This is a genomic window from Pantoea piersonii (assembly GCF_003612015.1).
In the GTDB taxonomy this organism is placed as follows: Bacteria; Pseudomonadota; Gammaproteobacteria; order Enterobacterales; family Enterobacteriaceae; genus Pantoea; species Pantoea piersonii.
In genome coordinates, this window is record NZ_RARB01000006.1 from 57,672 (window position 1) to 113,862 (window position 56,191).

A 56,191-nucleotide genomic window follows, 5' to 3' on the forward strand; every position below is an offset into this window, starting at 1 on the left:
GTATCTGTTCACGCCGCGACGCCGATCGCTATATCGAACAGGGCAACGTGTTTATCAACGGCAAACGTGCCGCTGTCGGCGCGCAGGTCTTTCCGGGTGACAGCGTCAAGGTAAACGGCCAACTGATCGAGCCGCGCAGCGAAGAGAATCTGGTGCTGATTGCGCTGAACAAGCCGGTCGGCATTATCACAACGATGGAAGAGGGCGAGCGCGACAATATCCGCGACTTCGTCAACCACAGCGAACGCATCTTCCCCATTGGCCGCCTGGACAAAGATTCCCAGGGGCTGATCTTCCTGACTAACAACGGCGATCTGGTCAACAAGATCCTGCGTGCGGGCAATAACCATGAGAAAGAGTATGTGGTGACCGTGGATAAGCCGATCACCGACGAGTTTATCGTCGGCATGGGCGCAGGCGTGCCGATGCTCGGCACCGTGACCAAAAAATGCAAGGTGGTCAAAGAGTCCGCTTTCGTGTTTCGCATTACGCTGGTGCAGGGCCTGAACCGCCAGATTCGCCGCATGTGCAAGCACTTCGGCTTTGAGGTGACGAAGCTGGAGCGCACGCGCATCATGAACGTTAACCTCAAAGGCATCCCGCTGGGCGAATGGCGCGATCTTACCGACGACGAACTGGCTGAGCTGTTTAAGCTGGTCGAAAACTCCTCCTCCGAGGATAAACCCGCGAAGAAAAAAACGCCGGCCAAAAGCAGCGCGGTGAAAAAGCCGGTAATCAGCAGCGCGCCGAAGAAAAGCGAAAAGAGCGATGAGCGCGCAGGCAACCGCAAACGCTTTACCCAGCCAGGACGCAAAAAGAAAGGACGTTAAAGCCTTCTCCACAAGGGCGTCAGCGCCTCAAGGAGCGGTTCGGGCGACACCGGCGCGCCGCCCGACCGCCAGGCGTGCTGGAACTCCGCAATCTCAATGCCTGAAAAGGGACTCTCTGCGAGCGCGTCACAGCAGGCGGAGAGATCCGCCAGCGTCAGGCCGCCTTCGGAGCGGTAATCCGTCGGGACGATGCCCGGTTCCAGCACGTCGCAGTCCAGATGCAGATAAACCGGCCGGCCAGCCACCGCTTTTCGCAGGCGTTCCGCAACATCGGGTCCGGGCGCAATCAGCGGGATGTTGTGCTGCGCGATCAGATCCTTTTCAAAGGGGTCCAGATCGCGCTGGCCGACCAGCACCAGCTGATCGAGACGCAGCCCGCTTCCCAGCCCGGAAAGCCACAGCCCGGCGGGCCCCGAGAGTGCCAGGCCGCCCAGAAAACCTGAGGTAGACGATTCAGGCGTATTGAGATCGCCATGGGCGTCAAACCACAACACACAGGCGTCAGGATGATATTTCGCCAGCGCAGGCAGGGTCGCCAGCGAGACGGCGCAGCGGCTGGTGGCGGCCACGGAGATCGCCCCGGCGCTGAAAATCTGTTCAAAGCGGGCGCGCATCGCCTGCAAATCGGGCAGCGCTGCCGTCAGCGCTTCACGCCAGTCCGCTTTGGTCGCCGCCGCGGGGGAGCCGATAACCACCGGCGTAGCGCCGCTGCGTTGCGCCAGTTGTTCGCCGATAGCTTTTGCGCCCGGTATCGCCAAATCGTTGTGGTCGCCAGCGACGCCCTGAAAAATCGTACAGGCCACTTTTCTTTTCATCACCTATATCCTTGATTAAAAAGCCGTTTAACGCTTTACCGCGATACGTGATAGAGTAGACGCAAAAAAATCACCATTACCTCTAGACGACCGGTCTAATAAAGGCTATCTTTATCCCATGAACACAGTCGCTCACAAACACAGAGAAGACATCCGCGAACATATTCTTGCGACAGGCCAACGCATTATGGCCAGCAAAGGATACTCGGCTGTCGGTCTCAACGAGATCCTGACCGAAGCAGGCGTGCCGAAAGGCTCTTTCTATCACTACTTTGGTTCGAAAGACGCTTTTGGCGTCGCCATGCTGGAAAGCTATTTTGAAGAGTATCTCGCCAGTATGGATAAGACGCTGGGCCAGCCTAACTGCACGATGCAGCAAAGGCTTATGCATTACTGGCAACAGTGGCAGGATACGCAATCTTTTCAGGACTGCCAGGGTAAATGTCTGGCCGTCAAGCTGGGCGCTGAAGTCGCCGATCTCTCTGAGGCGATGCGGCAGACCCTGCAAAAGGGAACAGCCGGGATCGTAGCACGTCTGACTGACGCCATTGAGGCGGGTGTAGCGGAAGGTTCGCTCCATATCGAACAGAAGCCAGACGTTGTGGCGGAAAGTCTTTATCAGCTCTGGCTGGGTGCCAGCGTGATGGTCAAGATTGTTCGCAACAAGCAGCCCTTTGAGTCAGCCATGGTGCTGACGCAGCAAAGTCTTAACGCTGCCTCCTGAGGAGGCAGCACAACAGGTCGGAGACGGCTTTTTTTTATCAGCAAAATCTAGACGACTGGTCTACTATTTAAATGTCACATTCACAACGCGGAGAACGGATATGAAAGTACTTATGGTTTTGACCTCACACGATCGGCTGGGCGATACCGGACGTAAAACCGGCTTCTGGCTGGAAGAGCTGGCCGCGCCTTACTACGCCTTCAAAGATGCTGGCGCCGATATTACCCTGGCCTCGCCGAAAGGCGGCAACCCGCCGCTGGATCCAAAAAGCAATGAGCCCGATTTCCAGACAGAGCTGACGCATCGCTTTGAAGCGGACGCGGAAGCCAACGCGCAGCTGGCGTCGACGGTGCGCCTGGATAGCGTTTCCGCCGCTGATTTCGACACGGTGTTCTATCCGGGCGGCCACGGCCCGTTATGGGACCTGGCGGAAGACAGTCACTCAATCGCCCTGATTGAACGCTTTATCGAAGCAGGCAAACCCGTTGCGCTGGTCTGTCATGCGCCAGGCGTACTGCGCCATGTGAAAACCTCAGCAGGCCGTCCGCTGGTCGAGGGCAAAAAAGTCACCGGCTTCGCCAACAGCGAAGAGGAAGGCGTTGGCCTGACGAACATCGTGCCTTTCCTGGTGGAAGACGAGCTGATCGCCAAAGGGGGCCTCTATTCTAAAGGCGAAGACTGGGGGTCGTATGTCGTTCAGGATGGCCTGCTGATCACCGGCCAGAACCCGGGCTCTTCGGCGGCAACGGCGGCGCAGCTGCTGAAAACGTTAGCTAAATAATCGCTTAGCCTGCGGCGGCGCGCCGCCGCAGAATCGACTAATTCACTGTCCCGGCAGAGCGAAAGCGTGCGACGGCCGTTTCCAGACCTGATGAGAGAAGAGAATAATGAAAAAATCTTTTGCTGCGCTGGCGTTCAGCCTGGCGGTCTCTGCTTATGCGCAAAGCGCGCTGGCCGAGCCGGTTAAAAATGTAGTGCTGGTGCATGGCGCCTTTGCCGACGGTTCCGGCTGGGATCCGGTGGCGCGTATTCTGGATAAAGATGGCTATAAGGTCGCTATCGTGCAGGAGCCGCAAACCTCGCTGGCCGACGATGTCGCCGCAACCCGACGCGTACTGGCTCAGCAGAGTGGCAAAACATTGCTGGTCGGACACAGCTACGGCGGCATGATCATCAGCGATGCGGGAAACAGCCCGTCGGTGGCCGGTCTGGTATACGTCGCGGCGTTTCAGCCTGACAAGGGCGAAAGTCTGCTCAGCCTGGCGGGCAAGTACCCGCCGGCGGGCAAGGCGATCGCTGAAACGCCGGATCACTTTCTCTTTATCAAACCTGAGAAATTCCGCGCCGATTTCGCCGCGGATCTCCCTGCCGAACAGGCCGCAATGATGGCGCGCGCCCAGGTGATGCCTGCGGTCGCCGCGTTTAATAGTGCTGCCGGGCAGCCCGCCTGGCGCGTCAAGCCGAGCTGGGCCATCGTCGCCACTCAGGATCGCTCCATCAATCCTCAACTGGAGCGCTTTATGGCGACGCGCGCCCACAGTAAAACATCTGAGGTTGAGGGCAGCCATGCGATTTACGCCTCACAGCCGGCGAAAATCGCCGCGGTTATCGAACGCGCGGCGCAGCAGCTGTCACAGTAACGTTTCATAGAGCAGACGGCGGGCGCAACGAGCGACGCCCGCCGCCTGCTCAGATAACCGCAATCTGCTTTTGTGCCAGCAGTTCACGCATCTCCGCATCCGGCTCGCCGTCGACCACCAGCGTGCTGGCCAGCGTCAAATCGCCGATGGCAAATGCCGAGGCTGAATTCATTTTCTCCTGCGAAACCATCACCACCGTTTCCGACGCGCGCGCCGCCAGTGCCCGTTTAACCCCTGCCTCTTCGTAGTTGCCGGTGGTTAATCCCGCGCTTTTGTGTACGCCCGTCACGCCCATAAAAAAGAGATCGGCATTGATGCGCGCCACGGACTCCAGCACTGATGCGCCGACCGCGACCACGGAATGACGATAGAGCAGGCCGCCAATCATAATCACCTCGACCTGAGGATAATCGACCAGCGCCATGGCGATGCTCGGGCTGTGGGTCACGGCAGTAAACGCCAGATCCAGTGGCAGCTGGCGCACCATCGCCTCAGTGGTCGTGCCACCGTCAATAATCACGACCTGCCCCGGCTGAATAAGCCCGACCGCTTTTTGCGCGATGAGCCTTTTTGAGCCTGTTTGCACGTTTTTGCGTGTTTCAAACGGGGCGACTGCGGCTGAAACCGGCAGCGCGCCGCCGTGTACGCGCTGTAGCAACCCTTCTGCCGCCAGCTCCCGCAGATCGCGCCGAACAGAGTCTTCTGAGACGTTAAATCGCTGGCTCAGCTCGCTGGACATGACCTGTTTCTCTGCGGCAAGGATCGCCAGAATCTGCTGTTTGCGCTGTGAACTCAGCATAATTACAACCTTTGTTTTTTCTTGATATTGCACGATTGTGCATGATAGCGTGCTTTCTGTCACTACCTTGAGGAGAAAACATGCAGCCGAAAATACGCCATATGCGTGAGCAACTGTTATCCGATAACTGGTACACGCTAAAGAAATATACCTTTGAACAGCAGCGCGCCGATGGCAGCTGGCAGGAGCAGAGCCGCGAGGCCTACGATCGCGGCAATGGCGCCGTGATCCTGCTCTACAACCGCGCGAAAAAGCACGTGGTGCTGACCCGACAGTTTCGCCTGCCAGTCTATATCAACGGCCACAACGGCTATTTGATCGAGGCGGCGGCGGGTCTGCTTGATAACGCTTCGCCAGAAGCGCGCATTAGGGCAGAAGCGGAAGAGGAGACGGGCTTCCGGGTCACGCAGATTGAAAAGGTGCTGGAAGCCTACATGAGCCCCGGCTCGGTGACGGAAAAACTCTATTTTTTCATTGCCGAATACAGCGACAGCGATCGCCGCGGCGCTGGCGGCGGACTGGCGGAAGAAGGCGAAGAGATCGACGTGCTGGAATGGCCTTTCAGCGGCGCGCTGGAGGCGGTACGCAGCGGCGAGATTGAGGATGCGAAAACCATCATTTTGCTGCAGTACCTGGCGCTCAACGACATTTTTCAGGAGAAAAATCGATGCTGATTCTGATTGCAGGACCGGTTCGCAGCGGCACGAATGGCGACCAGGCGTTGATTCACGCCAACCTTGAGAAGATGAACCGTATGGCGCTGGCGATCTATCAACGCGGCCATACGCCTGTTATCGGCGAGTGGCTGGCGCTGCCGCTGGCCGCCACCGCCGGATCTACGCGCATCGGCGACGAGATCAGCGAGGCTTTTCTCTATCCGGTCGCGCATCGCTTAATCGCCTGCTGCGACGCTATTCTGCGCATGCCTGGCGCGTCGAAGGGTGCCGATAATGATGTTCGCCTCGGCCAGTCGCTGGGGCTGCAGATTTTCACCTCACCAGAGAGCCTTCCTGCCGCAGAGGCGTGATCGCGTGGGAAATAGCGTCCAAACCAGGCAGAGGCAAAAGCATTTTCAGGAGATTCCTGGAGACAATTAATTAAACATCCCCATCGACATTGTTGAAGAGAAATATCAACAGGCGCGGCTGGCGAAATTAATGCACGCCGCATTCGCTCTATTTTCCCGCCGATTAAAAGGGGATAAAAAGTTAAATTTCATCTGGCTGTCATACGTTGCGGATAAAGTCAGGCGTTGCGGATCAGTTTGCGCCGCACGCGTCTGGCAAACCTTTCTGATATTAACGGATCTCAGATGGAAACCATAACTTCCCCGGTAGGTAAGGGTGCGGTCAACCGGCCTCAGGATGTCGTCGTCGTGCAAAAATTACTGCGTGAAAACGGCTTCCCTGCGCTCAGGGTCGACGGAATCTGCGGCAGTAATACCCTTAAAGCCATTATCGATTACCAGAAACGTCTTTATCATCTGCCCGACGGGATAGTGACGCCAGGCAGGAAAACGTTGCAGCACCTGACGCAAAACGCCTCGCCGCCGTGCGGGCCGCAGGGCGCGACCAGCACGAACCGGCAGGGCACGCGGCGCCAGCCGCGCCAGATACTGCCCAGCTACCGCTGCCTGCGCCTGCTGATGCAGTATGAGCAGCTGCACACCTTGCCCTACGATGACCAGACCTCCATGACTATCGACAGCTGGACCAGCGGCGCCACCATCGGTTACGGTCACTGGATAAGCCGTAAGAGCGATTTTGCGCAATATAAAGAAGGAATTTCAGAGAGCGACGCCGAGGCATTATTCGCGCGCGATCTGAAACCCTTTATTGCGACGGTGCGCGACTATGTGAAGGTGGATTTAACCCAGAACGAATTTGACGCGTTATTAATCTTCGCGTTCAATATCGGCAGCAGAGACGATCGGCATCATGCGGGATTTTACTACTCCACCGTTTTGAAAATAATAAACGGTGAGTCAGGCGAAAACCTTGATAACGCCTGGATGCGTTATACGCTTTCGCACGGCAAACCGATGCGCGGGCTAATTAACCGGCGAAAAAGCGAACTGAAGGTATACCACGAAGGAGTTTATCTAAAAATATGAAAAAGCTGATGGCGCTATGTCTGCTGGCCTGCTCATTTCACTCTCTGGCGCAGGATAATAAGCCCTTTTTCCAGAGCAAAAGCTATAACGTCTATCTCTCCCTGGGGAAATGCACCGCCGAGGATATTGAGTGCGACCAGGTCACCTACCATGCGGTGAATAAAAATAATCACCACCAGCTGACCCTGAAAGGCTCGACGCTGAATATCGGGCCGTCGCGCGACTTTCGCGGCTATATCTTCCGCCAGGCGCCCTACACCTACGTGCTGGCTCCGGCGGAAGAGGGCAGCAGCGATAACAGCGCCTGGTTCCTGCAGGTTACCAAAACCACACCGCACGGCGACGATGTGGTTTTCCGGGAAAACGGCAGCGTCAGTCGTTAAGGCGTAAAGCGCTCAGGCACCTTAACCAGCCAGGTGCCAGCCTGCGTAATCTCCAGCTGTTGCGTCCAGTTTTGCTCGCCTCGCTTCACCGCCAGCTGATAATGGCCCGGCGCCAGCCGTAGCAGTCGCGGCTCGTCAGCGGTGGCAGCGGGCTGCGCCTCGCCGTCAAGAAAGAGAGCGTCGTCCTTCTGAAGATTCAGATAGACGCGCGCCTGGGCGACAGGCGGCTTCGCAGCCGGTGCCGGTAGCGGCGCAGGCGCAGGCGTCGATGATGGCGCGGAGGCAGCGGCCAGCGATGACGCGGGCGCAGGTCTGGGCGGCGGCGTGGCAGCGGGCGAAGCGGGAGTCGCCACAGCGGCCACCGCAGGTTCGCGCGGCGCGGGCCGGGCGACCAGCCAGACCACCACAGCGGCGAGGCCCGCGGCCGCCGCGGCCGCCAGTATCAGCGGACGGCGCGCGGCGCTTTTTCTTCCTGGCTGCACGCTCACCGACTGCGCGGCATCAGGCACCGCAGGCACCGCAGGCACCGCAGGCACCGCAGGCACCGCAGGCACCGCAGGCACCGGCAGCAGGGTGTCAGGGGACGCCGCCACCGGCAACGTTGCCGGGAGCGACGCCGTCGGGGTGGGGATCGCCTCAGGGACAGATGCCGTTTCACGTTCGGCAAGGTCGCGGTCGAGGCTCATCAGCCGCGCCGCCAGCGCCTGAATGCTCTGCGGACGATCTTCGGGCTGCAGCTGCAGCATCTCATCGATCAGCTGCAACAGCGACAGAGAGAAGCCCGGCGGCTGGCGCTGCGCCAGCGGCTGATAGTTATTGCTGATCAGCCGCACGACGCTGACCGGCGGCGGTTCGCCAGCGACCAGCATATGCAGCACCGCGCCGAGGGCGTAGATATCGGTCCAGGGCCCCTGGTCGCCATCGCGTCCCTCGCTGTACTGTTCAATCGGCGCATAGCCGGGCTTGAGCATAATCTCGGTTTTATCGGTGAGATGGCCAATCTCTTTGCATGCCGAGCCAAAGTCGAGCAGCACCGGCAGCATGTTCTCCTGAATCTGAATATTATCCAGCGCGATATCGCGATGCAGATAGCCGTTGTCGTGCAACGTGCGCAAGGCGCTGAGCAGCGGCGGCAGCAGCGAGCGGATCCATGTTTCGTTCACCAGCTGCGGCTCTTTCTGATAGCGGTTTTTCAGGGTGTCGCCGCTGTAAAACTCCGTGACCATATAGGCAGTATCGTTATCCTGCCAGAAGCGCAGCACATGGAGCAGGCCGGGATGGGAGAAACGCGCCAGGATGCGCGCCTCCTGAATAAAGCTGTTCATACCGGCCTGAAATACAGCGACGAAGCGCTCGCTGCGCAGCTGCAGATGCAGGTTCTCCCCGCGCACCGCCATTGAGGCGGGCATATACTCCTTGATCGCCACCCGGCGCTCCAGCTGGTGATCCCAGGCGCTGTAGACGATGCCGAAGCCGCCTTCGCCAATCACCTGCTCAATTTCAAACTCATTAAAGCGATAGCCCTGCGGCAACGCCTGTGAACGGTTGTCGCTCATTGAGAAATTCCCGCCTGTTCCTCGCTGAAGTGGTAGCTGAACTGCGGATGCGCATAGCTGACCCGCAGTGCGCTCCACTGCTGTTTCTCCAGCGTCGCGGTCAGCAGCCGCTCGCTGATCTGCGGCAGCAGCGTCTGGGTCAGGATAGCGTCAACCATGCGCCCGCCCGATTCGGTTTCCTGACAGCGGCTGGCGATCTGCTGCGCCACCTCCGGCGCAAACTCCGCCTGAATGCGGTGATGCGTCAGCAGCCGCTGGCGGATCTGCTCCAGGCGCATCCCGACGATACGCATCAGCATCGCGTCGCTGAGCGGATAGTAGGGGATCACCGTCAGTCGCCCAAGCAGCGCCGCCGGGAACGCCTGGCGCAGCGGCGGGCGCAGCATCGCGGTCAGCGCCTCCGGCTCCGGCAGCAGACTCTCATCGGCGCACAGCCCCTCGATCAGCTCGCTGCCGATATTGGAGGTAAGGATAATGACGCAGTTACGGAAATCGATATGGCGGCCTTCGCCATCCTCCATCCAGCCCTTATCGAACACCTGGAAAAAAAGCTCGTGCACGTCGGCATGCGCTTTTTCAATCTCATCCAGCAGCACCACGCTGTAGGGACGGCGACGTACCGCCTCGGTCAGCACGCCGCCTTCGCCGTAGCCGACATAGCCCGGCGGCGCGCCTTTCAGCGTCGAGACCGTATGCGCTTCCTGGAACTCGCTCATATTAATGGTGATCAGGTTCTGTTCGCCGCCGTAGAGCGCCTCCGCCAGCGCCAGCGCCGTTTCGGTTTTGCCCACGCCGGAGGGTCCGCACAGCAGGAAAACGCCGGTGGGCTTATGGGGATCGTCGAGGCGCGCGTGCGCGGTGCGAATGCGGTGCGCAATGGCGGCCAGCGCGTGAGGCTGGCCGACAACGCGCCGCGCCAGCGCTGCGGGCAGATTGAGCACCGATGCCGCCTCGTCGCGCAGCATGCGGCCGAGCGGAATGCCGGTCCAGTCGGCGACCACGGCGGCGACGACGCTGGCGTCCACCGCCGGGAAGATCAGCGGCGCATCGTCCTGCAGTTGCTGAAGCTGCCGCTGCGCCTCGCTGAGACGGGCGCGCAGCGCCGGATCGTCCTGCGCCGCCGCCAGCTGCTCCGCCCGCAGCGCGATAAGCTGGCGCACCAGCGCCAGCTCCTGTTCACAGCGCGGCTGCAGATCGGCAAACCGCTGCGCCACCTGCGCCAGCGCCGCCTCCGCTTTCGCCAGACGTTCTACGGCGTCAGCCTGATTCAGCCGCGCTTCGCGCCGCGCGATCTCCGCTTCAAGCGTCAGCGCCTCCTGTTGACGCCGCAGCGCCACCAGCGTCGGCGGTTCGCCATGCAGGCTGACGGCGACGCGCGCGCAGGCGGTATCAAGCAGCGCGATCGCCTTATCCGGCAGCTGGCGGGCGGGAATATAGCGATGCGACAGGCGTACCGCGCTTTCCACCGCTTCATCCAGCAGCAGCACCTGATGATGCTGTGACAGCGTCACGGAAAGGTGGCGCAGCATCTGAATCGCCTTCTCCTCGTCCGGCTCGGCGACCTGAACTGGCTGAAAGCGGCGCGTCAACGCCGGATCTTTCTCGATATATTTTTTATATTCCGCCCATGTCGTCGCGCCGATAGTGCGCAGCTGACCGCGCGCCAGCGCAGGCTTCAGCAGGTTGGCGGCGTCGCCGGTTCCCTGCTGGCCGCCCGCGCCGATCAAGGTGTGTATTTCGTCGATAAACAGCACCACCGGCACCGGACTGGCCTGAACCTGAGCGATGACCCCTTGCAGACGGCTTTCAAATTCGCCCTTAACCGACGCACCCGCCTGCAGCAGCCCGATGTCGAGCAGCCAGAGCTGCACCTGCTGCAGGGGCGGCGGCACCGATCCCGCCGCGATGCGCATCGCCAGCCCTTCCGCCAGCGCGGTTTTGCCCACGCCCGCCTCGCCGGTCAGCAGGGGATTGTTCTGGCGGCGGCGCAGCAGAATATCGACCATCTGCCGGATCTCGTCGTCGCGGCCAACGACCGGATCGATATCGCCTTTGCGCGCCAGCGCGGTGAGATCGCGGCCATAAAGCGCCAGAAAATTTTCACTGCCGTGCCCCGGCGACTGCGGCGCGGCGGAGTCGGCCAGCGCCTCTTCGTCGGAACCCGCCACGCAGCGGGCGAAGTCGCTCAGCAGCAGGGTGCTGTCGATGCGCTCAAACTGCGGAGAGATCGCCAGCAGCACATGGCGCAGGGCGAAGGTTTTCAGCAGCGCCAGCAGCAGATGGCCGCCGCGAATGCGGCTGTGGCCGAAGCTCAGCGAGCAGTAGACCCAGCTGCGCTCGACGGCGTTGTCGATATGCTCGGCAAGATCGGAGATGGTTCCCGCGCCGCGCGGCAGGCGGTCGAGCGCCGCCACTATCTCGCTCGCCAGCTGCGACTCATTCAGCCCGAAGCGGGCAATAAGCCGCTGCAGATCGCTGTTGGGCAGCTGCATCAGCTGATGCAGCCAGTGCACCAGCTCGACATAGGGATTGCCGCGCAGCTTACAGAACGCGGTGGCGCTCTCCAGCGCGGTAAAGAGCGGCGAATTCAGTTTGCTAAACAACTCAGAGCGACGAATATCAGACATGATGTTCCTTAACAAAAGTAACGAAAAAGTTCAGGGTGCAGGCTCCAGATGCAGGATCAGGTCGTCGCGGTCGCGCGGTTCCGGCTGTTCGCCGAGCCAGCTGCTGTAGCCGAGCTGCGCCGTGCCGCCCAGCGAGACGCCCGTCACCGCCTGCTGCTGCAAAACCAGCTGCAGATCCCAGCGATACTCAATGCCGATCGTTTGCAGCAGCCAGTCGCGCAGCTGCTGCGAGGAGCGCTTGCCCGGTAAAAAACGCTGATAGTCGGCGAGGGTCAGCGGGCCGAAAACAAGGCGGAATGCGTGCTGCGCGTCGCGCACCGCGCTGCCGAGCAGCGTGTTTTCGCCCAGTCGCGGACTGCCGCGCCCGCCGCGCAGCCGCACCTGGTCGCGCGGCTCGATGGGCAGCCACTGCGGTACGTTTTGCAGCACGCTGACCGGCACGCGGAAATACCACGTCAGGGATCGCTCTACCCCCTCGGCATCATGGGTCTGGCGCGTAAGGTGGCCGGCGAGCGCGTAGCGCGCATGCTCATGGACTGCGCCGCGCGCGTGGGTCAGCGCGGGCTGTCCCACGCCGGTCAGGCAGGAGAGGTAGTGATTGAAGCGATGACGGTCGTCGCGATCCAGCGACACCGTCGGCTGCGCCTCTGCCCAGGCGCGGTAGAAGAGCAGAATCAGGCGGTGATGAAACAGATTGAGGAAATCCACCATGCTGCGGTCGCCGTGATGCGCCACGCGCTGGTGGGCATACTCAGTGAGGTGGCGCGGCAGCGGGCCGTTGGGGCCGAACAGGCCAAAGCTGTAGATGTCGATTTCAGGCCGTTGCGATCCGGGACGGGTCGCCGCGCGCGCTACGGTGGCTGGCGCGAAAGCCAGCGACGGTGCCTGGCCGAGGCGCAACGGCTCAAAACGCGGCAGCGGCGCGCGGCCCAGCGGATAAGGTTCGCCCGCCTGCGCGTCCAGTCGGCGCAGCAGTTGAAACAGATCGTGGCGGAAGGGCGCACGCTCAACCTGATGCCAGAAGTCAGCGGGCAACCGCGGCTCGTCGCGACGGCCTGAGGCGCTCACAGCAGCGGCCTCATGCCGATGCGCGCCGGCCAGAAGCCGATTTCGCCGCGCTGCTCGCTGACAAGCCTGGTCTCGGTAAAGCTGTTGATTGCCACCAGGCGCGAAAAAAGCGTCTCCAGCACGCAGCCGAGCAGCCAGGGGCTGGCGCCAGAGAACGCGCCTTCATCCACGGTGAGTTCGATAGCGATGCCGCGCGCAAAGGTTATCGGCCCCGGCTGCGGCACGCGGCGATGCACCGGACGCAGCGCGCAGCGGCGGATCCCCTCGATCTGACGGCTGATAGCTGGCTCCGCCACCTCGGCATAAAGCGCCAGCAGCTGACGCAGCGAGGCGGCACCCTGCTGCGCGTCTGTCTCCGTCAGGCTGAGGTAGTTGAGCTGTAGCTGGCTGATCAAACGCCAGGAGACGGCGCCTTCCGCCAGGGCCGGTCGCGGCGCGGTCGGCCCTTTACGCATGCGGATCGCCAGCACCGGCGCGGAGGTGGGCAGCGTGAAAACGTCCAGCCCCTGCTGTCGCAGGATCAGCGGCAGGTCGCGGTTGGTGCAGAGTAGATCTGCCATCAGGTACTGCAGAGAGGCGGCGTAGGGCGTCTGCTGCTCGTCCACCAGCGAGACAAACAGCTCGGAGCCGAGATAGCCGGTACGGGTGCCGTATATTTTGCCCTTATCGGAGAGCAGGCGCGGTTCGCGACGCTGGGCGAAATAGGCACCGTAGTTGCCGTCGTCCTCACCCCGGCTGTCCCAGAATGGACGAAACCGCTGCTCCTCGCGCAGGCCGCGACCGCTGCCGTAAAGGGCCGTCACGCTGTAGATCTCATAATCGAGCGGATGGGCGTTATCCACCACCAGATGATATTCGCTCGCCAGCTCGTCAACGTTGATGCGCTCCGACGCGCGGGGAAAGAGATTGATGACCGGCGTACAGTGCAGCGACAGATGCTCGCTGTCGACGACCCCTTCCAGCGCGTCGTTTTCTTCATCGAGCAGCAGCAGGATCTCAAACTGATGCTCGCCTTTCAGCCCGCGGATAAAGGGAGCCAGCCCCTCGACGTCGCAGAAGAGATAGCGCGACGGAAAGGCGAAATACTCCTGCAGCAGCCGGTAGCCGGACGCATTGCGCAGATCGTCTGGCAGCAGCGCCTGCTGTGCGTCGAATCCCTGCTGGCGCAGCGCCTCCGGCTCCAGCAGCAGGCTCTGCTGCGCGCTGCGGCAAACGACCCCAACGCAGTGGCCCATCAGCAGCTCCAGCAGCGCCAGCGCCTGACCGTCTGGCCCGCTCAAATAGAACGACAGCTTATCGACCGTCAGCTGGTCAAGGGGGATATTGCACCCGCTCTCAAGCCGAATGCGCAACGCGCGGATCGCGCCGCGCTGCTGTAACGCGGCGGCTGCCACCGGCAGGTCCGCCGGGATGCCGCCAAGCGCCACCTGGGCGATCTGCAGCGGCAGCAGCGTCACGTCATGGGCGGTGCGGTATTTGCAGCTCACGCCCTTACTCTTCATCGCCTGATTTTCAATCAGCGTACCGCGCGGAATAGCGAAGCCGCTGTTGATATTGCCCTTCATGCCGTCCGGCTGAAACTCCACAATCGCCATCGAGGGCGTCGGTGCCAGATAGTTGGGGTAGATCATCTCCAGCAGTCGCTGGGTAAAACGCGGAAACTCAGCGTCCATCTTGAGTTGCACGCGCGAGGTGAGAAAAGCGAATCCCTCCATCAGCCGTTCAATATAGGGATCGGAGACGTCGCCTTCGCGCATACCGAGGCGGCCCGCCACCTTGGGATAGCGCTCCGCGAACTCCTCACCCATTTCGCGCAGCCAGCTCAGCTCGCGGTTGTAGTAGTCAAGCAGCTTCTGGTTCATGTTCCCTCACTATCCTTCAGTTCGTAACGGCTGTGCTCCAGGTCAAGCTCGGTGCGAAACAGAAAGGCGAGCGGCCAGGGCACGCACCAGAGGTTGCCTTTAATCTCAATAGAGAGAACGTTATGGGTGGTCAGGGAGTGCGGATCGCTGATGCAGCGGAGGGTCAGATCCTGCGCGATAATGCGCGGTTCAAACTGAATAATCGCCTGCGTCAGCTGACGCCGCACCGTCTCCCACTCAATCTCGGAAATACGCTGGCCCGCCAGCGGCTCCACGCCGAAATTCAGCACCGAGGCGCGCACCTGCGGATAGGGGCGCAGATCGAGCTGCGAGGTATTGTTGATGCAGTTGAACAGCCACTGCAGATCGCGCAGCACCTGGCTGCGCAGAGTCTGATGCGAAATAACGTTGCGCACTTCGGTTCTGGCGGGCCGATCCGGCTCGTCGTCGGTGAGGCGATCCAGGATGCTCGGACGCATCCTGTCGTGCGGATTGAGACGGCGCGACGCGGTGCCGCTCAGCGAGCGATCCGCCTCAGCGTCCGACTCGGCGCGCAGAGGTTTCATACCGGCTCCCTGAAAGCGATCGATTCAATATCGAGCAGCGCCCATTCGCGGTCGCCGTCGAGCCAGATACGCTGCCCGTGGCCGACGTAGCCCGGCGGCTGCAGCGACCAGCTTGTCTGACGCGCCAGCTTCAGGGCGTCGCTGTCGTCGGCCTGCGAGGGGTAGCGCACCGGCATCTGGCAAAGGTGTTCGCTGCCGTCATGAAAGCGCACGCTGCACTGACGCCATACCAGGTCGATGACGCTGGCGGGCGGCTGAAAGCGGATCTGCTGGATAAGATGCAGGCTCGCCCAGTGATAGACGCCGTCCAGAATCAGTTCGCACACCGGCCCGAGACGTTCGTCGCCATCCGACAGCCAGTCGAAACGCTCCGCCGCCTCCGGCGCGGCGCGAAGCACCAGCTCGCCGCTGTTAGCGGGTACGGCCGCCAGCAGCGACTCGCGCGCCGTCGGCGTATTCAGTTCTCGCGCCATATCAGCGACCCAGCGGTGCTCCTGCGGCAACAGCGCGGGCGTCGCCGTCTGGCTAAACACCGCGGCGCGCTGCGTCTCGCCGCCGATCATCTGCTGCAGCAGCCTGACGGTTGGCGCCGCCTCGGCGGCCAGCTGCTGCCAGGCTTTTACCTGCGCCAGCGCGCCGCGCCAGTCGGCGTTCAGACAGAGCAGCTGCGTCAGATGTGCGCGGCGATCGGCGCTGGCGGGCTGCTCGCGGATCGCCTGCCTCACCTCATCGATGGCGGGCTGGATAGCGTCATGTTCAAGCATGTCGGATAGCTGCATCATTTACCTCGGGCGGCGGGCGCCGCGTCACTGTTTAGCTGCGCCAGCGGATCCGGCGCGGGATTGAGGGCGTGCGGATGAAGAGCGGCGATCAGCTGCCACGCGGCCTCTTTATCGCCCAGCGCCCAGCGCTGGCGCGCGGCGTCAATCAACGTTGTGCGGGCGCGCGCGTCCTCCGCCTCGCCCGGCGTCGCCTTAATCAGCACGCTGCCGTCAAAGCGCCAGGCGAGATGCGCCGCATCCCACGGCAGCAACAGCCAGCTGCTGGCGTCGCTGCCGCTGGCCAGGATCAGGCGCTGGTTATTGGCGCTGATCACCTGCGTGCTCTGCTGGGTCGCGCCGGCGGGCGCGTTAAGCAGCGGGTAGCCGCTGACAAAGGTGACGGCGGAAGAACCGATGCGGCCCGGCCCCTGGATCCAGCCCGCGTCGTCGCAGCGCGGATCGGACCCGTCCGCCGAAACCGGCTGCGCCGCCTGGCCGTCGGCGGGCCAGTAGGTGCGGAAGCTGCAGCGTGCCGAGAGGGCGAAGCGCTGCCACGGCGTGGCGTCGGCGACGATCTCCGGCGGCGGCAGAATGACGCGCCACTTCTGGTCGGCGCTGGCGGTGCCTTTAAGCCGGGCGTCGCCCTGTTTGTCGATCACCGTCCAGCGCAGGGTTTTCAGTTCGCCGCACTGCTTCGCCAGGATACGGCCCACCTGCGGCAGGAAATCGTTAAACGCCTCCTGGCTGAACGCGCCCGCCGGTTCGATATGCAGCGCCGCGCTGGCACCGCACCACTGGCGCGGCTGCGCGCCGGGCACATTGTCCAGCCAGGCGCTGAGCCGGGCGGCGGGCGACCAGGCGATACGCACGCTTTTGGCCTGAACGGCAGCGGGCAGCAGCGCCAGACAGAGCGGAATAATCCAGCTTTTCATCGTGGGTTCCCGGCGGTTAGCGGCAGTTGAGCAAGATGCGCTGGGCATCGCTGAACGAGCTGAGCAGCGTGGCGTCCTGCGGCTCGCCGATCCAGACCGCCAGCGCGCTGAAATTATCCGGGTTGTCGTCGGGCTGCATGCGCTGCAGCAGCGCTAGCCACTCCTGCGGCGAACTCACCATCCGCAGGCTCTGTTCGAGATCCTCAACCTGCAGCGCATGCCAGAAACCGTCGGTGCAGAGCAAAAAGGCGTCGCCGTCTTCCAGCGGCAATACGTCGCTGTAGCTGGCCTCGCGCTCCTCGCGCATGCCCAGCGCGAAGTAGAGCAGGTTCTGGTTTACGCTGCCGCCATCATGCCCGGCATCGCGCATCTGCTGCGCCAGGCTGTGATCGCGCGTCTGCTGCAGCAGATAGCCGCGGCGGAACAGATAGAGGCGGCTGTCCCCCGCGTGCGCCCAGTAGGCGAGCTGATAGTCGCGATCGATAAACAGGCTCACCAGCGTGGTGCCCATATTTTTCAGCTGCGCGTCGCGCGCCTGGGTTTGCAGAATGGCGCGATTGGCGGCAGCGATATAGTGGCGGATATGCTGCGCGTCGAGGTGCGTTTCGGTGTTGAACTGCCCGACGATGGTCTCGCACGCCAGCCGGGCGGCGACATCTCCGCCCGGCTTGCCGGCGATGCCGTCGCAGATCACAAAGCAGGCGGCGCGCGCGCCGAGCGCGTCGGCGAGCTGATCCTGATTCATGGCGCGCTGGCCCTGCTGGCTGGTGGAAGCAAAGGTAATATTCATCGGTCACCGTCGTTTTTTGTTTGCAAGTCTTTGTATTGATTGACTTCGATGTCATAGGCGCGCAGAAAGGCTTCGCCGAACAGCGTGTGGAAATCGTCGTCGATTTCGTCAGCCGTGGTGTGGAAGCGCTGCACAAAGTAATCCCACAGCGCCGCCTTGCGGGCGGAGGCGAGGGCGAAACGCGGGGTGCGGCCGCTGTCGCGCGCCTGGCTCTCGATCTTTTCAGGATTAAACGACTGCAGCATGGCGGCGATAATGGCGCGTATGCCGGCAATCATGCCGAGCTGATGCGCCTGCAGATCGATCAGCGCATCGCGCACCGCTTTCTCCGGCGACATAAAGCCCGGCATCTGGCTGCCAAACATCTGGATCAGCACCGTTTTGCCCGACGGCAGCAGCTTGAACGGGTTATTGGCCTCATCAAGGATCATGGTCATCTCCGCATTGACGCCGCGCTTCAGCATTGAACGCGAGGAGAGCAGCGCCACCGTGCCCTGGGAGAAAAGGCTCAGCAGCTGACCAATCAGAAACATCTGCTGCTTGCCGAAGGCGGGCTGACCATCCATATCCTGCAAATCCGCGCCTGCCAGCAGCGCCTGCAGCAGTTCACCCTCCAGCTGACACCCCTGCGCGCTACGCGCCTGCCCGGCACGCTGATAAGAGACCGGATCGATGCCCATACGGCGACCGGCGACGTGGTTGTAGCCGGAGGGAGAGGGCGCGGCCACTTCCGGCTTCGGCGTGGCGGCGCGCTCGGGCGCAGGCGCGGATGCTGGCTGCATGGGCGGCGGCTCAGGCTCAGCCTTCTGCGGCGCGGGCGGCGGCACTGACTGGAGCGATGCCTGCTGTGCGGGCGGTGCGACAGGTTGAGGCGAGCTCTGCGGCGCGGGCGGCGGCGTAAAAATATCGGGCGGGGTCAGCGACTGCGCCCCTTCGACCATAATGCCGAAGGGATCTTCCTGCTTCCCGGCGGCGTGGCCGAACAGCGCCAGCGGATCGCACTCCTGCGACGCCTCCGGGTGGAGCGGCGCTGCCTGCGGCGCAGCGCGCAGCGCGCTCGGCGTGGCGTCCTGCAAAATATCGGGCTGTTGAAAGAGATCGTTCTCGTTGAACAGCCGCGCGGGATCGGTTTCCCGCGGGCTGAGCTGGTGCAGATCGGTAAAGGTCTGCTGCTGCGCCAGCGGATCGACGGGGTTCAGCTCTTTGCCCGGCGCGGCGGTCAGCGGATTGGCGACGGCGGGCGCGGCGTCACGGGCGGGCGGCGGTGGCGGCGTGAAGTCGCGCGCCAGGCTCTCCCAGATCTCGCCGGGGATCGCTTCCGCGGTTCGCGGCGCGGCGCGAAGCGGCGCCTGCTGTGGCTGAACAGCGGGCGAAGGCGCGCTGCCGTCGAGGTCAGACACGGCCAGACTATAGTCGCCGATGCCGAGCAGGTCGCCGCTCTGCAGCTCTACCTGACGGCCATGCTCCAGCGGGATGCCGTTGAATTCAATGTTAATCACATTGCCGCGGTTGGTAATGCGACACTCGCCGTTGGCGGAGGTATGCACCAGCAGCTGCAGACGCGAAATGGCGCGGCTCTCATCCGGCAAAACGAAATTGTTATCTTCGCTGCGGCCGATGGTGCCGCCGGGCGGATAGAAGTCGAAGCTGGTCTGCGGCGGCTGCATGCCGCTGCTGTTCTTAACAATCGTGAATCGCATGCTGATTACCTGATCGATCTGAATCAGGGCAACCTCGCGCGGAGGTTGCCGGATAGCGTTAAGACGCGGTGTTGGTCTTGATATTCCACTGGGAAGTGGTTTCCGCGCCGGCGGAACCGTCTTCCGCCTGCTGGGTGTAGTTCTCCTGGATCGCCGCCGCCTGGAAGGCGTAGTCGATGCCGATGGTGTCGTCATCGCGCGAGCCGGTGAACTGCACGCTGGTCACCAGCACTTCCGTCAGCTGGATGACGTTGTAGATCATCTGGGTGCCGCCCGCCTTACAGACGTGCATGGTCAGCGACGGAATATGTTTGCCGTTGGAGCAGAACTGCAGCAGGGTCGGCGTCGCCTTATCGATACGGCAGTGCACGTGCAGGTCGTTGTAGTTCACCTTGCCAGCGCCGCCGCCGCCGCCCACGCTCATGTTGTTCGGCTGATTAGCGCCCCAGCTGAAAGAGAGCACGTCGATCCAGCCTTCATGCGCGGAATCTTTGGACTCGCCTTCAACGCCTTCAGGTTTGAAATACATTGCGATAGCCATACTGGTGTAACTCCTTGCTTTTAGTTAAGAAAATAAAAATGGCGCGGCCATCCGCGCCGGGGGATTAATGACTTTGCTTCTTCAGCGACGGCAGCTTCGAGACCAGACGCAGCGAAACCGTCAGCCCTTCCAGCTGATAATGCGGACGCAGGAAGAACTTCGCGGCGTAGTAGCCGGGGTTATCCTCCAGCTCCTCTACCAGCACCCGCGCGTCAGCCAGCGGCTTACGCGCCTTGGTCTCCTGGGTCGAGTTAACCGGATCGCCATCGACGTAGCGCACGATCCAGGCGTTAAGCCAGCGCTCCATATCCTGGCGCTCCTGAAAAGAGCCGATCTTGTCGCGCACGATGCACTTCAGGTAGTGGGCGAAGCGGCAGCAGGCGAACAGGTAAGGCAGGCGCGACGCCAGCTGTGCGTTGGCGGCCGCGTCGGCGTCGTGGTAGTCCTGCGGTTTTTGCAGCGACTGCGCGCCGATAAAGGCGGCGAAATCGGAGTTTTTGCGGTGCACCAGCGGGATAAAGCCGTTTTTCGCCAGCTCCGCTTCGCGTCGGTCGCTGATGGCGATCTCGGTCGGGCATTTCATATCGACCCCGCCGTCGTCGGTCGGGAAGACGTGGCACGGCAGGTTTTCCACCGAGCCGCCCGACTCAACGCCGCGGATCGAGGTGCACCAGCCGAACTGCTTAAAGGAGCGGTTAATATTGGCCGCCATCGCGTAGGCGGCGTTGGCCCAGGTGTAGTTCTGGTGGGTCGCGCCTTCGGTCTCCTCTTCAAAGTTGAAGCTGTCGACCGGATTGGTGCGGATGCCGTAGGGCAGGCGCGACAGGAAGCGCGGCATCGCCAGGCCGAGGTAGCGCGTATCTTCGCTTTCGCGCAGGGTGCGCCAGGCGGCGTATTCGGTATTGTCGAAAATTTTGGTGATATCGCGCGGGTTAGCCAGCTCCTGCCAGGACTCCATCTGCAGCGCGCTCGGCGCCGCGCCGGTAATAATCGGGCAGTGCGCCGCCGCGCCGATTTTCGCCATCTCGCCCAGCAGCTCCACATCCATTGGGCTGTGATCGAGGTAGAAGTCCGCCACCAGGCAGCCGTACGGCTCGCCGCCGAACTGGCCATACTCCTCTTCGTAGATCTTCTTAAACAGCGGGCTCTGGTCCCAGCCGACGCCTTTATAGCGCTTCAGCGTCCGACCCAGCTCTTTCTTGCTGATATTCATCACGCGGATTTTGAGCATTTCGTCGGTTTCGCTGTTATTCACCAGGTAATGCAGGCCGCGCCACGCCCCTTCGAGCTGCTGGAAGCTCTCGTGATGCATGATGCGGTTCACCTGCTGCGACAGCTTCTGGTCGATTTCGGCGATCAGCGTCTGGATGGTGCGATAGGCGTCGTCCGAGACCGGCAGGGTATTTTTCAGCGCCTGCGCGGCCAGGGTTTTCACCGCGTCGGCGATGGCGTCGCGCGCCGAGTCGCTGTTCGGGCGGAACTCTTTATTCAGCAGCGCGCTGAACTCATCCTGGGTTACCGTCTGCTGCGCGGCGGTACGGGTCGTCTGGGCGGCGTTACTCATGGTCGTGATCCTTTTGCGGCGCGGCGGCTTTCGGCGCGGCGGCGAGCGCGTCCAGCAGATGCGGGTTTTTCAGCACGTCGGCGATCAGCGCTTCCGCGCCGTTTTTGCCGTCCATATAGGAGAGCAGGTTAGAAAGCTGGGTACGCGCCTCAAGCAGCTGGTTGAGCGGCTCTACGCGGCGCACGATGGCGTCCGGCAGAAAGTCATCCATGCTGTTGAAGGTGAGATCGACGCCCAGCTGGCCTTCGCCGGTCAGGGTATTGTCAACGTGGTAGGCGAGATGCGGCTGCAGCGCTTTCATGCGATCGTCGAAGTTGTCGATATCGATCTCCATAAATTTACGCTCCGCCACCTCCGGCTGTGGCGTAACGGGCTGACCCACCAGATCCGCCATCACGCCCATAATGAAAGGCAGCTGGATTTTGCGGTCTGAACCGTAGATCTCGACGTCATACTCAATCTGCACGCGCGGTGCGCGGTTGCGCGAGATGAACTTCTGTCCGCTGCTCGCTTTTTTAATGGTGGGAAAGTTAGCCATCGTTTTTCTCCGTTAATCGTCAGGGGTGGGCAGCGCTAACTCATTGCCCGGGTTGGCCGAATACGCCATTCAGCTGGCTGACCGCCTCGGGCGCCAAATCGCGAATGATGTTCATAAAATCCATCTGGATCAGCCGCTGCACGCGCTCAAGCATGATGGGCGCTGGGTGGCTGGGTTCATGCTGGTGAAAGTAGGTTTTGATCTTCTCCAGCATCAGCTCAACGTCGGCGCGCGAATGCAGCGCCGCCTGATGCCAGGCAATCTGCGCGGGAGCGGGCTGCTGGCCTGCGGCGGCGATCTCGTCGTCGCCTGCCTCCTCCACGGCCTCCACCGCTGGCGCGACGGGCCGCGCCGGACAGAGCGGCAGCAGTAGCGCCACTATCTTCTCCACGGCGCTGAGGTCGGGAAGATCGCCCGGCGAGAGATGCTGCGTCAGGGTGTCGCGCAGCAGCGGCAACTGCTGCGCGAGGGTTTGCAGCGCGCCGACGCCGGGATGGTCAGGCGCGGTGAACTCGTCGCGCAGGCGGGCAAGCCCGCCAGGAAAGTCGGGGATGTCGCTTTTACTGCCGTCCGCCAGCGCGACCGCGTCGCGCAGGGCGATCTCGCCGGTGCTGCTTTTGATCAGCCAGCACTGGCGCAGCGCGTTAATCAGGTTCGAATGGCCGCTCAGCGCCGAGAGCGCGTTGATACGCAGCAGCGGGTCCGGCTCGCCGTCATACTCCAGCGGCGGATAGAGACTGAGCCAGTAGCGCTCAAGCGCCTGCGTCAGCAGCGTGACGCCCTGGGCAAACCCTTCCAGCCCGCGAATGTGAGTCCAGGCTTCGGTCAGGATCAGCATCACCCGCACGTCGCGCGTGCGGGCGTGCAGCGCCAGCGCCGCCTTCTCCACCGCCTGCCAGTCGGGCGCTTCCGCCGGAATAATGGTGCTGCCGAACTGCTGTTCAGACTTGCCGACGCACGCCTGCTCCAGCGCCATAAACTGCGCGTCATACTCCAGGTTATCGCCGCAGGGCGCGTCGTCGCGCAGCGGGCTTAGCAGTGATTCAGGATTCATCGCCTCTCCCTTGTAGGTGTTTGCCGAACATCGGCGTATGCAGCCCCTGATGTGACGAGAGCGGATCGAACAGGCGGAAAAAGAGCTGCGAGGTAAAGTTGCCGCTGTGCGAATGGGTGTAGAAGGCGCTGCCGTCGCTCTGATTGCTCCACCAGAAGCTGCTGTACTGTTCAGGATCGAAAAAGGACGCCAGCTTCGGCCAGTTCAGGGTGTCGGGCGCGTCGTCGTAGCCGATGATGTCGAGCACGTCGGAGCGCGGTGTTCCCGACGGCATCGCCGGGGCATCAAGCGCCAGCAGCGCGGCGTCGAGCTGGTCGCCGGAGTAGCGGTTATGCACCGCCTGGCTCAGGGTTTTACCGAGCCGGTAGTACCAGTCGCCCGCCAGCTTCAGCCGCAGCGGATGCCACGCCTCAGGGGCGCAGAGCTGCATGGCGCAGATGGGGTACTGCCGTCCGACGCGATCTCTGGCGGGCAGCAGGCATCCCATCTGCACCCAGGGCGCGCCAAGCGAGGCGGGCACGACGAAGTTCCATACCGGCGCGCGCTGCAGCTGCGGCTCAGCCTGCGCGCCGATGCGCTGCATGCCGCTGCTGAACCAGTGCGACCAGCGGCTGACGACATTCTCCGGCAGCCTGCGTCGCATAAAGTCGCCGCTGCCGGGCAGCTTGCCGTACCAGCCTGGAGGAGAAGAGAGGCGCATGGCGGGGTTCTCCTGTTTCATGGGCAGCGAAAGGCCGGGAGCTGCAGCGGATTGCGCACGCTGTTAGCGGTGTATTCCAGCACCACCTGGCGGCCGCCGAGGCTGAAGGTGGCGATATGGCTTAACGGGCTGCCGCCGTTTGCGATGCGCGCTTTATCAAACAGGCGGTTAAGCGCCCAGGCGCCCGAGGTAGTGAGCGTGTCGCCGGAGCCGTCGGTTAAGCCGGTCTGCATCCGCACCTGCTGTGTGCCGCCAGGGCCGGGCCAGCTCACCACCTGCGGGGTCTGCGGGCCGTGGCTGTAGCGGATCAGCTGGCCATCGACGTCGAGCGTCAGGTTAAGGATGGCGTTATCCATGCTCAGGGGCCGGATGGTCAGGCGGTAAGAGGGCGCGCTGGCGCCGCTGGCGAAGAGCGCGTCGCGTATCGCCTGCGCCTGCTGGAAAGGCTCCAGCAGCGCGGCGCCGCCCGGCAGGCTTTTGCCGTCGACGCCCGGCGCAAAGCGCCAGCGGCTCTGGGTGGTGTCGACGTTGCTGGCGAGGCTGGCGCGGAAAAAGCTGTCCATCAGCCCGCTGCCGGGGGCGAACATGCGCGCCATATCGTCGGGGGTGATGTCGACGCCGGAGCGGCTGGAGAGCGGATAGCGTCCGGCGATCGCCTGACGGCAGAAGCTGCCCACCTCAACGCTGGCGCGTTTCTGGGTGTTGTTCAGGCTGCGCTGCTGCGTATCGCTGCTGGCGCCGACCGCCAGCGAGAGCAGCATTGAGCGAAAGGGCTCAGGCTCGCGGCCTGCGTCAGCCTGCATGCGGGAGATAATTTCGTTGCGCGGCGGCGTCATCATGCTGTTGCTGGCGTCCTGCACCGCGGTGAGATAGCCGTAGAGATCGTCGACATTCTTCAGCTGCTCGTCGAACGGGATGTGGTCACTCTGTCCGTCGGTCGCCTGCGCCTGCTCGATAATGGCGTCGTAGTGCGCCATGACGCGCTGCTCAGGGGCGTCGAGGCTGCCGCGCTGCTCCGCTTTGCGGGCGCGGAACAACGCCTGCAGCGTCTGGGTGGCGTTGTTGTTGAAGTAGTGCGCGCCGCGCTCCGCCAGCGACGGCTTCTCATCTTTTTCCGGCTTCGCCAGCGTCAGGTAACGGCTGAGGTTAATGCGCAGCTGGCGCAGCGGCGAGGTGCGCCCCGACAGCAGACGCGCCATATTGATGCGCGCCTCCAGGCTGCTGGCCGGATTAAGCTGGATGTCGCTCAGCAACGCATCCCAGTGCGCAATAAAGTCCTCCATATAGAGGCGGCGGACGGAATCCTCCAGCCGCTGCTGACCGCTGTCGCTTTCGCGGCGGCTCAGCACCCACTTGTCTTCCTGCTGCAGGCCAGAGGCGACCTTGCCGATATGGTCGCTGAACGCGCCCCAGTAGCCCTGCGGCGTAAAGAGCGACGGAATCGGCTGCGTTAGCGGCGCGCCGCTTTTGCGGGAGAAGACCAGCTCGCTCTGCGGGCCGCCGAGCGTCAGCAGGCTAACCCCTTTGTCACCCTGCGCCGCCAGCAGCCGTTTGAGCCGACCGTAGACGCGGCTGGCGAGCGGCGAGCGGTTAATCAGATTTTGCTGGCGCACCACCAGCGCGTCGTCGCGCTCGAAAGGCGAGGTATTGATCTTGTTGTCAAACAGGTGGCCCAGATGCTGATCAAGCTCGTGCAGCGCCTCCTGCGGCGCGTTGGCTCCCTGAAAGCGCTGGATATTGAGCATTATCCAGGCGTGCAGGAACTGGCCGTCGTAGTGCTGCGGCATATAGAGCATCTGATAGGCCTTCAGGGCTTCATAGCTGTAATCGACGTCGCTGCCGTTGTCGTTGCGCAGCCAGTCGGTGATATTGCGCGCCGCCAGCGGCAGCAGCAGCTCCTGCAGGGCGCGGTCGTAAAGGGAGGCGGCCGCGCTGTTGACCTCTTCGCCGCGGTAGAGTCCGGCGCGCCAGCCGACGGGCGGGCTATTGGGATCGGCGAGCTGCGGCGAGCGCGGTATCGCCGTCAGGCTGCGCAGATAGGGCAGCAGGGCGAACATATCGGCGCTGTTGAGCGGCGGCAGCGCGGCACCCTGGCGCTCGAAAGCCGGGATCTTCGCCAGCGTGGCGGCGAGATAATTTTTATTGTGGTGATAGCTGGTCAGCCACCACAGCAGAGCGATCAGCAGTACGCTGCCGAACAGGCCGTAGCCGATCCAGTGCGCCATGCGATTGCGGTACTCCCACCAGCGGTTGACGCCCGCCAGGCCCGCCTCTTTAAAGATTACCGACTGCAGCACCTGCTGCAGAAAGAAACTCTGGCCGTGTCCGGCTGGAACCGGCGTCGCGTGGCTGAAATCGTCCTGGGACGCAGCGGCGGCGCGGGCGTCGATGTCGGGCAGCCCCAGCGCGCGGTTCATCTGACCCATCACGCGGTCAAACGGCAGCCCTTCCTGCGTGCCGCTGGTGAAGTAGATCCCGCGCGGCCGCAGCGTCTCCTCATAGTGCGAGGAGGCGAACAGGATCTCCAGGTAGTGCCGGAGCAACGGCTTCAGCGCGGCGAATTCCTGTGGGAAAAGATAGATCTCGGCGCGCCTGGCGCTGTTGTGCTCGGCGATCATCAAATCGGAGACGCCCGCCAGCAGACGGCTGTGCAGCCGTTCGAACTGGTAGTCGAACTCGGCGCCGAGATCGGGCTGTTTCTGCCGCCATGGCCAGGTGACGCCCCAGACCTGATCGCGCTGCGCCTTGCTAAAGCCCGCGAAGGTCGGCGCGAAGCCTTTAAGCAGGTCGCTTTTGGTGACCAGCAGATAGACAGGAAAGGGGATGCCAAGCTGTTCGCGCAGCTCAAGCAGACGCTGGCGCAGGGCGCTGGCCTGCGCATGCCGCGCCGTCTCATCCTCGGTAAGCAGATCGCCGATGCTGATGGTGACGATAGCGCCGTTAATCGGCTGGCGCGGACGGGAGCGCTTCAGCAGGCTCATAAAGCTTTTCCACTCGCTGGCGTCCTGCTCTCTGTCGCTCTCCTGCGTGGTGTAGCGGCCTGCGGTATCAAGCAGAATCGCCTCGTCGGTGAACCACCAGTCGCAGTTGCGCGTGCCGCCGACGCCGCGCAGCGCATTCTTGCCAAAGCGGTCGGCCAGCGGGAAATGGAGCCCGGAGTTGATCAGCGCGGTGGTTTTGCCCGCGCCCGGCGCGCCGATCAGCATGTACCACGGCAGTTGATAGAGATACTGGCGGTTAAAGCGCTGCAGCCACGCGGGCAGACGGCGGTTTTCCGCCCGGTTGAAGCGGGCGTGGCGCAGCAGCTGCGTCGCTTCGTTGAAACGCGCGGCGAGCTGCGTCTCTTCCGCACGCGTCTCCGGCGGCGCCTCCGCTGGCGCGGGGGTCTCCAGCCGACGCACCAGGCGACGGTTTTGCAGGCGTCGCCACAGGCGCGGCACCAGACGAAAGGCGAACCACAGCAGCCAGAAAAGCGCGATAGCGATAAAGCGATTCTCTTCTGATTCCAGCGGACGCATATCGCCAATGGCGATCAGCGGGCCGATGGTCCAGATCAGCAGGCACAGCGCGGTGATGCCCAGTGCGCCCCACAGCAGGCGGCTGGATACAATTAAGAGCAGTGTGCGAAACATTAGGGGTCCTCAGCGCAGGCTGTTCAGTTCGGCCTGGGTCTCTTTAGGCGCGACCTTCAGCGTGATCTCCACCCGGCGGTTACGGGCGCGGTTGGCGTCACTGCTGTTCGGCACCAGCGGGTCGCTGTCGCCGCGGCCCTCTGCGCTGACGCGATCCGGCTGGCTCAGGTGCGCCTGCAGCATCTTCTGCACCGCCTGCGCGCGGGCCAGCGCCAGCTCAAAGTTGGAGCTGAAGCGTGCGCTGTGGATCGGCCGGTCGTCGGTGTAGCCGCTGACCAGGATCTGGCCGTTGACGTTATTCATCGCCTCGGCGATACGCAGGATCACCGGCTCATAACGGCCGTGAATAGTGGTGGCGGCGGAGTCAAACAGCCCGTCGCCGCGCAGCAGCACCACGCTCTGCGTCGCTTCGTCGCGCACGCTGACCAGCCCCTCGGCGATTTCCCGCGCGAGGAAACGGCGCAGATCGAGCGGTGGCGCAGGCGGCGCGGCGGGGCGCGCAATCTCTACTTTCGGCAGCGTCGTCTGGTAAAGCGCCGACAGCACCGGCGAGGTGAAGTGGCTGAGCCGCCAGTTAAGGCCGATGTAGATCAGGCAGCCGAGCAGCGCCAGCAGGGCGGCGAAGCTCCAGAGCGGAACCAGCGGTCGCCACAGCCGCTGCGCCACCGGTTCGTCGAACGGCTGCGGCGAAAGCGGCGGGGCATAACCGCCGCGCACGTTCTCAATCAGCTGCAGCAGCCGCTGCTTCAGCGTCTCAAGCTGGGTGCGTCCGTTCTCCATAATGCGGTAGCGTCCCTCGAAGCCCAGCAGCAGGCAGGCGTTCATCAGCTCCAGCAGCAGAATGTTTTGCTGCGGCTGCTGAGAGAGACGCGCCAGAAGCTGGAAAAACTTCTCGCCGCCCCAGGTTTCGTTATGGAAGGTCACCAGCAGTCCGCTGCGCGGCCAGACGCTGCGGCTGCCCCAGGGCGTCAGCGCCGCCGCTTCATCGAGCGAGGTGCAGAGGCAGTAGCGCGCGCCGACGATGGTTTCGTAGGGAAGCTGCGCCTGCTGGCACTTCACTTCGAAGCGACGCATCAGGTCGATCAGCTGCTGACGCAGGCCGTCCGGATTCTGGTGCGATACCGAATGGCGGATTTGCGGAATGGCGTTGATCAGCGGGTTGGCCAGTGCCACCAGCGGATTCTCCGGCTGCGCGGCGTCGGGAAGATAGCCGTTGAGGGAGAGTGACTGCATCATGGGTCCCGTTCCTCCTTCAGTCGTGCGCATTGCGCAGCGCCCAGAGTTGCAAATTCAGGCCGGGGAATTCGCCCGCCAGGTGAAGCGCGAAGGCTTCCGATTTCGTCATCTGCGCCCAGAGATCGCCGCCCTGTTCCAGCGCGAAATAGGTGTAGCCAGCGTGCCAGGGGATCTGACGCGGCGCGGCGGGCATGGCGCGCAGGGCAATGCCCGGCAGCTGAAGCTGCACCAGATCGCGGATGCGGCTTACCGGGGCGATCTTCATCTGCGCCGGGAAGTGGGTCAGCAGGGTTTCGCTCGGCATATCGGCGCGTACCGCCAGCACAAAGCCGTAGTCGCGCAGCAGGCTGGCGTCGGAGACCGTCGCCACATAGAGTCCGTGTGAGCGCTCGGTGAGCGTCAGCTGCAGCGCGCTCTCCTCCATCACCAGCGACAGACGCTGGCGCAGATGCAACATCAGGCGGCTAAAGCTGAGCTGGAGGTTATCGTGGTCATACCGCGGGAACTCCTCCGGGCGGCGCGTCGGCGACCAGGTCGCCAGCTCGGCAGCGAACTGCAGCCAGTCGCTAAAGAGCTGCTCTGGATGGAGCTGCGGCAGGCGGCGCGCGTGGCTGAGCTGGCCGATATGGCGATTAATCAGCGCCAGCAGCATAAAATCGATCATTTCGGCGTTGCCGCCGCGCCCGGCCTGCTGCAAGCGTTGCGCCATCTGTTCGCTGCGCTGGCTGAGAATGCCATCGAGATCGCTGATAAAGGCGGCGACCGCCGGCGAGCTGTGGCCGTTGAGCAGCGGCGGAATATAGCTGCTGTCGAGCTGAAGGTGGCGCGATGCATCTTTGCCTTTGACGTGCGCGACGCCGAGCGCGGTCCATTCGGCGTTGAGATCGCTGGCCGCCATCAGGCGCAGGCGCAGCGTGCCGAACTGCACCGCGGCGCGGCCGACGGCGGCGCTGTTGAGATCGGCGACTTCGCTTTCGCGTGCGCCGTAGCGCGCCAGCGAGTCCGACGACGCCTCGAAGATCACTTCGGTGCGGCCGTCGCGCTGCTCCGGCAGCGCCAGTACTACCCGGATATCGCTCTGGTTATCCCCAATCTCCAGCGGCGCAGGGCCGTTCTCCGCATCGCTGATGATAAAAGGGGTGCCGTCCGGCATCATGCCGCTCGCCTCGGCGATAGCCAGCTTTCCCTGGCGCAGCAGCGACGGGTCGAAGCTCAGCGTCATAAACCCCCAGTGATAGGGACACTGCAGTTTCCCCCAGCTGCGGCTGTAGCCTTCCAGCCAGCGTTCCGCCTGTTGAAAATGGTGGGGGCGCAAAAACATCCCTTCCGTCCAGATCACCTTATCCGCTCTGTTCATTTCGCCTTCCTGCCGTTCTGGTTAATCATTGCTGCTCTGACTGAGCGTCAGTCCCTCTTTGCCCGCCACGACGCTGACCTTCAGCTCGTTTTCGTCGCTCTGCCAGACGCGATAAAAAGGGCGGGGCCGCGCCGCAGGCAGCGTCAGCAGTTTTCGCCAGACTTTGCGGTCGATGGTCTGGTACTCCGCCATGATGCCGACATAGCGCGTGCCGACGGGCGGCACGCTGGCCGTGACGCTGCGCGGCGTCTGCCGCGTCAGAAAGAAGACGTTGCTGTCGAGCAGGTTCTCGCCCAGCAGCAACGACGCGCGGTTTTGCAGCGAGTAAAAGTCCGCCGAGGCGAAATCGGACGATGCGCGCAGCATAAAGAGCCGTATTTTGAGCGGTGCGCCGCCGTTGGCGTCGGGACGGTAGCTAAAGGCGATGTTCACTTTCGCCGGCGCGTCAGGCGCGGCGGGAGAGGAGGCGCAACCGCCGAGCGCGCCCGCACAGGTCAGCGCAAGCAGCGCTGCAAAACGCATGGTCATGAGGCGCTCCTATTGAATGATCCAGGTGGCGGAACGGCCTTTACGGCAGGCGCTGTCGCCGTTGCCGACGCCGATGCACTGCCGGGCGGGGCGCCGCGATACGGGTGGCGCGCCGGTTACGGTGGCGTCATAGCGCGCTGAGGGCACGCCCGCCTTAAACTCGACGTAGCCGGTCAGCTGCAGCTCCGGGCTGTCGGAGATCGCCAGCCAGTTGTTTTCTACCCGACCCAGTACCTGGTAAAGCTCGCCGTTTTTAAGCGTCCCGACCCGTTTTCCCTGGAAGCCCGGCGTGCTCATCACCGACGCCGCATAGAGCGCGCGATAGGCCTGATAAACCGGCGTGAAGGTTTTCGGCGCGCCGATCTCGTGGCGATGCACTAGGGTCGTTCCGTCCACTACGCTGGTTTCCAGCTTCTCCTGAGGTTTCACCGGCGGCGCTTTACAGCCGCTGAGCGCTAACGCAATCACCACGCCAGATATCATCTTTTTCATAAGGGGTAACCGAGCTTCCATAGAGTGTTATCGCGCCAGCAGTTCGATAGTGGTCTGGCTGGGCGTCAGACGGACGCCTGGCGCGTTGTTCAGGTTCTGCAGGGTAGTGCTGCCCATGCGTGTCGCGGGCGATCCCTGCAGCAGTAAGGTGGAGCAGCCGGTCAGGTGGCGCGAAGGGCCAAGGATCACGTTCGAGATCACCCCGCCGAGCACGCCCGCTTCATCTCCCTGACTGACGGGGATCAGCGTGGTCATGTTATGGGCCGGCATGCCGGCGAAGAGGATGGTCGGCGCCGTAGGCACCGCCAGGCTGCCGCTGGCGATATTGACGAAGGTCGTCGGCGCAGGCGCTTTGCAGACGTCGCTGACCGCCTGGTCGCAGCCGCCGCGTTGGCAATTGGCAAACATATCCGCTTCTCCCTTAGCCCATGTGAATCTGTTTGGCGTCGACCTTGGTCAGCGACGTGCTGCTGATCAGGGTGTTGCGCGAATGGAGTCGGGTGAACTCTTCGGTTTTGACGTCAAGCTGGCCTGCGCGAACCTGTTCGCACTGTGCGGTTTTGCGTAGCAGCCGCTGGCTAAACTGGCTGAGGCTCTCCCAGACGCTTTCACACTGTTTGCCGAAGAAGCGGCCGACGCTGATCCAGGCGGAAACCGACTGGCCGCGATAGCGCAGGCTGTCGATATCGCACTCGCCCTGCGCGGCTTTCAGGCTGAACTGCTGGCTGCTAAGCGTGAGCGCGCCGCCGCAGGTGAGATGCAGATCGCTGCCGCAGCCGAGCAGCGCCGTCTGTTCGGGCTGCGCCCGCTCCAGCACCGCCAGCAGCCAGAGTTGATGGTTAAGATTGGCCAGCAGCACCCGGTCTCCCGGCTCTGGCGTCAGCAGGCAGCTGGCGGCGCGCTGCGTGCGCCAGCGACGTCCCTGCAGTTCCACCTCGACGCTGTTTTCGGACAGCGGGGCGACCACTACGCCCTCCGCCTGCGCAGGCAACCGCAGCGGCATGGAGAGGGTGTTCTCTTTTTTGCTCATAGCGAACTCTCACAATCGACGAAAGGGAATGGCGCGAAACAGGGGAGGCGCGGCGTAACGGTTTTTCCTGCGCCGACGCGGTTATTTCCACGCGCATCGATAACAGCGTGATTAGCCGCTTTTTTCAGAGACTGACGGCAAATAAAGGCGATTCTTTCTGCTGCAAAGCCTGTCGGGGCGAATAAACTGCACGTTAAAAAGAGGCGCATAGAAGAAACAATAACCCTCAGGTAATATATTTTGATTTTTTGCCGCCAGTAAAAAGACGCAAACAGCTCCGCCAGAATAAATAGAGGCGTGGCGCATACGCAGCGTTCATGATGCGAAATAATTTACTCAATAAATACACTAACCGGGGAACATATTTACATTATTCGCTGGCACCTGTGAAGATGGGAATACTCTTAATAAATAGCCCGGGAAAATATTCATATAAACTTAATGTAAATGTCATAATTAAATTTAAATCTGAATTAAATAAAATCAAAGCTATAAAAATCAATGATATATTGAAAGATATCCGATACTGAAACAGCATAGTAAATATCTGGTTAGCGCAGCCTTTATGACACCCGTTTGAAACAGGCATTAATTTTCAGCAATACACAACCATTTAGTCGCAATAATATAAGGCCAGCAAAGGAAAACAGTGAATATCATTTCTCAGGTTAATTATCTCCGTCACTGACTAACGGACCTTCTCAGCCTTCTGTCATAAATATTTAATTCACACAAAAGCAAAAGCGGCCTCTTTAAGGCCGCAGCGTCAATCGTCAATAATAAATATGGCATAATAAATTTTTTATAATCGCCGTCGCACGCGGCGAAATAATTTAACGCTGGCGACTCCACTCCTCTGCTGCAAACAGCGCTTCATCTCGTTCAATAATACCGCTGCGCGAGGTGAATTCGCTCTGGTGCGTGCTGGCGCGGTGGAAGCGGGTGTGCCCGAACTGCGCGTCGTTAAACTGCGCCTCATCCATTTGCGCCCAGGTGCAGTCCGCCCAGGTCATATCGCAGCCGTCGAAGCGCGTCTGAACGGCACGGCTGCGCGCCAGCACGGCGCGCTGTAGATCGCTGCGGCTGAAATCGCAGCCGGTCAGAATCGCGTCGGCAAAGTTGGCCTGAGCAAATTGCGCGTCGCGGCAGTCACAGCCGGTCATATCGGCGGCGTTAAACAGCGTTTGCTGCGCCTGAACCTGCGTCAGCCTGGCCTGGCGTAGCGACAGGCCGCTGAGACCGCACTGGCTCAGGATCGCCTGGTGGAAGCTGGCGCCGTCCAGCTGGCTTTGCGTAAACTGGCACTGGTTAAACGCCACGCCGTCCAGCGTTTGCAGCCGCAGGTCGCAGGCGAAAAAGGTCGTGAGCGAGAAGCGCGCCGCGCTAAAGTCCGCCTGACGCATGTCGGCGTTCATAAAGGAACCCTGCTCGCACCAGCACCCGGCAAGCTGGAGCGTTAAATATCCCAGATCGCTGAAGCCGCATCCTTGCAGCGCGGCGTGCTGAAAATCGCTGTCGCTAAGCGAGCCGCCCAGGAACTGCGTGCCGATCTGCGCGCTGGCGTCGAACTGACTTTCTTCAAGCTGACACTGGCTGAACAGACACTGGTAGAGGCCGCAATCGCTGAAGCGCGCGCCGGTCATAACGCACTGGTTGAACAGCGTCTCCTCTAGCCTGTTGCCTGAAAAATCGCTGCCGCGCAGGCAGCAGTCGCTGAAGCGCGTCTCATGCAGGTTGCAGTCTGTCAGGCGTGCGCCGGTTAAGTCGACTTCGACAAAAGAGCCGCCGGAGAGATCGCGTCCGCTGAAGTCCAGGCCCTGCAGCCCGACCTGATAGATCATCTCGCCGTGCTGGATGGCTCGCTCGACCGCCTCAGCCGTCATCCCGTTCACGAATGCTCCTCGTCGCGCTGCGGCGCGGTTTTCATGCCGTTAAGCCAGGCCTCTTCGAAGCGCGTCGTCGCATCGCGCGCGCTAAGCGAGAGGTCGGCGCGGAACAGGTTGCAGCCGCTGAAATCACATCCCTGCAGCTGAGATTTTGAGAAGGAGGCGCCGATCAGGTCGCTCTCCGCCAGCGTCGCCCGCGTCAAATCCGCACGGGTAAACTGGCACTCCCTGGCCTGCATCCGCCGCATATCCGCCTGCGTACAGTCCGCGCCGCTGAGGTCGCTGTTAATCAGCATGGCGTGAGAAAAGTTCGCCTGCGCCAGCCGCGTCTCCCGCAGATTGCACTGCGTCAGCGTGGCACCGCTGAAGTCGGCGCGGATCAGGGCCGTATCGGCGACAAACAGCGAAGTATGCAGCTGCGCCTGATGAAAACAGATTTCTGGCGCCTGACAGTCGACGAAGCCCACCGCCGTCAGGCGCGCCTGTTCGAAACTGAGCGCCAGCAGATGGCACTCAACGAAGTAGACTTTGCGCAGCGTGGCGTGACTGAAGTCGAGCGCCTGCAGCGTCAGCTCGCTGAAATGGGCATTGACGATCTGCGCATGATGAAAGCGGCAGTGCGCCAGGCTCGTCTGTGTCAGCATTACGTCACTGAGGGTGGCGCGATCGAAAACGCACTGTTCCAGCATCAGATCCCGGCACTCCGTCTCGCTGAAGACTGAATCGCTAAAGTCGGCGTAACAGCACTGGGCCAGGGCGAGGCTGGCATTGTCGAAGGCGCAGGCGCGGGCTGAGCAGCGATGCAGTTCTGCGCGCGTCAGCACGGCGTTGCTGAACAGGCTGCCGTCGAGCTGGCAGTGGCTGAAATCGACATTCTCCAGCAGCGCGCCGCTGAAGTCGGTGTCACGCAGGTCAAGCCCTGACAGATCCGCACCGGTGAGATCCATCTCGCGGCAGTCGCCATCGCGCACCAGCACCGCCTGACGCAACTGCGCCGACTGCGCGGGCGTCAGGCGCTCGGGCGCGCTCAGCTGATGAGCATTAAAGCGGTAGCTGTCACGCAGCGCCTGAGAGCTGAACGTACGCTGACGGTCATCCATTGGCTGCTGCTGCGCGTTCTCGTCAAACGCGGCGCGCTGGCTGCGATAGGTCTCTATCGCGGCGGCCGGTCTGGCCGCGGGCGGGGCCAGCGCCTCTTCCTGCTGGTAGCGCGTTATCATCTGCGCCAGCTGCTGCTGCGCGGCGCGATCCTGCGCGTCGATATAGTCATGCAGATCCTCCAGCGGCACCGTCGGAGCATGCTGTCGGGTGGGCGCCAGCGCATCTATATCCATCCCGCTGTCGCTGTGCGCATGCCGCAGCTGCTGGCGCTGCGCCGTTTCCCAGCGCGCAAGGTTGCGATCTGTCGGGCCGGGAGGCAGTTCAGGCTCGTCATCCGTAATGGCGCTGCCTGGGGGCAGCAGCTCGCCGTCGCGTAACGCAAGCAGCACCGAGCGTTCGGGGTCGCTGCGTTGCCGCGTGATCTCTTCATAGGCTTCGCGCGTGCGCGGCTGGTGGATCGACTCGAGCGCTGCGACCGTGGTGAGCACGTCTGCGGCGTCATCTTCACGGATCGCCAGCTCGCCATGCCAGATCATCACAATGCGCTCCAGATGAGGGAAAAAGTGCAGCGTCGTGGCGCGCAGCGGGATCGCTTCAAACATCTCGCCGTGGGTATGCTGACGCACCACGAAACAGCGTGCCTGCCACGGCGGCAGGCATCCCTCAAGCAGCGGTTTATCTGGATGCATGTTTTCAATGCGCCAGGCGGCGCCAGCGGGCAGGGCATCGCGATCGTCCCAGCGCTGATCCGCATCGCCCTGGTTAAACAGGCGTCGGTCGGCATCGCGGGCGAAGCCAGGATAGTCATGCGCCAGCCAGGCCTCGTCAAAGGCGCTGCCAACGTGGCGCAGGCGACGCGGCGCGCTTAACGGCACCGCGTTAAAGCTGGCGGGAAGCGCGCCCGCGCCTGGCTGGATCAGCAGCGGCGCGGCCGCCTCGACGTTGGGTATCGCCTTGCCCAGCGGATTTTCGCTGTCGCCTGCGTCGCCCAACGCATGTTGCCAGTCGAGCGGCATCTGCGTAAAAGGCTGCGGTGCGCTGAGGCCATCCTCCCGCCGCTGGCGATCGCCGTAAACGTGCAGCGTTTTTTCCCGATCGGCTACCTGGATGCGGGCGATACAGTGCGATGCCGCGCCGCCGGGCGGAAAGGCAAAGCCGCTGGCGAGAAACTCCGGGTGCGGTTTAGGCAGGCCGTGATCGAGCACGCCATCGGGCGACTGCAGCGCCTCTGGCAGCAGATTCCATAGCGCCTGCTCGGTCAGCAGGCGCGGCAGCGCATCCATATTTATCATCGCCATAACGGCGACGCCGAGATAGTGCTGGCGCTGCCAGCGGAAGGGGCGTGGTAACAAGCCCAGGTGGCGCGGTTTAATGATTTTCATAACAGCGGCTAAGCGCCTTCTCCACCGGGTGTCGATTGACTGGTGCGCGCCGTCTGGAAGCTCTCCTGCGAAGCGTTGCTTGCCTGCGAGGCATTGCTTGCCTGCGAAGCATTGCTCGCCTGTGAGGCGTTACTCGCCTGCGAAGCATTGCTCGCCTGTGAGGCGTTACTCGCCTGGGAGGCATTGCTTGCCTGGGAGGCGTTACTTGCCTGCGAGGCATTACTCGCCTGCGAAGCATTGCTTGCCTGAGAAGCATTGCTCGCCTGTGAGGCGTTACTCGCCTGAGAAGCATTACTCGCCTGGGAGGCATTACTTGCCTGCGAAGCGTTGCTTGCCTGTGAGGCGTTACTCGCCTGCGAAGCATTGCTCCCCTGCGAAGGCGGTCGCGAACCGGCGGTGCTTTCGTTGCTTTTCCCTTTCCATTTCACTTTCGCTTTCAGCTTGTCCAGCTGGCTGGTCACCGTCCGCTCATTCTCATTCGGCAACGCGCCGCCGCCGCCATTCATAATCGAGATCAAAGAGGCGAAGACCAGTTGCCGGTTGACCTCTTTGATCTCATTGACGTTCTTTTTTATCTCAGAATAGGTTTTGGCGTGCTTCACGCCGGTGACTTCCATGGATAAGCCTTTGGCGGTGAATTCCGTCGTCGTCGCCTGCAGGCTGCTGACGGCATTGATGGTGCCGTTGACGCCATTAATGGTTAAGGCGATGCCGTTAGTGGTGAAGTTGGCGCCGCTGATGGTGTAGTAGCTGCCGCGAATGCTGTGTTTCTGCGTCGGCGCGCTGGTGTTTAAGGTATCTTCGCTCTGAATGTAAACCTGGCCGGGCGACCAGACTTTTATCGCGTCGTCGCCCGCCCTGGCGGAGTAGATTTTGACCGCGTCCTTGGCGGAGATATTCAGCTTCTTCGCGGCGTGCAGATCGACCGACTGTTCGCCTTCGGTGTCGTCAAAGGTGAGGAAATTGCCGTCGTTAACATCCTGGCTGCCGAGCGTACGCGTCCAGATGCCACTTTTAGCGTAATTCCACTCGGCGGCGCTCTCCGCCGTTACGCTGTCACCGCTGGCAATATCGCTGGTGCTGGCTTCCGTCACCAGGTGTTCAGAAATCGGCAGGGTCTGCAAATCGTTATAGACTCGCCCAGTCACTACCGGCGTGTGAGGGTCGCCGTTAATAAAATCGACCACCACCTCTTCGCCGACGCGCGGGATCTGATACGCGCCATACTGGCTCCCGGCCCAGCCGCTTGAGACGCGCAGCCAGCAGGAGTGAAGCCGGGTTTCATCTTCCGCTCTGAACCAGCGGAATTTAACCCGCACGCGACCATACTGATCGGTGGAGATATGGTCGCCGTCGCCTTTGCTGGCGTCGCTGGCTTTGATGACCACCGCCGTTTGCGGGCCGGTGGTGCGCGGCCAGGGCGTGACGCGCGCCGGACGCCAGATCACCGTCGCCGGAATAACGCAGAAGTCGAAGCGATGGATATTGTGGTCTTGATCGTTACTGGCGTAGCTGTTCTCTTCCAGGTGGTAATCGACCCGGGTAATCAGAAAGGTTTTTCCTTCATCTGCGGCGCGCGGCGCCATACAGAGCGTAAAGGTGTAGCCTGGCGCCAGGCCGAACGCATCGCCCGCGCCTTCAATTTGCTGCTGTCGCGCGCCATATTCCTGCTGGCGGATCTGTGAATAGTCGTTTCCCTCTGACTGATGGGGATAGCGCCCCGGCCACTCGGTGATTTTGGTATTCGCCGGCGAGCGGGCGTCGGCGATCTGCATCGTGGCGGAGAGGTCGGCGTTCGATTGCAGATAGTTATAATCATCATGGCTGTAGAGGCTGGCCGACACCGACGCTGACGCCTGCCAGCTGTTGATCGCCTCCTGATTTACGTAACCGCCCGCGCCGGTTTGATGAAACTCGATGGTCTCATAGCATCCGAACGGCTGGTGAGATTTGCTGCTGTTGCAGAGCACCAGCGTCTCCTGGCCCATCGCATGACGAAAGTAGAAGTAGATGCCTTCGTGCTCCATCAGACGCTTTACGAAGTCATACATGCTTTCCTGATACTGCACGCAGTATTCCCAGATGCGGAAGTTTCCCTCCAGCTGGTCATCAATGGGAATGGCATAATCCTGGAAAACGTCGGTCAGGATCTCTCTGGCGGTCTTTTGCTGCCAGATGCGAAAACCCTGCGTCTGGGTCAGGTTCCACAAGTGGGGGCGCATCGTTGCGCGATAGATATAATACTCTTCGCGGTGCTTTTCATGTCCGACAAACGCCATGCGGGTAATCATGCCGCTGAGGAAACGCTGTGTTTCCGGATTAGGGCGCAGCTCAAGCGTTATCTGCTCGCCCAGCAGATCCTGCAGGTTTATTTCGTTGCTGGTGCTCAGCATATCGACGTCAAACTGATAACAGTCTGAGAATTGCTCCCGACCCGTCATCTTTTTAAACAGGAGTTCGCTACCAAGCGGCGTGTGGGCTATTACAACGCGATCCATGACATTCCTCTGTTTCATGCGGCAACAGGCTTCATTGCGCGAGGCATGAATATAGGGTGGGCCTTTTTATTTATTGCTGGCATAGTAAAAGCGCTTTATGAATCTTTTAATACAGCGCCCGACATCAAGGATATTTAAGAATGTTCTTAGTAATGGCTGGCCTTAAAATCTTCTGTTTTATAACGCACCATCACGGATGTAGTGGCTATTTCACGGCAGAGAAAAAATTATTACTTTCTGCATTAATCAAAATAAAAGCGATCTGAAAAGTAGTTTCTTTGCGTTATTTTAACCGATAAGACTTTCTGTCAGCGTGTCGCTGCCGTAAATCAAATTAACAACGGATTGTCATTTATCATTCACACTGGCGTGCCAATAATCCTGCCCAGAGATGATATTCGCAACTCAATAGCCGCGATTTATTTAATACAGGAATTAGGGCAATGACAGACGCAGATAAAAAAGTAATTTTAATTACCGGTGGTTCAAAAGGACTGGGCTTTTCCTACGCGAAAGCGCTTGCCCGTCAGCACACCGTTATTATTACGGGAAGGGATACTGCCCGTCTGGCGCAGCTGGAGGCGGAATATCCGGGCCTTTTTCACTGTATCACCTGTGACGTCAGCGATCGGGCCGCCGTGTCACAATGCTTTGCAGATATCGTCGCCATGTTTGGCCATATCGATGTGGTGATAAATAATGCCGGCGTCTGGGGACCGGTAGATAAATTCGCCGATATCGCGCTGGATGACTGGTATGAAGCGATTAATATTAACCTGCTTGGTCTCTCTTATTGCACCCACGAAGCGCTTAAACCGATGCGGATGCGCAAACGCGGCATTATCATTAATATCGTCAGCAATGCAGGCGCCTACCGCTGGCCCTACTGCACCTCTTATTCAGTCACGAAAGCGGCGGTGATTAAATTAACCGAAAACCTGGCCGTCGAGATGAAGCGCGAAAATATCTCTGTCTACGCCTATCACCCCGGTCTGGTTCACTCTACGGGCATGGTCACCAGTTTGATCTCCACCGTCACCGATCGCAACAGCGCCAGGGGCAAAGCGTTGCAGTGGGTTTATGACGAGCAGGACGCCGGAAATACCGTGGATGAGAAGCAGAGCATGATCAATATTGAGAAGCTGTGCAGCGGTAAATATAAAAGCCTGAGCGGCCTCTATCTTACGGTCAGGGATAATCTCGACCTGCTGCTGGAAAGAAAAAGAGAGATCAGAGATCGCGACCTCTTTATGCTGCGCGTCAACAGCCTCGAAGTGTAGAACGCCCGCCTTCCGCGCGCAGCACGGTTAACGTGCTGCGCGTTTTTTGTTATTTCTCGTCTGTTATATCGCCTGAGCCCGGCGCTGCAGGCTGGCAAAGAGTCGATCGAAGAGATCGGCTGCTGCGCTGGCGCCGCCAGCCGCTTTTAGCTGCTGCTGAAAGCGCGCAATCTGTGTCCGACAGATCTCGCTGGCGTGAAGCGCACGCGCGGCGGAGAGCAACCCGTCCGCATCGACCTGCTCCCGCGGCAGATGGACGCCGAGACCAAGCTGCTGGACGCGTCTGGCATTGAGCCGCTGCTCCGCCTGCTGGGGAACGGCGATAACCGGCACGCCGAAATGCGCCGCCTCCATCAGGCTGTTCATACCGGCATGCGTGATAAACAAACTGGCTGACTGCAGCACCTCAAGCTGAGGGATCTGCGCATGTACCTCAATATTGGCTGCGACTGGCCCCAGCTTGTCCGGCGTGACGTAGCGGCCAATAGATAACACCAGGTGGAATTCGCTGTCGGCGAACGCCGCGATGCAGGTGCGGAAAAAATCGCGCTGGTTGGTGTAGACCGAACCCAGCGAAACGACCACAACGGGGCGCGCTTGTGACGCAGGGCACCATTTATGCTCAGCAGGTCTGGCGACGATTTCAGGCCCGACGAAAATAACGCGGGGATCGACCGTCTCCACTTTTTCCTGAAAGCAGCGCGGAATAAAGGCAATAGCATTGTCGTGGCGGGATAACAGCGCGGAGAGATCGAGCGCCACGCCTTTAGACTTCAGCAGGGCGTTGAGCAGCGGTAAGCAGGGCCAGGCATTGCTCGCTATTCCCAGCCACTCTTCCGACTGTCCCTGATAGCTGGCATGGGTGGGATTAAGCGCGACGGAAGGAATATTCCACAGAGCGGAAAATATTTTCCCCAGCCAGCTTAACGGGCCATAAGCGATAATATCCGGGCGATCGTCGACAAAGGCGTGAAATAGCCCGTCCCAGGTCAGCGTCGCCTCTTTTGCCAGCTCAACCACCACGTGTCCCATCTCTTCCGGGCGAGGTGTCTCTTTGCTAAATGCGGGCTGATAAATTACCGGCTCCGCGCCGCAGGCCGTTATTAAAGGTGCAAATTCAGCCGACGTGGTATAGCTAACCCGATATCCCCGCGCCACCAGCGCGTTGACCAGACCTAGCGTGGGATTAACATGACCATGTTCAGCGCAATTAAAGATCGCCACGTGCGGCCGCCTGTTTTTTACCTCAACCCGTAAAGCCATATTCGCTCCGTTATAATGGCGCGCAAGCAGGGACGATCCCTGCCTGACGTTATAAGCAGCATTTCATCGGTTCTTTAAAGGCGTATTACAGCGGCGCAGGATTAAATAGATATCGGAATAAGTGGATGCAACCGCCACGTTATTTTCTCGCGGCGTTATTTTATGTTTTTATTGCAGCATGGATAGAGACATCGAGAAAAACCGCCGCCCTGAAGAAAGGGCGGCCAGAGATAAGAAGCAGAGTGAAGCCTTAGTGGTGGATTTGCTGGAGATCCTCTTCCGACAGGCCCGTTACTTTCATGACTGAGAGAACGTCCATACCGCTTTTCAGTAAGTTCCGGGCGATATTCAGGCTGGCCTCTCGTTCGCCAAGCTGGCGTCCCTGTGCCAGGCCCTGTTCCAGCCCCTGTTCCAGTCCTTGCTCCAGACCTTTTTTCAATCCTATCTGTTCAAGCTGTTGTGCAAGGGTCATCAGTTCATCCTCATGCTGCGGCACGCGCTGTGCCAGTTCACGAATCATCGCTTTCGCGTCCGACGTTTCGCCGGCCTGAAGCATATAGTTTACCAGCGCCATCACCTGCTGTCTGGTCATAAATTCCGTCAGCATCAACGACACCAGCTGGTCGAGCAGGCCTTTCAGATCGCGCTGGCGGATATGCTTTTGCAACAGGGTCAGCGCCGCCATGCTGCGGTGTTGCATAATCTCTTCATCCGGGATGACGGTTACATCCACCAGCGGGAAATGTCCGCTGTAGAGCGCCGCGGCCTGTTCTCGCTCGCTAAAGGCATCAAGCCAGCTCATTGAGTAAGGATAGGGGCTGCGCTTACCCTGGTAAAAGAGCACCGGGATCACCAGCGGCAGCGTTTTATGTCCGGCGTCGAGATGACGCTGCATCGCCGCCACCGCATAGCGCATCAGCCGAAACGCCATATGCTTATCCGGCGTGCTCTGGTGCTCAATCAGAACGTGCACATACCCGTCGCCGCCGCGGGTCTTCAGCGAGTAAAGCACATCGCTGTAGTAGGGGCGCAGGTCATCCTCTACGAAACTGCCGGATTCCAGCTTCAGCGTAGTCAAATCGCAAATCGCCAGCAGCGCGGGCGGCAGATGCAGCGACATAAAGTCACGCGCCGTCTCGGGGTGCGAGAGAAAGGTTTTGAATACCGCATCGTGCGGGGTAGGCGTATTTTTCTTGTGCATCCTGATGCGCCTTTTCTGTCTTAAGTCCAGGCGGCGAATAGTACCATAACGCCCCGCTCTCATCAGCAAAGCTGCAGGCTAACCAGCCCGGCACTCACCTCAGCGCGAAAATATTTTAAAGCAGCGAAACTTTTCCGCGACCACCACCGAACCTCTGATTAAACCCTTCGGGCACTCCGCCTGATTGTTAATGGAGAAGAAAGAGATGTTGATGAAAAACAACCTGAAAACCCTGGCGGCCGCCACGCTTCTCGCTCTGAGCCTGCCTGTCACCTCCGCGTTCGCCGCGCTGCAGGTCGGCGACAAGGCGCCTGATTTCAAACTCGATGCGGCTCTGGCTGGTAAAGCGACCTCCTTCTCCCTGCAGCAGGCGCTGCAGAAAGGCCCGGTCGTGCTCTATTTCTTCCCGGCCGCCTTTAGCGCGGGCTGCACGCTGGAAGCGCACGATTTCGCCGAGGCGACGGACGCGTTCAAAAAACAGGGTGCGACGGTGATTGGCGTGACCGCCGGCAATACCGATCAGATTGCCAAATTCTCGCAGCTTGAGTGCCGTGATAAGTTTACCGTCGCTGCCGATCCCGGCGCAAAAGTCGCGGCGGAGTATAAAAGCACTATGGAATATAAAGGAAAAACCCTTTCAGATCGTACCTCTTACGTGATCGCGCCGGACGGCAAGATACTGTTCAGCTACACCGATAAAAATCCCGATGCGCATATCCAGAAAGCGATGGATGCGGTGAAGAAATATCGCCAGGCTAACCCTGCCTGACCCTAACTTCCAGGTGAAATGATTATGCTGACAGCCATTGCCGCCGCTTTTCTCGGCGGCCTCATACTCAATCTTATGCCGTGCGTATTCCCGGTGATTTCGCTGAAAGCGCTCAGCCTGATCCGCCATCACGACAAACCGGCTCACGCGCGCGCCGAAGGGCTGGCGTTTCTGCTGGGCGTCGTGGTGACCATGCTGGCGCTGGTGGCCGTGCTGCTGCTGGCGCGGGCGGGCGGCGCCTCGGTCGGCTGGGGATTTCAGCTGCAGTCGCCGCTGGTGATCGCACTGCTGATTCTGGTGATGCTGGCGTCAGCGCTTAATCTCTTTGGCCTGTTTGAAATCGGCCTGTCCCTGCAGCGGGCCGGCGAGGTGGGCGGCGATCGCGGCGGTCTGGTGGGTTCGGCGCTTACCGGCGCGCTCGCCATCGTGGTGGCGACGCCCTGCAGCGCCCCTTTTATGGCCAGCGCCGTCGGCTATGCGCTGACCCAGCCGCCTGCCGTCAGCCTGGTGATCTTTATTGCGCTGGCGCTCGGTTTCGCCGCGCCTTTTACCCTGATCTCTTTTTTCCCGGTTCTGGCGCGCGTGCTGCCTGCGCCCGGCGCCTGGATGATCACGCTGAAACACGGGCTGGCTTTTCCGATGCTCGGCGCTGTCGGCTGGCTTATCTGGGTGCTGGAGCGTCAGGCAGGCTCGGCCGCGCTGGCGGCTATCCTGGCCTGCTGCCTGCTGCTCAGTTTTGCAGCCTGGTTATATGGCATGGCGCAAAAACGCCGTATGATGGGTCGCCGCCACTGGGCGCTGCATCTGGCGACCGCGGTTTTCGTCCTGCTGCTGGTACCGCCGCTAATCAATCTGAAAAGCGCTGCTGCTCCTGAGGAGAGGGCAGAAGGTGCCGTTGCCGCTGCGGCCGTCGCCTGGTCGCCGCAGAACGTCGATGCGATCAAAGGGCAGGGCAAGCCGGTGCTGGTGAACTTCACCGCGTCGTGGTGTATTACCTGCCAGGTTAACGACCGCACCTCGTTATCGACCCAGGCGGTGAAATCGGCGATGGCGCGCACCAGTACCATCTATATGGTGGCCGACTCCACAAAATATAATCCTGACGTTGAACAGGCGCTCAGCGATTTTGGTCGCGGCGGACTGCCGCTTTATGTCGTTTACCCGGCAAACGGCGGCAAACCGGTTGTGCTGCCGCAGGTGCTGACGCCGGGGATTGTGATTTCGGCGCTGGAGCAGGCCGCTGAAAGCGGAAAGAAAACGTAAACGGGTGAGTGATTGAATAACAACTTAACAGGGCGGATGATCCCGCCTTTTAGTGCGGGCGATGCCCGATACTGACGCGCGCGCTCAGCACTGGCCTGCCTTAATGGCCCGCGCGCAGGCTGGCGACCAGGCCGCCTACAATCAGCTTCTGAAAGCGATGGTGCCCGCCATCCGCGCGCTGGTGCGCAAAAAAATCGCCAACGATGCGCTGGTTGAAGATGTGATTCAGGAGACGCTGCTGGCGATACATCGCGTGCGCCATACCTACGATCCCCGCCGCCCCTTACTGCCCTGGGTGGCGGCGATCGCGTCGGCGAGAGCGATAGACGCCCTGCGTCAGCGTGGACGGCAGTATGAAGTTCAGGATGATGACGCCCTTCACCGTCAGACGGCGGAACCCGACGAGGCCGAACCGGGCCAGGAGGCGCTAACCGACTGCCTGGGCGCGCTGCCGGTGCGCCAGCGGGAGATTGTCGAATCTGTTCATCTGCGCGAGCAGAGCCTGGCTCAGGCGGCGGCTGAGGCTAACCTTTCGCTTTCCGCGGTCAAATCGCTTTTGCACCGCGCAATGCTTAACCTGCGTAAATACGGAAGTGGTAAGCATGAGAAATCATGACCAACTGATTGAACAACTCAGCGCTTCGGCACAGCCGGTGAGGCGCGTCTGGCCGACTCCCTGGCGCGTGGCTGGCTGGGTTGCCGCCGCGCTGCCCTGCGGCGCGCTCAGCAGCTGGGCGCTGCACAGCCGCAACACCGACTGGTCGCAGCCCGGCGCGCTACCTGCCATGGCGGCCTTGCTGCTCGCATTTATTCTGGGCGTCAGCGCCATTGGCGGCGCCTTTACCCTCAGCCTCGCAGGACGGAAGGCGCCTCAGCTGCGATACCTCGTCCTGCTGGCGCTGGCGTGGCTGGCGCTCAACCTGGTCAATCTGACCGCCGCACAGGCGCCAGCAGGCGCAGGGCGCTTCGGCGAAGGCATCCACTGCTATCTCTTTATGCTGCTGGCGGCGTTGCCGATGATGGCGATCTCAGTGTTCAGCCTTTATCGCACCCGATCGCTTTCGCCGGAGAAAAGCCTGGCGCTGGCGGGGTGCGGCATCGCGTTTATGTCGTCAATGCTGTTGTCGCTGTGCCACAACACCCATTTGCACCTGATCGATTTCAGCATGCATCTTGCGGCAGGCCTTACCATCGTACTCCTCACCATCTTCGCGGGACGACGATGGATCCGTCTGGATCGCCGCTGACGACGCCGGTCGCTTTGCCGGGCTGAGAGATTTGGCGGTCCGGCAGTTTTCTTAACGCTTCCTCAACAAAATAACAACAGGCCCCGCTTTATCCTCTCCTGCCGGTGGTTTCGACTATGCTCAACAGGTGATTGATGGAAATGTCTTGTTAATTCTTATGAGGATGAAGTTCAGATGCGCAAACTGTCATATTTAGTTGTCACTCTTGGCCTGCTGATGTCCGTCGCTTCCCAGGCTGAAGCAAAAGGCTGCCTTAAAGGCGCTGCGGTGGGCGGAGCGGCGGGGCATATCAAGAATCACGCCGTTGCCGGTGCGGCAGCAGGTTGCGCCGTAGGCCATCATATGGCCAGCAAAAAAGCGAAAAAAGAAGCAGAGAAGAATCAGCAACAGGCGCAGTAATCTGCGCATCAGGGCTGCGCCTGCGGCCCTGAATCACCACGTCAGCCAGCCGCTAAAAGTCAGGTCCGCCCGCAGATCCCCCTGAAAACATTCTCCTGCTGAATAATGATATCGCGCACGCCTTGAGGGCCAGCTTATCTGTGAATAAATGCGTCCCGCCCGTTGGTTTCCGTCTGCCAGGGTGGTAGCCTTTTCCTCTCTTCTCTGTAGCCATTTCGACGAACGGCGCGACAACCTTTGCCGCTGCTGTCGAGCGATGGCGAGTCCGGTTTCTGGTCTGTTCAAGCTCGGGCTATTTACCTTCAGGACAGGCTCATGAAAAAGTACGATCTTAATAGCGTCTCAACGCTAACCCTGCTGGGCTTTGGCGGCCTGGCGGGTCTCGCTCTGCTTTACCTTTTCGCCCGGCACTGGGCCGACTTTGTGCAGTACTGCTTTTCGGTGCAGGTTTCGCTGCATCGCTATCTGGTGCAGTACCTGCTGCTGCAGCGCGATCGGCATATCAAAGGTGGGCTGATGCTGATTGCAGGGAGTTTTATCTATGGTTTCCTGCATTCAGTCGGGCCTGGCCACGGCAAATTCGTGATTACAACCTGGCTTGCCACTCACAGAGCGCAACTCAGGGCCAGCCGACTGATTACGCTGCTGGGCAGTCTGATGCAAGGCATCGTCGCCATTCTGTTTGTGGTTATTCTCGCCGTTTCCCTGAATCTTTCGCTGGGCGATCTCAGCCTGAGCCGATACTGGATGGAAAAAGCCAGCGCATTGCTCATTGCGGGCTTTGGTCTTGTCATGCTTTGTCGGGCTGCCGGTATCCGTCCTCTCTCGCTGCTGCCTGTCAGCGCTTCTCGCCATCAGCATAACGGGGCTTGCGGCTGTGGACACAAACATCAGCCCGCGCCTGATGAGCTGACCGGCGGCTGGCGCAATGCGGCCTGGGTGATTGGCACCATAGGTATCCGGCCCTGCAGCGGGGCGCTGATGATCCTTGTCTTTGCTAATGCGGTGGGTATGTTTAGCTGGGGGGTGGCGGCGGTAACGGCGATGTCGCTCGGCACGGCCGCTTCAATCATGATCCTTGCCACCTTCGTGCATCATTTCAGAGAGTGGATGATTAACGTCAAGCTGCCTGGGGTGGCGCGTTACTCAGCGACGTTCGTCAGGCTGGTCCTGGCAGCGGGCGGCGTAGCGCTGATTCTTTTTGCGGCCGTGATGTTTTCTACCATCATTCCTGTCAGTACCAATGGAGACTTTATCGCAGCGGGCTGCTAAAGGCCCGGCGAGCGTACTGCGGCTCTGCCGGGGCGAGGAAGGTCATGGCTGACGCTAGGTTTTTATCTGGCCGGTCAGCCAGAACTTTTTATACCGCGCGGGGGGAATGCCCACGAGATTGTGAAAGATGCGGTGAAAATTATTGACGTTATCGTACCCCACCGCGTTTGCGACTTCGGTCACGCCCAGGCTGGTACTCAGCAATAAGTTTTGCGCCTCGCCAATACGGCGGCGCGTCTGGTACTGTTTAGGCGAATAACCGGAGAAATTTTTAAACACGTGCGCCAGATAAAACTGGTTCATGTTCATCATCGCGGTGATGGAACTGAGCGCGATATCTTCTTTGTAGTGGTCATCGATGTAATCCTTAATGCGCTGGCCGAGCAGCGTATTGCTGTCCTCCCGCTCCTGCTTGTTTTCTATCCAGATATTCCGGCACAGCAGCAGCAGAACATTCAGCAGATTATCGCCAATCTCCGCGCTGTAGAGGCGTTTACTGTTAACGTGCGCCCACATCTGATCGAACAGCTGGCTAATTTCATCGTAAAATTCACCGCTTGGCATAACGGCGGGTTGCGCGCGCGTCGTCAGCACATTATGGGGCAAGCCATCGATTTTTAACTGCTCGACGCCGCAGCTGAAAATCAATAAATCGTCTGATGCATCCGGGCTTTCATCATGCAGGACATTGGCGTTGAACAGCATGATATCGCCTTGTTTTACGTTGTAGCGTCGCCCGTCGATGTTATAGGTACCGCTGCCGGAGCGAACGAACATGACTTCAAAGCGATCGTCGTGCTTGTGCATGACTCTGGGCAGGGCTTCCTCTTTACCTTCCGCTTTACAGATAAACGCCAGGCGAGGGCGCAAATTATTGTCGAACCCGCGAGCTGAAGGATGTTCATTAAGGCAAAAGGTAATCATGATCGCTCCTGTAGTATGCGCTGCTATTCTTACACGAGTTTTTTCTGCCGGTAATCATCAATTTTGCTTTTTACCCTAATTCAGACAATTGATAAATCAGGCTTTGCTGATGGTATGACATCAAGGAATGATGATTATTGTTTTCCTGAAACGAGGACAAAAACAATTTTGAACCTCGTCACACTTTTATTTTGATCAAAATCCATGCGCCCGCTTACCCCCTCTTCGATGCTGTAAAGGCGAAATATCAGTAGCCCTCTTTTGTTTAGGGTTATCTCCACCATAAAAAGGCAAATATCATCAAAATTGCTCTGGTGACGGAAGTGAGCAAAGCCCACTATTGTTAATAAACATTAATGCGCGTTCGAAATAAAAATAGCCGTTCTCAGATGCCGCCTTGCGCTGGCGTCAGGGCGCCTCTTCTATAGTTAACTCGCCTTTATTTAACTCTCCCGGTTTGTTAATAAAACCGCTAAGCGACCCTCTTTTTTAGCTTGTCTTCATTCTTGCTATGTCAATCAACAATGTATGCCCTGTGACGATTATCACTCTATTTTGTGCTTTTTGATTCGAATCTTTGATCCTCAACACGGAGTAAAATAGCACAGCCTGGCGTGACTGGCTTTTAATCTTCACTTTGATGTAACTTTGCTGCAACCATAAAGATTCCTGCATTACATTATGCGGTTAGCTAAAAAATAATATTTACACTCGACGTACTAATTACATGTTCTCATTCAGGCTGCCATAAATTTACTGGTCGATGCTGGCCATGAAAAATGGCGTGCGACGGTTTTACCTTACTACCAGATGGAACAGATATGTATAATAAAACCAACCTACAAAACCCTCAGCGTATGCGGTTAATCACCATCGTCTCAACGATAGGTGGTTTATGCTTCGGTTACGATACCGGCGTTATTTCCGGCGCGCTTATCTTTATGAAGTACGACCTTCACCTGACGGCCTCCCAGGAAGGTTTTATCACTTCCTTTTTATTATTTGGCGCGGCGTTAGGTTCCCTGTTCGGCGGTTATTTATCAGACAAGCAGGGCCGCCGTAAAAATTTATTATGGGTCGCCGCTATTTTTATTTTCGGCGCATTAGGTACCGCCTTCGCCTGGGATGTTCCGTCCATGATCGCGGCCCGATTTGTTCTGGGCTTAGCGGTAGGTTGTGCCTCGGTCACCGTACCCATCTACATCTCCGAACTGGCGCGCGCCGATCAGCGTGAAAGCCTGGTGACGGTTAACGAACTGATGATCGTCACCGGACAGTTCCTGGCCTATTCCGTCAATGCGGCCATTGTGAACCTCTATCCTGAAATGCAGCACAACTGGCGCATTATGCTGGCTATTCCGGCGCTGCCGGGCGCGCTGCTGTGGGTGGGCATGTTAATGATGCCTGAATCCCCGCGCTTCTTTATTCGCAAAGGGCAAACCGAAAAAGCGGTAAAGGTCCTTAAAACATTACGTCTGCCGGAAGAAGTGGATCGCGAAGTTAAAGAGATTCAGCAAATCGTTAAAGCGGATGAGGTGAAATTCAACCTGCTGGCCGAACTGAAAAACCGCTGGGTTATCCAGCTCATCTTAATCGGGCTGATGATCGTCCTGGCTACCCGCGTCACAGGCGTTAACACCATCATGTACTACGCGCCCACCGTGCTGAAAGCGGCCGGTCTCGGCGATGCGGCGGCAGTGACCGGCGCAGTGGCGAACGGCGTTATTTCTGTACTGGCAACCCTGCTGGGCATGGCGCTGATAGGCAAATACTCGCGCCGCAAGATGTTTTTTACCGGCCAGGCAGGCGTAACGGTTAGCCTGGTGCTTATCGGTCTGGCATTTAAAGTCTTTTTCCATACAGAAACCCTCAACGGTGTGGAGACGCTTCACGCTAATTTTGCCAACGCGCCCTACGTTATTCTCGCCTTGATGCTGGTCTTTCTGGTGTTTATGCAGGGCTGGATTGCACCGGTATTCTGGCTGATGTTAGCGGAGATCTACCCATTAAGAATGCGCGGCGCGGGGATGGGCTTCGCCGTATTTGGCCTGTGGATCTTTGACTTTATCATTCAGTCCATCTTCCCCTTCCTGTTAAGCCATTACGGCGGCGGTATGACCTTTGGCTTCTTCGGCGCGACCAACGTGATCATGCTTATTCTGCTGGTGAAATATTTGCCGGAGACGCGTGGCCTGACATTAGAACAGATTGAAAAGAAATTTCGCTTTTAATATGAGGATTATTAAATGACTGTCAAAATCGGTTTAATTGGTCTGGGTATGATTGGCCGGGATCATCTGAAACGTTTTCACAATGTAATTTCTGGCGCGGAAGTGACGGCGGTTTGCGACATCAACCGTGCGGCCGCGGATGCGGTTGCCAGCGAATATGGCGCTACCGCATTTTATGACGCAGAAGAGATGATTCATTCCGAGCTGGTCGATGCGGTATTTATCTGCTCTATTGGCCCGGTGCACAAAACGCAAATTCTGGCCGCTTTTAACGCAGGCAAGCCGGTATTTTGCGAAAAACCGCTGACGCCGACCGCTGATGAATCAAAAGAAATTATTGAAGCAGAAGTGAAAGCGGGCAAGCGCCTGCTGCAGCTGGGCTTTATGCGCCGTTTCGACCCCGGCTATCAGGCGCTGAAGCACGCCATCGACAGCGGCGAGCCTGGCGACGTGATGTTAATTCACTGCGCGCACCGTAATCCCTCTGTGCCGGAAAGCTACACGCTGGAGATGGCGATCAATGATTCAGCGACCCATGAAATTGACATTATTCGTTATCTGCTGAACGAGAACATTACGTCCGTTCGCGTTGACAAGCCTCGTAAAAAAACCAGCCGCGCGCTGCCGCATTTGCAGGATCCGCTTATCGTCATTTTTGAGACCGAATCGGGCGTGCGCATTGACGATGAGCTGTTTGTGAACTGCCATTATGGCTATGACATCCGCTGCGAGGTCGTCGGTGAGAATGCCGTTATCGCGCTGAACGAACAGCAGTTAATTAACACGCGTTCGCTTCATGGCAATGCGCACCATATTGCTCAATCCTGTATGGAGCGTTTCGCCACGGCTTACGACCGTGAAGTGCAGCACTTTGTCGACAGCGTGCGCGACGGCCGCGAAATGAGCGGACCGTCGTCCTGGGATGGTTATGTTGTGGCGCTGGTCTGCGACGCTGGTCTGGCTTCGCTGAAAGATGGCGAAAAACACGACGTCGTCATTCCGCAACAGCCGTCGCTTTATCGCTGAAATACTTCTTCTCGCTTTTTGTGAGGGACTAATAATGTTGAAACTGACGGCAGATTCACTGCATTTGCAGTGTCGGGCAGCGAATAAAAACGAAGCCATTAAAATTGCCGCTGACGCGCTGGAAAAAGCCGGTTATGTGAAACCGGGTTTCCTGCACGGCATGCTGGCACGCGAAAAAAGCGTCTCTACCTATATCGGCGCAGGTATCGCGTTTCCTCATTGTGCTAAAGAGAACCTTGATCTGGTGATCAAAACGGGTTTTCAGGTTTTTCAGTTTCCACACGGCGTCGGCTGGGGAAACGGGAAAGTGGTTTTCGTGATGGTAGCCGTAGCCGCTTCAAGGAATGAACATATTCAGGTGCTGGCGGACATCGCAGATCTGTTAGGCGATGAAGTAAAAACGACCTTATTAGCCAGCGCAAAAACCAAAGAAGAATTTATTAGTCTGTTTGAGAAAGCGTAATTAACGCACCAGATGAAGGAACAAATAATGAAACTTGCTTTATGTACGGATGTTCTGGCGGATTTGTCCTTCCCGGCAATGCTGGATAAAGTTAAAAGCTACGGCATTGATGGCGTCGAGATGACCGCTGGCGGCTGGTCGCCGTGTCCGCATGTGAAAACCGAAGAGCTGCTGGCCTCCCCAGAAAAACTGGAAAAGTTCAAACAAGAGCTGGCCGAACGTGAGATGCGCATCGTAGCGCTGAACTGCTCAGGTAACCCGCTGGCGCCCGGCGAGCTGGGTGAAACCCATACCAAAAGCAGCTATCGCGCCGTTGAGCTGGCTGGCAAGCTCGGCGTGAAAAAAATCGTGATGATGAGCGGCCTGCCGGGTGGCGGACCGGAAGACCGCGTGCCGAACTGGATCACCTCTACCATCTCCTGGCCAGATTACATGCCTGGCGTGATTGTTTATCAGTGGAATGAAGTGGCTATTCCCTGGTGGAAAAAGTTTGTGCAGCACGCTAAACAGCACGGCGTAGAACAGATCGCACTCGAAGAGTTTCCGAGCCAGCTGGTCTACAACCCGTCGACGCTGCTGCGTCTGCGTAACGCCGTCGACGATATTATCGGCATGAACCTTGACCCGTCGCATCTGATTGCAATGGGCGCTGACCCGATTGCCGCTGCGCGTAAACTCGAAGGGGCGATCTTCCACGTCCATGGCAAAGATGCGCGTATTGAGCGTGGACTGGCGGATATTGATGGCCTGATGGAGTACCAGCCGGTAACCAACACTAAAACCCGCACCTGGAACTATGTGGCAGTAGGATGCGGTCAGGATCTGCAGTGGTGGAAAGAGTTTTTCTCAGTGCTGCGCATGACCGGTTATGATGGCGACGTATCGCTGGAGATGGAAGATCTCACCATGAGCGTTGAGGCGGGTCTTCGCACGTCAATCGACGCGCTGAATGTAAGTATCAGCCGTTGACAGCCGGGCGCTGAAGTAAGAACAAGCGCGTCCTACAGAAGCCTGACAATAATGTCCGATTATTGTCAGGCTTAAACTTTTTATGGGCCCCTAGCTATTCACGCTCTTCTTTAAGAAAGTCTACGAATGCGCGCAGCGGCGCAGCTTTAAAGCGGCTGGAAAAGTAGAGCCAGGGCCCTTCAAATGCCAGCCACCACTCAGGCAACAGTGGCTGAAGATCGCCGGTTGCAAAATGGGGCTGTAGCCAGTTTTCAAACGTAGCAATGATGCCTTTGCCGCTTCGCGCCAGATCAATGGCGGCGGAAGCGCCGTTAACGCCGATGGTCAAACGACCAGGAGGATCGACGATAAAGGTTTTACCCGCCCGTTCAAACTCCCAGGGTATTAGCGCGCCGCTTGAATATTTCAGGCGAATGCACGCATGTTCAAGCAGATCGGCAGGACGCGCAACAGAGCCGCTCGAGGCGAGATAACCGGGTGCGGCAGCCAGCGCCAGCCTCTGGGTCCGCGGCCCTATCGGCACGGCGATGGTATCTTTCGCCAGATGTTCGCCGTAACGTATGCCTGCATCGCAACCCGCCAGCGTCGCGTCTACCAGACGGTCATCAACCATAAGTTCAACCCGCAGTTGCGGATGCCGGGAAAGAAAGCGATCCAGCAGCGGCGGTAGAATATCCACCATCACCGCGCCGGTGACGTTCAGTTTCAGTACGCCGCGAACAGATTGCTGCGAACTCGCCACATCATTCAGCGCCGCCCGCATCTCCGTGAGCAGCGGCGTGATGCGTTCGGCCAGCGCCAGGCCTGCCGCTGTGGCCGTTACGCTGCGCGTCGTTCTGATGAATAGCGGTATTCCCAGCTCCCGCTCCAGCGCGGAGACTTTTTCGCTAACGGTCGAGGGCGACAGACCAAGCTGTTTCGCCGCCGTGCGGAAACTTCTTTCGTTCAACACGGTAAGAAAGATCGACAGGTTTTCCATCCCCGCCGCGCCGTTATTGTTCGCCATACCGATCAGCCTGTTCGCATTATGTCCGTTTATCAAAGCTATCAGGCAAGTTATAAATTCAGAACACAAAAGAAGCGTCTTTTTAACAAAAAGACAAAATAAGCGGAGAGGCGATATGAAGAGCAAAAGCGTGCTTATTACCGGCGCGAATAAAAGCATCGGTTTTGAAACGGCCCGGCAAATGGGACGACTCGGTTACCGGATCTGGCTGGGCTGTCGCGATGAAGCGCGAGGGCAGTCGGCCGTGGCCAGCCTGGCGGCGCAGGGCGTTGATGTCCGGCTGCTGATCATCGACGTAACGGATATGGCGACTATTCAGGCGGCGGCGCAGCGGGTGCTCAAGGAAGAGGGGACGCTGGATATTCTGATTAATAATGCCGGCATCTCAGGCAACTATCCCGTGGCGCCCAGCGAGCAGAGTATCAGGGATATCGAAACGATCTACGACACCAATGTGCTCGGCGCCATCCGGGTGACCCAGGCTTTTTTGCCTCTGCTTAAAGCCGCGGCAGGCGCCAGTGTTGTAATGGTCAGCAGCGGTTTAGGCTCGCTGACATGGGTTTCCGATCCGAACCATCCCTTTTCCCGCGTAGAGGCAATGGGGTACAACAGTTCAAAAACGGCCCTGAATGCTGTGACCGTCGCTTTCGCTAAAGAGCTCAGGGACTTTAACATCAGTGTTAACGCCGTCGATCCAGGCTATACCGCCACCGATTTTAACGGGCATACCGGCTACCGAACCGTTGAGCAGGCCGCTGAAGGCATCGTCTGGCTGGCTGGTCTCGATCCTTTAACAACCACAGCGGGCTTCTACTTCGATAAAAGCCGGGCGCCCTGGTAACGTTCCTCAAGCGGCATATTGACGCATGTGCGGCTTTACCGGCAGCGAAATCAGCACCGGCTTAATCTCCAGCCTGCCGCACCGACATTCAAGCCGAAACCGGGTAGCGGTTGTGGCTCTTCATGTTCCCTTCGCGCCTGCGGGAAACAACTCGCAGATCCGCATCTATACTCTACTGCGTTTAGTGAAATATGCCGCTATTTCTGCGCTGCGTTCTACTTTAAGCAGGTAACGCTGCGCGAAACGCGCCCGTATAGATCCACTAACGACTCCTTTTTCCATTTTTCTTTTCGCAGGGGACTTCCTGGTATGTTGCAATCTCAACGCTCGCACCTGGGCAGCATTTTGCTGCTGCTGGCTGCAGTGGCCAGCTTCGCACTGGCACTTTATGCCTGGCTTACACCATTAACCGGCGTTACCGGCACTATCGGGGCGCTTGGCGTGGTCATCGCCAGTGTGGTTCTGGCGGTGCTGACCTTTATCTTACGTGGCGTTTCAGCACGTGGCGCTCGCATTTTCTGGACCATCATCACCCTCATCGTGCTGGCTGGCATTGGGTTTGCCGCGCTACTGCTGCATCAGTGGGTCATTACCGCAGCGATGATTGTCGGCCTGATCGGACTCATTGCGCTGAGTAAAGAGAAGGCAACCCATCATCAATACGCCAGATCCTGAGGAACCGACCGTGCATAAAGATAAACAGAACCAACTGATGAAAGTCAGCATGACTGCGCTTGCTCTGCTGGTGGCGCCACTCACATTACAGGCGCAGGATAAAGCCGCAGAAGCTTCTCAGGGAACGCAGAAGAAGCTTAATGTGGATGCCGCTAACCAGCAGGCGCCTGGCACCACCAATACCACCAAAGAGGCCTCTTCCGGGCAGGATGGCCAGAAGGTGGAGTCAGCGCCCGGCGTGGCTTCGCCGCTGGTGCCGGAAAACGCGACCTGGGACAGTTTCCACGGCCAGCTCAATGCCCAGAAATACAGCCCGCTTAAACAGATCACGGCTGATAACGTCAGTAAACTGGAGAAGGTCTGGGAGTTCCATACCGGCGACGTTTCCGATGGCAAAGGTAAAACGCCCGCGACGGTCTGGTCAGCCACACCGGTTTTTGCTAATGAAACAATCTATATAGGCACGCCCTTTGACCGCCTGATCGCCCTGGATCCGGGAACCGGTAAAGAGAAGTGGCATTACGATACCAAAGCCCCGCGCGAAGCGCTGACGCAGCCGGTTCTGAAAAATCGTGGCGTCTCCTACTGGCAGGCTAAAAACCCGGTCGCCGGGCAGGCCTGCCAAAAAATCGTTTATATGGGCACCGTTGACGCCAA

Annotated in this window: 53 protein-coding genes (2 of these 53 only partly in view); 22 read left to right on the plus strand and 31 right to left on the minus strand. The window is 59.8% G+C overall.

The window, feature by feature from the left end:
- Positions 1-830, plus strand: the 3' portion of a protein-coding gene (rluF, locus tag D7S44_RS16370) for a 23S rRNA pseudouridine(2604) synthase RluF (RefSeq protein ID WP_120456633.1). 106 nt of this gene lie to the left of the window's left edge; the window shows 830 of its 936 coding nt (coding positions 107-936); its start codon lies off the left edge, out of view; its stop codon occupies positions 828-830.
- On the opposite strand, the gene D7S44_RS16375 is transcribed toward rluF, so the two are convergent.
- Entirely contained in the window at positions 827-1,645 is an 819-nt protein-coding gene (locus D7S44_RS16375; RefSeq protein WP_120456634.1) for an arginase family protein, read from the minus strand. The genes rluF and D7S44_RS16375 overlap by 4 nt on opposite strands.
- 118 nt (positions 1,646-1,763) lie before the next feature.
- On the opposite strand from D7S44_RS16375, the gene D7S44_RS16380 reads away from it, so the two are divergent.
- The 3 genes from D7S44_RS16380 to D7S44_RS16390 all read left to right on the plus strand — a co-directional run bounded on the left by D7S44_RS16380 (position 1,764) and on the right by D7S44_RS16390 (position 4,009).
- Entirely contained in the window at positions 1,764-2,369 is a 606-nt protein-coding gene (locus D7S44_RS16380; protein WP_120456636.1) for a TetR/AcrR family transcriptional regulator, read from the plus strand.
- Between the two features lie 100 nt (positions 2,370-2,469).
- Positions 2,470-3,150 carry a type 1 glutamine amidotransferase domain-containing protein gene (locus D7S44_RS16385; protein ID WP_120456637.1) on the plus strand — a complete coding sequence of 227 codons (681 nt, stop codon included), beginning with the start codon at positions 2,470-2,472 and terminating at the stop codon, positions 3,148-3,150.
- A gap of 103 nt (positions 3,151-3,253) precedes the next feature.
- The gene (locus D7S44_RS16390; protein ID WP_120456639.1) at positions 3,254-4,009 is read left to right on the plus strand and encodes an alpha/beta hydrolase; all 756 of its coding nucleotides are present in this window, start codon (positions 3,254-3,256) and stop codon (positions 4,007-4,009) included.
- A 49-nt stretch (positions 4,010-4,058) separates the two neighbouring features.
- Here the strand turns inward: D7S44_RS16390 and D7S44_RS16395 are convergent, their stop codons facing one another.
- On the minus strand, positions 4,059-4,808 hold the full coding sequence (locus D7S44_RS16395) for a DeoR/GlpR family DNA-binding transcription regulator (protein WP_120456641.1): 750 nt from the start codon (positions 4,806-4,808) through the stop codon (positions 4,059-4,061).
- 80 nt (positions 4,809-4,888) lie between these two features.
- On the opposite strand from D7S44_RS16395, the gene D7S44_RS16400 reads away from it, so the two are divergent.
- The 4 genes from D7S44_RS16400 (at position 4,889) to D7S44_RS16415 (ending at position 7,304) form a co-directional block, all read left to right on the plus strand.
- Positions 4,889-5,482 (plus strand): NUDIX domain-containing protein, encoded by a 594-nt coding sequence (locus D7S44_RS16400; protein WP_120456642.1) that lies wholly within the window; start codon positions 4,889-4,891, stop codon positions 5,480-5,482.
- Positions 5,476-5,835: an NUDIX hydrolase gene (locus D7S44_RS16405; protein WP_120456645.1), complete on the plus strand. Its 360-nt coding sequence runs from the start codon at positions 5,476-5,478 to the stop codon at positions 5,833-5,835. Before D7S44_RS16400 ends, D7S44_RS16405 begins: the two co-directional genes overlap by 7 nt.
- 285 nt (positions 5,836-6,120) lie before the next feature.
- The gene (locus tag D7S44_RS16410) at positions 6,121-6,921 is read left to right on the plus strand and encodes a glycoside hydrolase family protein (protein ID WP_120456646.1); all 801 of its coding nucleotides are present in this window, start codon (positions 6,121-6,123) and stop codon (positions 6,919-6,921) included.
- Positions 6,918-7,304 carry a hypothetical protein gene (locus tag D7S44_RS16415; protein WP_120456648.1) on the plus strand — a complete coding sequence of 129 codons (387 nt, stop codon included), beginning with the start codon at positions 6,918-6,920 and terminating at the stop codon, positions 7,302-7,304. Before D7S44_RS16410 ends, D7S44_RS16415 begins: the two co-directional genes overlap by 4 nt.
- On the opposite strand, the gene D7S44_RS16420 is transcribed toward D7S44_RS16415, so the two are convergent.
- The 25 genes from D7S44_RS16420 to D7S44_RS16535 all read right to left on the minus strand — a co-directional run bounded on the left by D7S44_RS16420 (position 7,301) and on the right by D7S44_RS16535 (position 38,705).
- Positions 7,301-8,860, minus strand: coding sequence for a serine/threonine protein kinase (locus D7S44_RS16420; RefSeq protein ID WP_120456650.1), 1,560 nt, complete (start codon positions 8,858-8,860; stop codon positions 7,301-7,303). The two genes, D7S44_RS16415 and D7S44_RS16420, sit on opposite strands and share 4 nt — an antisense overlap.
- Entirely contained in the window at positions 8,857-11,487 is a 2,631-nt protein-coding gene (gene tssH / locus D7S44_RS16425) for a type VI secretion system ATPase TssH (RefSeq protein WP_120456651.1), read from the minus strand. Before tssH ends, D7S44_RS16420 begins: the two co-directional genes overlap by 4 nt.
- A gap of 30 nt (positions 11,488-11,517) precedes the next feature.
- Positions 11,518-12,555 carry a type VI secretion system baseplate subunit TssG gene (tssG, locus tag D7S44_RS16430; RefSeq protein WP_120456653.1) on the minus strand — a complete coding sequence of 346 codons (1,038 nt, stop codon included), beginning with the start codon at positions 12,553-12,555 and terminating at the stop codon, positions 11,518-11,520.
- On the minus strand, positions 12,552-14,417 hold the full coding sequence (tssF, locus tag D7S44_RS16435) for a type VI secretion system baseplate subunit TssF (RefSeq protein ID WP_120456655.1): 1,866 nt from the start codon (positions 14,415-14,417) through the stop codon (positions 12,552-12,554). Before tssF ends, tssG begins: the two co-directional genes overlap by 4 nt.
- Positions 14,414-14,983, minus strand: coding sequence for a type VI secretion system baseplate subunit TssE (tssE, locus tag D7S44_RS16440; RefSeq protein ID WP_120456657.1), 570 nt, complete (start codon positions 14,981-14,983; stop codon positions 14,414-14,416). The genes tssF and tssE overlap by 4 nt, the downstream gene beginning before the upstream one ends.
- Complete coding sequence (locus tag D7S44_RS16445) at positions 14,980-15,765, minus strand: type VI secretion system accessory protein TagJ (RefSeq protein ID WP_120456659.1); 786 nt, start codon at positions 15,763-15,765, stop codon at positions 14,980-14,982. The genes tssE and D7S44_RS16445 overlap by 4 nt, the downstream gene beginning before the upstream one ends.
- Positions 15,762-16,676, minus strand: coding sequence for a hypothetical protein (locus tag D7S44_RS16450; RefSeq protein WP_120456660.1), 915 nt, complete (start codon positions 16,674-16,676; stop codon positions 15,762-15,764). Before D7S44_RS16450 ends, D7S44_RS16445 begins: the two co-directional genes overlap by 4 nt.
- Positions 16,677-16,692: 16 nt before the next feature.
- Entirely contained in the window at positions 16,693-17,466 is a 774-nt protein-coding gene (locus D7S44_RS16455) for a PP2C family protein-serine/threonine phosphatase (RefSeq protein WP_120456662.1), read from the minus strand.
- The gene (tagH, locus tag D7S44_RS16460; protein WP_120456663.1) at positions 17,463-19,166 is read right to left on the minus strand and encodes a type VI secretion system-associated FHA domain protein TagH; all 1,704 of its coding nucleotides are present in this window, start codon (positions 19,164-19,166) and stop codon (positions 17,463-17,465) included. The genes D7S44_RS16455 and tagH overlap by 4 nt, the downstream gene beginning before the upstream one ends.
- A gap of 58 nt (positions 19,167-19,224) precedes the next feature.
- A complete protein-coding gene (locus tag D7S44_RS16465) occupies positions 19,225-19,707 on the minus strand; it encodes an Hcp family type VI secretion system effector (protein WP_120456665.1) in 483 nt (160 codons plus the stop codon).
- Positions 19,708-19,771: 64 nt separating this feature from the next.
- Entirely contained in the window at positions 19,772-21,271 is a 1,500-nt protein-coding gene (tssC, locus tag D7S44_RS16470; RefSeq protein WP_120456667.1) for a type VI secretion system contractile sheath large subunit, read from the minus strand.
- Positions 21,264-21,809, minus strand: coding sequence for a type VI secretion system contractile sheath small subunit (tssB, locus tag D7S44_RS16475; protein WP_120456669.1), 546 nt, complete (start codon positions 21,807-21,809; stop codon positions 21,264-21,266). The genes tssC and tssB overlap by 8 nt, the downstream gene beginning before the upstream one ends.
- A gap of 40 nt (positions 21,810-21,849) precedes the next feature.
- A complete protein-coding gene (gene tssA, locus D7S44_RS16480; protein ID WP_120456671.1) occupies positions 21,850-22,863 on the minus strand; it encodes a type VI secretion system protein TssA in 1,014 nt (337 codons plus the stop codon).
- The gene (gene tagF / locus D7S44_RS16485) at positions 22,853-23,563 is read right to left on the minus strand and encodes a type VI secretion system-associated protein TagF (protein ID WP_120456673.1); all 711 of its coding nucleotides are present in this window, start codon (positions 23,561-23,563) and stop codon (positions 22,853-22,855) included. The genes tssA and tagF overlap by 11 nt, the downstream gene beginning before the upstream one ends.
- 17 nt (positions 23,564-23,580) lie before the next feature.
- On the minus strand, positions 23,581-27,195 hold the full coding sequence (tssM, locus tag D7S44_RS16490) for a type VI secretion system membrane subunit TssM (protein WP_120456675.1): 3,615 nt from the start codon (positions 27,193-27,195) through the stop codon (positions 23,581-23,583).
- A 9-nt stretch (positions 27,196-27,204) separates the two neighbouring features.
- Positions 27,205-28,431: a DotU family type VI secretion system protein gene (locus tag D7S44_RS16495; protein ID WP_120456677.1), complete on the minus strand. Its 1,227-nt coding sequence runs from the start codon at positions 28,429-28,431 to the stop codon at positions 27,205-27,207.
- Positions 28,432-28,447: 16 nt separating this feature from the next.
- Entirely contained in the window at positions 28,448-29,788 is a 1,341-nt protein-coding gene (tssK, locus tag D7S44_RS16500; protein WP_120456678.1) for a type VI secretion system baseplate subunit TssK, read from the minus strand.
- A gap of 21 nt (positions 29,789-29,809) precedes the next feature.
- Positions 29,810-30,316: a type VI secretion system lipoprotein TssJ gene (gene tssJ / locus D7S44_RS16505; RefSeq protein ID WP_120456680.1), complete on the minus strand. Its 507-nt coding sequence runs from the start codon at positions 30,314-30,316 to the stop codon at positions 29,810-29,812.
- Between the two features lie 9 nt (positions 30,317-30,325).
- Positions 30,326-30,808, minus strand: a complete 483-nt coding sequence (locus D7S44_RS16510) for a lipoprotein (RefSeq protein ID WP_120456682.1) — start codon at positions 30,806-30,808, stop codon at positions 30,326-30,328.
- Between the two features lie 27 nt (positions 30,809-30,835).
- A complete protein-coding gene (locus D7S44_RS16515) occupies positions 30,836-31,216 on the minus strand; it encodes a DUF4150 domain-containing protein (RefSeq protein WP_120456684.1) in 381 nt (126 codons plus the stop codon).
- Positions 31,217-31,229: 13 nt separating this feature from the next.
- Positions 31,230-31,838 (minus strand): DUF3540 domain-containing protein, encoded by a 609-nt coding sequence (locus D7S44_RS16520; RefSeq protein ID WP_120456685.1) that lies wholly within the window; start codon positions 31,836-31,838, stop codon positions 31,230-31,232.
- Between the two features lie 111 nt (positions 31,839-31,949).
- Positions 31,950-32,144, minus strand: a complete 195-nt coding sequence (locus D7S44_RS23360; protein WP_147402118.1) for a hypothetical protein — start codon at positions 32,142-32,144, stop codon at positions 31,950-31,952.
- Positions 32,145-32,671: 527 nt separating this feature from the next.
- Positions 32,672-33,721, minus strand: coding sequence for a pentapeptide repeat-containing protein (locus tag D7S44_RS16525; protein WP_240629489.1), 1,050 nt, complete (start codon positions 33,719-33,721; stop codon positions 32,672-32,674).
- Between the two features lie 5 nt (positions 33,722-33,726).
- Complete coding sequence (locus D7S44_RS16530) at positions 33,727-36,207, minus strand: DUF2169 family type VI secretion system accessory protein (RefSeq protein ID WP_120456688.1); 2,481 nt, start codon at positions 36,205-36,207, stop codon at positions 33,727-33,729.
- 8 nt (positions 36,208-36,215) lie between these two features.
- A complete protein-coding gene (locus D7S44_RS16535; RefSeq protein ID WP_158591269.1) occupies positions 36,216-38,705 on the minus strand; it encodes a type VI secretion system Vgr family protein in 2,490 nt (829 codons plus the stop codon).
- 443 nt (positions 38,706-39,148) lie between these two features.
- Here D7S44_RS16535 and D7S44_RS16540 point away from each other — a divergent pair, with 443 nt between their 5' ends.
- On the plus strand, positions 39,149-39,985 hold the full coding sequence (locus D7S44_RS16540; protein ID WP_120456691.1) for an SDR family oxidoreductase: 837 nt from the start codon (positions 39,149-39,151) through the stop codon (positions 39,983-39,985).
- A 63-nt stretch (positions 39,986-40,048) separates the two neighbouring features.
- Here the strand turns inward: D7S44_RS16540 and D7S44_RS16545 are convergent, their stop codons facing one another.
- The gene (locus tag D7S44_RS16545) at positions 40,049-41,209 is read right to left on the minus strand and encodes a macrolide family glycosyltransferase (RefSeq protein ID WP_158591271.1); all 1,161 of its coding nucleotides are present in this window, start codon (positions 41,207-41,209) and stop codon (positions 40,049-40,051) included.
- Between the two features lie 289 nt (positions 41,210-41,498).
- Positions 41,499-42,449 (minus strand): Rpn family recombination-promoting nuclease/putative transposase, encoded by a 951-nt coding sequence (locus D7S44_RS16550; RefSeq protein WP_120456694.1) that lies wholly within the window; start codon positions 42,447-42,449, stop codon positions 41,499-41,501.
- A 205-nt stretch (positions 42,450-42,654) separates the two neighbouring features.
- On the opposite strand from D7S44_RS16550, the gene D7S44_RS16555 reads away from it, so the two are divergent.
- The 6 genes from D7S44_RS16555 (at position 42,655) to D7S44_RS16580 (ending at position 47,399) form a co-directional block, all read left to right on the plus strand.
- On the plus strand, positions 42,655-43,218 hold the full coding sequence (locus D7S44_RS16555) for a peroxiredoxin (protein ID WP_120456696.1): 564 nt from the start codon (positions 42,655-42,657) through the stop codon (positions 43,216-43,218).
- Positions 43,219-43,242: 24 nt separating this feature from the next.
- Entirely contained in the window at positions 43,243-44,481 is a 1,239-nt protein-coding gene (locus D7S44_RS16560; protein WP_120456986.1) for a protein-disulfide reductase DsbD family protein, read from the plus strand.
- A gap of 61 nt (positions 44,482-44,542) precedes the next feature.
- Positions 44,543-45,097 (plus strand): sigma-70 family RNA polymerase sigma factor, encoded by a 555-nt coding sequence (locus D7S44_RS16565; RefSeq protein WP_120456698.1) that lies wholly within the window; start codon positions 44,543-44,545, stop codon positions 45,095-45,097.
- Positions 45,084-45,728 carry an NrsF family protein gene (locus D7S44_RS16570; protein WP_120456700.1) on the plus strand — a complete coding sequence of 215 codons (645 nt, stop codon included), beginning with the start codon at positions 45,084-45,086 and terminating at the stop codon, positions 45,726-45,728. The genes D7S44_RS16565 and D7S44_RS16570 overlap by 14 nt, the downstream gene beginning before the upstream one ends.
- A 174-nt stretch (positions 45,729-45,902) precedes the next feature.
- On the plus strand, positions 45,903-46,127 hold the full coding sequence (locus tag D7S44_RS23905) for a hypothetical protein (protein ID WP_120456701.1): 225 nt from the start codon (positions 45,903-45,905) through the stop codon (positions 46,125-46,127).
- 315 nt (positions 46,128-46,442) lie between these two features.
- Positions 46,443-47,399 (plus strand): nickel/cobalt transporter, encoded by a 957-nt coding sequence (locus D7S44_RS16580; protein ID WP_120456703.1) that lies wholly within the window; start codon positions 46,443-46,445, stop codon positions 47,397-47,399.
- Positions 47,400-47,453: 54 nt separating this feature from the next.
- Here D7S44_RS16580 and D7S44_RS16585 read toward each other — a convergent pair whose 3' ends face one another.
- Complete coding sequence (locus tag D7S44_RS16585; protein ID WP_120456704.1) at positions 47,454-48,323, minus strand: AraC family transcriptional regulator; 870 nt, start codon at positions 48,321-48,323, stop codon at positions 47,454-47,456.
- An 821-nt stretch (positions 48,324-49,144) separates the two neighbouring features.
- Between D7S44_RS16585 and D7S44_RS16590 the strand changes: the two genes are divergently transcribed.
- The 4 genes from D7S44_RS16590 to D7S44_RS16605 are packed head-to-tail and all read left to right on the plus strand — an operon-like array spanning position 49,145 to position 53,012.
- The gene (locus D7S44_RS16590) at positions 49,145-50,554 is read left to right on the plus strand and encodes a sugar porter family MFS transporter (protein ID WP_120456706.1); all 1,410 of its coding nucleotides are present in this window, start codon (positions 49,145-49,147) and stop codon (positions 50,552-50,554) included.
- Between the two features lie 15 nt (positions 50,555-50,569).
- Positions 50,570-51,580 carry a Gfo/Idh/MocA family protein gene (locus D7S44_RS16595; RefSeq protein ID WP_120456708.1) on the plus strand — a complete coding sequence of 337 codons (1,011 nt, stop codon included), beginning with the start codon at positions 50,570-50,572 and terminating at the stop codon, positions 51,578-51,580.
- Entirely contained in the window at positions 51,528-52,043 is a 516-nt protein-coding gene (locus D7S44_RS16600; RefSeq protein WP_240629480.1) for a PTS mannitol transporter subunit IIA, read from the plus strand. The genes D7S44_RS16595 and D7S44_RS16600 overlap by 53 nt, the downstream gene beginning before the upstream one ends.
- Before the next feature lie 27 nt (positions 52,044-52,070).
- Positions 52,071-53,012: a sugar phosphate isomerase/epimerase family protein gene (locus D7S44_RS16605; protein ID WP_120456711.1), complete on the plus strand. Its 942-nt coding sequence runs from the start codon at positions 52,071-52,073 to the stop codon at positions 53,010-53,012.
- Between the two features lie 94 nt (positions 53,013-53,106).
- Here D7S44_RS16605 and D7S44_RS16610 read toward each other — a convergent pair whose 3' ends face one another.
- Positions 53,107-54,018, minus strand: coding sequence for a LysR family transcriptional regulator (locus D7S44_RS16610; protein ID WP_240629481.1), 912 nt, complete (start codon positions 54,016-54,018; stop codon positions 53,107-53,109).
- 115 nt (positions 54,019-54,133) lie between these two features.
- Between D7S44_RS16610 and D7S44_RS16615 the strand changes: the two genes are divergently transcribed.
- From D7S44_RS16615 to D7S44_RS16625, 3 genes are all read left to right on the plus strand, one after another.
- Positions 54,134-54,859: an SDR family oxidoreductase gene (locus D7S44_RS16615; RefSeq protein WP_120456713.1), complete on the plus strand. Its 726-nt coding sequence runs from the start codon at positions 54,134-54,136 to the stop codon at positions 54,857-54,859.
- A 309-nt stretch (positions 54,860-55,168) separates the two neighbouring features.
- Complete coding sequence (locus D7S44_RS16620; protein ID WP_120456714.1) at positions 55,169-55,534, plus strand: hypothetical protein; 366 nt, start codon at positions 55,169-55,171, stop codon at positions 55,532-55,534.
- Between the two features lie 49 nt (positions 55,535-55,583).
- Positions 55,584-56,191: the 5' end (the start) of a pyrroloquinoline quinone-dependent dehydrogenase gene (locus D7S44_RS16625; RefSeq protein ID WP_120456990.1), read on the plus strand. 1,447 nt of this gene lie beyond the right edge of the window; the window shows 608 of its 2,055 coding nt (coding positions 1-608); the start codon lies at positions 55,584-55,586; the stop codon falls past the right edge of the window.

What these genes read in the sequence shown, in the direction of transcription:
- D7S44_RS16555 (WP_120456696.1), top strand. Translation starts at nt 42,655, where the DNA reads ATGTTGATGAAAAACAACCTGAAAACCCTGGCGGCCGCCACGCTTCTC.
- tagH (WP_120456663.1), bottom strand. Translation starts at nt 19,166, where the DNA reads ATGCGATTCACGATTGTTAAGAACAGCAGCGGCATGCAGCCGCCGCAG.
- tssM (WP_120456675.1), bottom strand. Translation starts at nt 27,195, where the DNA reads ATGTTTCGCACACTGCTCTTAATTGTATCCAGCCGCCTGCTGTGGGGC.
- D7S44_RS16375 (WP_120456634.1), bottom strand. Translation starts at nt 1,645, where the DNA reads ATGAAAAGAAAAGTGGCCTGTACGATTTTTCAGGGCGTCGCTGGCGAC.
- D7S44_RS16560 (WP_120456986.1), top strand. Translation starts at nt 43,243, where the DNA reads ATGCTGACAGCCATTGCCGCCGCTTTTCTCGGCGGCCTCATACTCAAT.
- D7S44_RS16465 (WP_120456665.1), bottom strand. Translation starts at nt 19,707, where the DNA reads ATGGCTATCGCAATGTATTTCAAACCTGAAGGCGTTGAAGGCGAGTCC.
- D7S44_RS16510 (WP_120456682.1), bottom strand. Translation starts at nt 30,808, where the DNA reads ATGAAAAAGATGATATCTGGCGTGGTGATTGCGTTAGCGCTCAGCGGC.
- D7S44_RS16520 (WP_120456685.1), bottom strand. Translation starts at nt 31,838, where the DNA reads ATGAGCAAAAAAGAGAACACCCTCTCCATGCCGCTGCGGTTGCCTGCG.
- D7S44_RS16585 (WP_120456704.1), bottom strand. Translation starts at nt 48,323, where the DNA reads ATGATTACCTTTTGCCTTAATGAACATCCTTCAGCTCGCGGGTTCGAC.
- D7S44_RS16605 (WP_120456711.1), top strand. Translation starts at nt 52,071, where the DNA reads ATGAAACTTGCTTTATGTACGGATGTTCTGGCGGATTTGTCCTTCCCG.
- tssF (WP_120456655.1), bottom strand. Translation starts at nt 14,417, where the DNA reads ATGAACCAGAAGCTGCTTGACTACTACAACCGCGAGCTGAGCTGGCTG.
- D7S44_RS16420 (WP_120456650.1), bottom strand. Translation starts at nt 8,860, where the DNA reads ATGAGCGACAACCGTTCACAGGCGTTGCCGCAGGGCTATCGCTTTAAT.
- D7S44_RS16495 (WP_120456677.1), bottom strand. Translation starts at nt 28,431, where the DNA reads ATGATGCAGTCACTCTCCCTCAACGGCTATCTTCCCGACGCCGCGCAG.
- D7S44_RS16610 (WP_240629481.1), bottom strand. Translation starts at nt 54,018, where the DNA reads ATGGCGAACAATAACGGCGCGGCGGGGATGGAAAACCTGTCGATCTTT.
- D7S44_RS16405 (WP_120456645.1), top strand. Translation starts at nt 5,476, where the DNA reads ATGCTGATTCTGATTGCAGGACCGGTTCGCAGCGGCACGAATGGCGAC.
- D7S44_RS16415 (WP_120456648.1), top strand. Translation starts at nt 6,918, where the DNA reads ATGAAAAAGCTGATGGCGCTATGTCTGCTGGCCTGCTCATTTCACTCT.
- tssA (WP_120456671.1), bottom strand. Translation starts at nt 22,863, where the DNA reads ATGAATCCTGAATCACTGCTAAGCCCGCTGCGCGACGACGCGCCCTGC.
- D7S44_RS23360 (WP_147402118.1), bottom strand. Translation starts at nt 32,144, where the DNA reads ATGCGCCACGCCTCTATTTATTCTGGCGGAGCTGTTTGCGTCTTTTTA.
- D7S44_RS16455 (WP_120456662.1), bottom strand. Translation starts at nt 17,466, where the DNA reads ATGAATATTACCTTTGCTTCCACCAGCCAGCAGGGCCAGCGCGCCATG.
- D7S44_RS16590 (WP_120456706.1), top strand. Translation starts at nt 49,145, where the DNA reads ATGTATAATAAAACCAACCTACAAAACCCTCAGCGTATGCGGTTAATC.
- D7S44_RS16395 (WP_120456641.1), bottom strand. Translation starts at nt 4,808, where the DNA reads ATGCTGAGTTCACAGCGCAAACAGCAGATTCTGGCGATCCTTGCCGCA.
- D7S44_RS16615 (WP_120456713.1), top strand. Translation starts at nt 54,134, where the DNA reads ATGAAGAGCAAAAGCGTGCTTATTACCGGCGCGAATAAAAGCATCGGT.
- D7S44_RS16570 (WP_120456700.1), top strand. Translation starts at nt 45,084, where the DNA reads ATGAGAAATCATGACCAACTGATTGAACAACTCAGCGCTTCGGCACAG.
- D7S44_RS16620 (WP_120456714.1), top strand. Translation starts at nt 55,169, where the DNA reads ATGTTGCAATCTCAACGCTCGCACCTGGGCAGCATTTTGCTGCTGCTG.
- tssE (WP_120456657.1), bottom strand. Translation starts at nt 14,983, where the DNA reads ATGAAACCTCTGCGCGCCGAGTCGGACGCTGAGGCGGATCGCTCGCTG.
- D7S44_RS16550 (WP_120456694.1), bottom strand. Translation starts at nt 42,449, where the DNA reads ATGCACAAGAAAAATACGCCTACCCCGCACGATGCGGTATTCAAAACC.
- D7S44_RS16525 (WP_240629489.1), bottom strand. Translation starts at nt 33,721, where the DNA reads ATGACGGCTGAGGCGGTCGAGCGAGCCATCCAGCACGGCGAGATGATC.
- D7S44_RS16540 (WP_120456691.1), top strand. Translation starts at nt 39,149, where the DNA reads ATGACAGACGCAGATAAAAAAGTAATTTTAATTACCGGTGGTTCAAAA.
- tssJ (WP_120456680.1), bottom strand. Translation starts at nt 30,316, where the DNA reads ATGACCATGCGTTTTGCAGCGCTGCTTGCGCTGACCTGTGCGGGCGCG.
- tssH (WP_120456651.1), bottom strand. Translation starts at nt 11,487, where the DNA reads ATGTCTGATATTCGTCGCTCTGAGTTGTTTAGCAAACTGAATTCGCCG.
- D7S44_RS16410 (WP_120456646.1), top strand. Translation starts at nt 6,121, where the DNA reads ATGGAAACCATAACTTCCCCGGTAGGTAAGGGTGCGGTCAACCGGCCT.
- tssC (WP_120456667.1), bottom strand. Translation starts at nt 21,271, where the DNA reads ATGAGTAACGCCGCCCAGACGACCCGTACCGCCGCGCAGCAGACGGTA.
- D7S44_RS16595 (WP_120456708.1), top strand. Translation starts at nt 50,570, where the DNA reads ATGACTGTCAAAATCGGTTTAATTGGTCTGGGTATGATTGGCCGGGAT.
- tssK (WP_120456678.1), bottom strand. Translation starts at nt 29,788, where the DNA reads ATGAACAGAGCGGATAAGGTGATCTGGACGGAAGGGATGTTTTTGCGC.
- D7S44_RS16445 (WP_120456659.1), bottom strand. Translation starts at nt 15,765, where the DNA reads ATGATGCAGCTATCCGACATGCTTGAACATGACGCTATCCAGCCCGCC.
- D7S44_RS16450 (WP_120456660.1), bottom strand. Translation starts at nt 16,676, where the DNA reads ATGAAAAGCTGGATTATTCCGCTCTGTCTGGCGCTGCTGCCCGCTGCC.
- D7S44_RS23905 (WP_120456701.1), top strand. Translation starts at nt 45,903, where the DNA reads ATGCGCAAACTGTCATATTTAGTTGTCACTCTTGGCCTGCTGATGTCC.
- tssB (WP_120456669.1), bottom strand. Translation starts at nt 21,809, where the DNA reads ATGGCTAACTTTCCCACCATTAAAAAAGCGAGCAGCGGACAGAAGTTC.
- D7S44_RS16385 (WP_120456637.1), top strand. Translation starts at nt 2,470, where the DNA reads ATGAAAGTACTTATGGTTTTGACCTCACACGATCGGCTGGGCGATACC.
- D7S44_RS16565 (WP_120456698.1), top strand. Translation starts at nt 44,543, where the DNA reads ATGCCCGATACTGACGCGCGCGCTCAGCACTGGCCTGCCTTAATGGCC.
- D7S44_RS16400 (WP_120456642.1), top strand. Translation starts at nt 4,889, where the DNA reads ATGCAGCCGAAAATACGCCATATGCGTGAGCAACTGTTATCCGATAAC.
- D7S44_RS16530 (WP_120456688.1), bottom strand. Translation starts at nt 36,207, where the DNA reads ATGAAAATCATTAAACCGCGCCACCTGGGCTTGTTACCACGCCCCTTC.
- tagF (WP_120456673.1), bottom strand. Translation starts at nt 23,563, where the DNA reads ATGCGCCTCTCTTCTCCTCCAGGCTGGTACGGCAAGCTGCCCGGCAGC.
- D7S44_RS16380 (WP_120456636.1), top strand. Translation starts at nt 1,764, where the DNA reads ATGAACACAGTCGCTCACAAACACAGAGAAGACATCCGCGAACATATT.
- D7S44_RS16580 (WP_120456703.1), top strand. Translation starts at nt 46,443, where the DNA reads ATGAAAAAGTACGATCTTAATAGCGTCTCAACGCTAACCCTGCTGGGC.
- D7S44_RS16535 (WP_158591269.1), bottom strand. Translation starts at nt 38,705, where the DNA reads ATGGATCGCGTTGTAATAGCCCACACGCCGCTTGGTAGCGAACTCCTG.
- D7S44_RS16600 (WP_240629480.1), top strand. Translation starts at nt 51,528, where the DNA reads ATGGCGAAAAACACGACGTCGTCATTCCGCAACAGCCGTCGCTTTATC.
- D7S44_RS16515 (WP_120456684.1), bottom strand. Translation starts at nt 31,216, where the DNA reads ATGTTTGCCAATTGCCAACGCGGCGGCTGCGACCAGGCGGTCAGCGAC.